The sequence below is a fragment of the uncultured Mailhella sp. genome (assembly GCF_944324995.1).
Taxonomy (GTDB): Bacteria; Desulfobacterota; Desulfovibrionia; order Desulfovibrionales; family Desulfovibrionaceae; genus Mailhella.
In genome coordinates this window covers 1-57671 of the sequence record NZ_CALUYL010000008.1, presented here as the reverse complement: position 1 = coordinate 57671, position 57671 = coordinate 1, and the positions used below count along the sequence as shown (strand labels likewise).

The 57671-nt window shown below is 59.5% G+C and carries 45 protein-coding genes and 1 tRNA gene (1 of these 46 running past the window's edge); 29 read left to right on the top strand and 17 right to left on the bottom strand.

What is annotated here, in order from left to right; all coding sequences use genetic code 11:
- The 5 genes from Q0K02_RS05140 to Q0K02_RS05120 all read left to right on the top strand — a co-directional run.
- Window positions 1–104, top strand: the 3' portion of a protein-coding gene (locus tag Q0K02_RS05140) for a ferredoxin family protein (protein ID WP_294485659.1). Its footprint begins 151 nt before the window's first position; only the last 104 of its 255 coding nucleotides appear in the window; its start codon lies off the left edge, out of view; its stop codon occupies window positions 102–104.
- A gap of 77 nt (window positions 105–181) precedes the next feature.
- Window positions 182–1852: an FAD-binding protein gene (locus tag Q0K02_RS05135; RefSeq protein WP_294485657.1), complete on the top strand. Its 1671-nt coding sequence runs from the start codon at window positions 182–184 to the stop codon at window positions 1850–1852.
- 225 nt (window positions 1853–2077) lie between these two features.
- Window positions 2078–3460, top strand: a complete 1383-nt coding sequence (locus tag Q0K02_RS05130) for an SLC13 family permease (RefSeq protein WP_294485655.1) — start codon at window positions 2078–2080, stop codon at window positions 3458–3460.
- A gap of 170 nt (window positions 3461–3630) precedes the next feature.
- Window positions 3631–4911 (top strand): serine--tRNA ligase, encoded by a 1281-nt coding sequence (gene serS, locus Q0K02_RS05125; protein ID WP_294485653.1) that lies wholly within the window; start codon window positions 3631–3633, stop codon window positions 4909–4911.
- A gap of 407 nt (window positions 4912–5318) precedes the next feature.
- The gene (locus Q0K02_RS05120) at window positions 5319–6854 is read left to right on the top strand and encodes a carboxylesterase family protein (protein WP_294485651.1); all 1536 of its coding nucleotides are present in this window, start codon (window positions 5319–5321) and stop codon (window positions 6852–6854) included.
- A gap of 169 nt (window positions 6855–7023) precedes the next feature.
- Here Q0K02_RS05120 and Q0K02_RS05115 read toward each other — a convergent pair whose 3' ends face one another.
- Window positions 7024–8184: a glycosyltransferase gene (locus Q0K02_RS05115; protein WP_294485650.1), complete on the bottom strand. Its 1161-nt coding sequence runs from the start codon at window positions 8182–8184 to the stop codon at window positions 7024–7026.
- Window positions 8185–8416: 232 nt separating this feature from the next.
- The gene (locus tag Q0K02_RS05110; protein WP_294485648.1) at window positions 8417–9784 is read right to left on the bottom strand and encodes a TolC family outer membrane protein; all 1368 of its coding nucleotides are present in this window, start codon (window positions 9782–9784) and stop codon (window positions 8417–8419) included.
- Between the two features lie 162 nt (window positions 9785–9946).
- Here Q0K02_RS05110 and Q0K02_RS05105 point away from each other — a divergent pair, with 162 nt between their 5' ends.
- Window positions 9947–10261: a hypothetical protein gene (locus tag Q0K02_RS05105; protein ID WP_294485646.1), complete on the top strand. Its 315-nt coding sequence runs from the start codon at window positions 9947–9949 to the stop codon at window positions 10259–10261.
- Here Q0K02_RS05105 and Q0K02_RS05100 read toward each other — a convergent pair.
- The 3 genes from Q0K02_RS05100 to Q0K02_RS05090 form a co-directional block, all read right to left on the bottom strand.
- A complete protein-coding gene (locus Q0K02_RS05100; protein WP_294485644.1) occupies window positions 10258–17109 on the bottom strand; it encodes a VCBS domain-containing protein in 6852 nt (2283 codons plus the stop codon). The genes Q0K02_RS05105 and Q0K02_RS05100 overlap by 4 nt on opposite strands.
- A gap of 1569 nt (window positions 17110–18678) precedes the next feature.
- Window positions 18679–18754: transfer RNA gene (locus Q0K02_RS05095), tRNA-Ala, on the bottom strand.
- A 212-nt stretch (window positions 18755–18966) separates the two neighbouring features.
- The gene (locus Q0K02_RS05090) at window positions 18967–20148 is read right to left on the bottom strand and encodes a hypothetical protein (protein ID WP_294485642.1); all 1182 of its coding nucleotides are present in this window, start codon (window positions 20146–20148) and stop codon (window positions 18967–18969) included.
- A 308-nt stretch (window positions 20149–20456) separates the two neighbouring features.
- Between Q0K02_RS05090 and Q0K02_RS05085 the strand changes: the two genes are divergently transcribed.
- The 9 genes from Q0K02_RS05085 to Q0K02_RS05045 all read left to right on the top strand — a co-directional run bounded on the left by Q0K02_RS05085 (window position 20457) and on the right by Q0K02_RS05045 (window position 28918).
- Window positions 20457–21101 (top strand): GntR family transcriptional regulator, encoded by a 645-nt coding sequence (locus tag Q0K02_RS05085; protein ID WP_294485640.1) that lies wholly within the window; start codon window positions 20457–20459, stop codon window positions 21099–21101.
- Entirely contained in the window at window positions 21098–21427 is a 330-nt protein-coding gene (locus Q0K02_RS05080) for a hypothetical protein (protein ID WP_294485638.1), read from the top strand. Before Q0K02_RS05085 ends, Q0K02_RS05080 begins: the two co-directional genes overlap by 4 nt.
- A 15-nt stretch (window positions 21428–21442) precedes the next feature.
- The gene (locus Q0K02_RS05075; protein ID WP_294485636.1) at window positions 21443–22843 is read left to right on the top strand and encodes a hypothetical protein; all 1401 of its coding nucleotides are present in this window, start codon (window positions 21443–21445) and stop codon (window positions 22841–22843) included.
- A gap of 8 nt (window positions 22844–22851) precedes the next feature.
- The gene (locus Q0K02_RS05070) at window positions 22852–24003 is read left to right on the top strand and encodes a twin-arginine translocation signal domain-containing protein (protein WP_294485633.1); all 1152 of its coding nucleotides are present in this window, start codon (window positions 22852–22854) and stop codon (window positions 24001–24003) included.
- A 48-nt stretch (window positions 24004–24051) separates the two neighbouring features.
- Entirely contained in the window at window positions 24052–25785 is a 1734-nt protein-coding gene (locus Q0K02_RS05065; RefSeq protein WP_294485632.1) for a CobW family GTP-binding protein, read from the top strand.
- 75 nt (window positions 25786–25860) lie between these two features.
- Window positions 25861–26445: a MotA/TolQ/ExbB proton channel family protein gene (locus Q0K02_RS05060; protein WP_294485631.1), complete on the top strand. Its 585-nt coding sequence runs from the start codon at window positions 25861–25863 to the stop codon at window positions 26443–26445.
- Window positions 26445–26858, top strand: a complete 414-nt coding sequence (locus tag Q0K02_RS05055; RefSeq protein ID WP_294485630.1) for a biopolymer transporter ExbD — start codon at window positions 26445–26447, stop codon at window positions 26856–26858. Before Q0K02_RS05060 ends, Q0K02_RS05055 begins: the two co-directional genes overlap by 1 nt.
- Before the next feature lie 4 nt (window positions 26859–26862).
- Window positions 26863–27378: a TonB family protein gene (locus Q0K02_RS05050; protein ID WP_294485629.1), complete on the top strand. Its 516-nt coding sequence runs from the start codon at window positions 26863–26865 to the stop codon at window positions 27376–27378.
- Window positions 27379–27928: 550 nt separating this feature from the next.
- Window positions 27929–28918 carry a metallophosphoesterase gene (locus Q0K02_RS05045; protein ID WP_294485628.1) on the top strand — a complete coding sequence of 330 codons (990 nt, stop codon included), beginning with the start codon at window positions 27929–27931 and terminating at the stop codon, window positions 28916–28918.
- A 53-nt stretch (window positions 28919–28971) separates the two neighbouring features.
- On the opposite strand, the gene Q0K02_RS05040 is transcribed toward Q0K02_RS05045, so the two are convergent.
- A complete protein-coding gene (locus Q0K02_RS05040) occupies window positions 28972–30540 on the bottom strand; it encodes a sigma-54 dependent transcriptional regulator (RefSeq protein ID WP_294485627.1) in 1569 nt (522 codons plus the stop codon).
- A 234-nt stretch (window positions 30541–30774) separates the two neighbouring features.
- Between Q0K02_RS05040 and Q0K02_RS05035 the strand changes: the two genes are divergently transcribed.
- The 8 genes from Q0K02_RS05035 to Q0K02_RS05000 all read left to right on the top strand — a co-directional run bounded on the left by Q0K02_RS05035 (window position 30775) and on the right by Q0K02_RS05000 (window position 39742).
- Window positions 30775–31860, top strand: a complete 1086-nt coding sequence (locus Q0K02_RS05035) for a TRAP transporter substrate-binding protein (RefSeq protein WP_294485625.1) — start codon at window positions 30775–30777, stop codon at window positions 31858–31860.
- A gap of 198 nt (window positions 31861–32058) precedes the next feature.
- The gene (locus Q0K02_RS05030; RefSeq protein WP_294485624.1) at window positions 32059–33966 is read left to right on the top strand and encodes a TRAP transporter large permease subunit; all 1908 of its coding nucleotides are present in this window, start codon (window positions 32059–32061) and stop codon (window positions 33964–33966) included.
- Window positions 33967–33990: 24 nt separating this feature from the next.
- Complete coding sequence (locus Q0K02_RS05025) at window positions 33991–34221, top strand: ferredoxin family protein (RefSeq protein WP_294485622.1); 231 nt, start codon at window positions 33991–33993, stop codon at window positions 34219–34221.
- A gap of 9 nt (window positions 34222–34230) precedes the next feature.
- Window positions 34231–35913 carry an FAD-dependent oxidoreductase gene (locus Q0K02_RS05020; protein WP_294485620.1) on the top strand — a complete coding sequence of 561 codons (1683 nt, stop codon included), beginning with the start codon at window positions 34231–34233 and terminating at the stop codon, window positions 35911–35913.
- Window positions 35914–35973: 60 nt separating this feature from the next.
- Window positions 35974–36225: a ferredoxin family protein gene (locus tag Q0K02_RS05015; protein ID WP_294485618.1), complete on the top strand. Its 252-nt coding sequence runs from the start codon at window positions 35974–35976 to the stop codon at window positions 36223–36225.
- A complete protein-coding gene (locus tag Q0K02_RS05010; RefSeq protein ID WP_294485617.1) occupies window positions 36222–37907 on the top strand; it encodes an FAD-binding protein in 1686 nt (561 codons plus the stop codon). Before Q0K02_RS05015 ends, Q0K02_RS05010 begins: the two co-directional genes overlap by 4 nt.
- Before the next feature lie 147 nt (window positions 37908–38054).
- Complete coding sequence (locus tag Q0K02_RS05005) at window positions 38055–39134, top strand: LacI family DNA-binding transcriptional regulator (protein WP_294485616.1); 1080 nt, start codon at window positions 38055–38057, stop codon at window positions 39132–39134.
- Window positions 39131–39742, top strand: coding sequence for a hypothetical protein (locus Q0K02_RS05000; protein ID WP_294485614.1), 612 nt, complete (start codon window positions 39131–39133; stop codon window positions 39740–39742). Before Q0K02_RS05005 ends, Q0K02_RS05000 begins: the two co-directional genes overlap by 4 nt.
- A 138-nt stretch (window positions 39743–39880) precedes the next feature.
- On the opposite strand, the gene Q0K02_RS04995 is transcribed toward Q0K02_RS05000, so the two are convergent.
- Complete coding sequence (locus Q0K02_RS04995; RefSeq protein ID WP_294485612.1) at window positions 39881–40705, bottom strand: phosphodiesterase; 825 nt, start codon at window positions 40703–40705, stop codon at window positions 39881–39883.
- A 234-nt stretch (window positions 40706–40939) separates the two neighbouring features.
- Window positions 40940–42271 (bottom strand): MFS transporter, encoded by a 1332-nt coding sequence (locus Q0K02_RS04990; RefSeq protein ID WP_294485610.1) that lies wholly within the window; start codon window positions 42269–42271, stop codon window positions 40940–40942.
- Between the two features lie 326 nt (window positions 42272–42597).
- Here Q0K02_RS04990 and Q0K02_RS04985 point away from each other — a divergent pair, with 326 nt between their 5' ends.
- The 6 genes from Q0K02_RS04985 to Q0K02_RS04960 all read left to right on the top strand — a co-directional run bounded on the left by Q0K02_RS04985 (window position 42598) and on the right by Q0K02_RS04960 (window position 47736).
- Window positions 42598–43686, top strand: a complete 1089-nt coding sequence (locus tag Q0K02_RS04985) for a LacI family DNA-binding transcriptional regulator (RefSeq protein ID WP_294485609.1) — start codon at window positions 42598–42600, stop codon at window positions 43684–43686.
- Between the two features lie 12 nt (window positions 43687–43698).
- The gene (locus Q0K02_RS04980; protein WP_294485608.1) at window positions 43699–44127 is read left to right on the top strand and encodes a C-GCAxxG-C-C family protein; all 429 of its coding nucleotides are present in this window, start codon (window positions 43699–43701) and stop codon (window positions 44125–44127) included.
- A 104-nt stretch (window positions 44128–44231) separates the two neighbouring features.
- A complete protein-coding gene (locus Q0K02_RS04975) occupies window positions 44232–45185 on the top strand; it encodes an ABC transporter substrate-binding protein (RefSeq protein WP_294485607.1) in 954 nt (317 codons plus the stop codon).
- On the top strand, window positions 45182–45937 hold the full coding sequence (locus Q0K02_RS04970) for an ABC transporter ATP-binding protein (protein ID WP_294485606.1): 756 nt from the start codon (window positions 45182–45184) through the stop codon (window positions 45935–45937). Before Q0K02_RS04975 ends, Q0K02_RS04970 begins: the two co-directional genes overlap by 4 nt.
- On the top strand, window positions 45934–46695 hold the full coding sequence (locus Q0K02_RS04965; RefSeq protein WP_294485605.1) for an ABC transporter permease: 762 nt from the start codon (window positions 45934–45936) through the stop codon (window positions 46693–46695). The genes Q0K02_RS04970 and Q0K02_RS04965 overlap by 4 nt, the downstream gene beginning before the upstream one ends.
- Before the next feature lie 6 nt (window positions 46696–46701).
- Window positions 46702–47736, top strand: a complete 1035-nt coding sequence (locus Q0K02_RS04960) for a beta-eliminating lyase-related protein (RefSeq protein ID WP_294485602.1) — start codon at window positions 46702–46704, stop codon at window positions 47734–47736.
- A gap of 77 nt (window positions 47737–47813) precedes the next feature.
- Here Q0K02_RS04960 and Q0K02_RS04955 read toward each other — a convergent pair whose 3' ends face one another.
- The 9 genes from Q0K02_RS04955 to panC form a co-directional block, all read right to left on the bottom strand.
- Window positions 47814–48656, bottom strand: a complete 843-nt coding sequence (locus Q0K02_RS04955; protein ID WP_294485601.1) for an amidohydrolase family protein — start codon at window positions 48654–48656, stop codon at window positions 47814–47816.
- Between the two features lie 66 nt (window positions 48657–48722).
- Complete coding sequence (locus tag Q0K02_RS04950; protein WP_294485599.1) at window positions 48723–50198, bottom strand: SLC13 family permease; 1476 nt, start codon at window positions 50196–50198, stop codon at window positions 48723–48725.
- Between the two features lie 2 nt (window positions 50199–50200).
- Window positions 50201–51142, bottom strand: a complete 942-nt coding sequence (locus Q0K02_RS04945) for a LysR family transcriptional regulator (protein WP_294485598.1) — start codon at window positions 51140–51142, stop codon at window positions 50201–50203.
- A gap of 45 nt (window positions 51143–51187) precedes the next feature.
- Window positions 51188–52018 carry an amidohydrolase family protein gene (locus tag Q0K02_RS04940; protein ID WP_294485596.1) on the bottom strand — a complete coding sequence of 277 codons (831 nt, stop codon included), beginning with the start codon at window positions 52016–52018 and terminating at the stop codon, window positions 51188–51190.
- Between the two features lie 229 nt (window positions 52019–52247).
- Window positions 52248–53717 carry a sodium/pantothenate symporter gene (gene panF / locus Q0K02_RS04935; protein ID WP_294485594.1) on the bottom strand — a complete coding sequence of 490 codons (1470 nt, stop codon included), beginning with the start codon at window positions 53715–53717 and terminating at the stop codon, window positions 52248–52250.
- Window positions 53714–53998 (bottom strand): YhdT family protein, encoded by a 285-nt coding sequence (locus Q0K02_RS04930; protein ID WP_294485593.1) that lies wholly within the window; start codon window positions 53996–53998, stop codon window positions 53714–53716. The genes panF and Q0K02_RS04930 overlap by 4 nt, the downstream gene beginning before the upstream one ends.
- A gap of 31 nt (window positions 53999–54029) precedes the next feature.
- Window positions 54030–54998 (bottom strand): bile acid:sodium symporter family protein, encoded by a 969-nt coding sequence (locus tag Q0K02_RS04925; protein WP_294485591.1) that lies wholly within the window; start codon window positions 54996–54998, stop codon window positions 54030–54032.
- A 79-nt stretch (window positions 54999–55077) separates the two neighbouring features.
- Window positions 55078–55467 (bottom strand): aspartate 1-decarboxylase, encoded by a 390-nt coding sequence (gene panD, locus Q0K02_RS04920; RefSeq protein WP_294485589.1) that lies wholly within the window; start codon window positions 55465–55467, stop codon window positions 55078–55080.
- Window positions 55468–55470: 3 nt separating this feature from the next.
- Entirely contained in the window at window positions 55471–56316 is an 846-nt protein-coding gene (gene panC, locus Q0K02_RS04915) for a pantoate--beta-alanine ligase (protein ID WP_294485588.1), read from the bottom strand.
- Between the last annotated feature and the right edge of the window lie 1355 nt (window positions 56317–57671).

Here is a 57671-nt window from a genome sequence, read left to right as displayed (position 1 = left end):
TGGACTGCCGGGCCCACGCCATTGAACTGCGTCTGCCGCTCACGCACATGCTCCTGTACGTGGATGCCGACACCCTGAAGCCCAAAGATCTGCCCGTGCGCTGAAAACGCGCCTTTCGGCAGCCGTGTTCCCTTCGGGATCTTCTCTCTCCCACTCAAAACATTTTCTCTGGAGGTACTCCATGATTCCTCTTAAAGAACAGCATGAAGCCGATGTGGCCGTCATCGGCGGCGGCATAGCGGGTCTTATGGCCGCCATCGCGGCGGCGGACAAGGGCGCAAGCGTGGTTCTTCTGGACAAGGCCAACACGAAGCGCAGCGGCGCAGGCGCCACGGGCAACGATCACTTCCTGTGCTGGATTCCCGAAAAGCACGGCGACATCAGCGTGGTGTACAACGAATTCATGGACAGCCAGAACGCCACCAGCAACGACACCCCGCTCGTCATGCGCTTTCTGGAAACCAGCCCCAAAATCGTGAACATGTGGAACGACTGGGGCATCAACATGAAGCCCACGGGCGACTATCACTTTGAAGGACACGCCTATCCCGGCCGTCCGCGCATCTTCCTCAAGTACGACGGCCACAATCAGAAAAAGGTGCTCACCGAACAGGCGAAAAAGCGCGGCGTGAAGATTCTCAATCACGCGCCCGTGCTGGAAATGTTCCGCAACGCCGACGGCGTGACCGGCGTGCTGGCTCTCGACGTGTCCGGCGACGAACCTTCCTTCATCATGGTGAAATCCAAGGCCGTGGTGGCCGCCACCGGCTACGTGAGCCGCCTGTTCACCACCGATCCCACGCCGAGCCAGATGTTCAACACCAACATGTGCCCCTCCGGCACCGGCGACTCCATTGCGCAGGCCTGGCGCATCGGCACCTATCTCGTGAACATGGAAAAGACCTACCGCCACGCCGGGCCCCGCTTCCTCGCCCGCTGCGGCAAGGCCACCTGGATAGGCGTGTACCGCTACCCCGACGGGCGTCCCGTCGGCCCGTTCATCACGAAGCCCAACGTGGAAACGGGCGACATGACGAGCGACGTGTGGTCCTCGGCCTTCACCGATCTCAAGCTGAGCGGCCGCGGCCCCGCCTACATGGACTGCTCCGGCGCGAGCAAGGAAGATCTCGAACACATGCGCTGGGCCATGAAGTGCGAAGGCCTCACCGCGCTTCTGGACTACATGGACAAGGAAGGCATCGATCCCGGAAAGCACGCCGTGGAATTCGGCCAGTATGAAGCCAACCTCGTCACCAACGGCATAGAAATCGACATCAACGGCGAGAGCAACGTGCGCGGACTCTTCGCCGCCGGCGACATGATGGGCAACATCAGCGGCGACATCGGCGCTGCGGCCGTGTACGGCTGGATTGCCGGCCATCACGCCGCGGACTACCAGACCCTCGCCCTTGCCGAAGGCACGCCGGACAACGCCGAGGAACGCATGGCGTTCTACAGCGCCATTTACGAACGCAAGGTGGGCGCTTCGTGGCAGGAAGCCAACTTCGCCCTGCAGCAGATCATGACCGAGTACGCCGACTGCGGTCCGCACCGCGTGCGCTCCGACACCATGCTCACCGCGGGCATCAAGTATCTCGGCGACCTGCGCAAGAAGATAGAAACGCAGATGTACGCCACCGACGCCCACGAACTCATGCGCGCCGCCGAAGTGGTGAACCTGCTCGATCTCGGTCAGGCCCTCATGATCTCCGCCAGGGAACGCAAGGAAAGCCGCGGCCGTCACATCCGCTCCGACTACACCTTCACCAACCCGCTCCTGCGCGACAAGTTCCTGCGCGTATGGAAGGAAGGCGATGAAGTGAAAACCGCCTGGCGCGACCGCCTCATCTGAGTTTTCTCTCCCCCCTCTCCCCGGTTTCCCTCTGCGGAAACCGGGGCATGGCGTTGTTTAACGCCCGCGCCGTCCGCCGTTTCCGCTCTCATTCCGCGGCACTCCTTTTCCGCTTCTCCGACGTGCATCGACACGTCGCCCTGTTTCCGCCCCCGGTCGACGCGCTCTCCCTTCGTGAACTTTTTTCCGGCTCAGCCCGGAACATCCGCCACCCCCGGAGGAACCATGAAAGTTCTGCCCATGCTCCGCTGGCCTCTGACCCTCATTCTGCCCTTCATCGTCTATTTCGCCGCGCCCGCCGACATTTCGCCGAAAGCGCCGCTCTTCATGGCCATGACCAGCATGGCCGTGCTGGCCTGGGCCTTCAACGTGTTTCCGGCCATCGGCGTGGCCGCGCTGCTCACCTTCGGCTACGTGCTCGGCAACGTGGCTCCCATGGAAGTCATTTTCGGCCCGTGGGCCACGGTGCTGCCCTGGATTTCCTTTGCCGCCGTGGTCATCGGCGAAGCCATGGACAAAACTGGGCTCGCCAGACGCCTGGCGCTGAGCTGCCTCTCCCTTGCGGGCGGCAGCTTCATGGGCCTTGTGTGGGGCTTCTTCATCGGCGGCCTGGCGCTGGCCCTGGTGCTGCCTTCCATTCTGGCCCGCATGGTCGTGCTCTGCGCCATTGCCTCCGGCATCGTGGACACCCTGAAGCTCGATCACAAATCGCGCATGTCCTCGGCCATCATTCTCATGGCCTTCATGGCCGCGGCCGCGCCGCAGTTTCTGTTCCTGCACACCTCCGAAAGCTTCATCTGGGCCTTCACCATGCTCTTCAAGGACGGCACCACCGTGGACTTCTGGCAGTACGCCTGGCACGGCTCCCTGTTCTCCGTCATCTACACCATGGCGTCCATGGGCGTCGTCTGGCTGGTGAAGGGCAAGGAACAGCTCACCTCCATGGAAAACGCCCGCGCCTTCATTGAAAACTGCAGCAGAGAACTCGGCCCCATCAGCACCAAGGAAAAAATTCTCCTCGTGCTGGTGCTCGGCATGGTGCTCGCCTTCATGATTCAGCCCTGGACCGGCGTGGACCCCGTGTTCGTCTTCGCCGTGCTGGCCATGATCTGCTACATGCCCGGCATCAACATTCTGCCCAATGAAGGCATCGGCAAGCTGGAAATCATGTTCCTCATCTTCATCACCGGCTGCATGTCCATCGGTTTCGTGGGCGGAGCCGTGGGCTTCAACGCCTGGGCCGTGCAGCAGATTCTGCCCGTGCTTCAGGGCTGGGGAGAGAGCATGTCGGTCATCATCGCCTACCTCTCCGGCGTGGTCGTCAACTTCCTGCTGACGCCCCTTGCCGCCACCGCCGCCTTCACCCCCGCCATCGGCGAACTCGGTCAGGCCCTCAACATGAATCCGCTGCCGCTCTTCTACGCCTTCCAGTACGGCGTCGATCAGTACATCCTGCCCTATGAAGCCGTGTACTTCCTCTATATCTTCATCACCGGACGCGTCACGCTCTCCCACGTCATTCCCGCTCTCGCCGCGCGAACCCTGATCTGCGGCGTGCTGCTCGCTCTGGTGGCCATTCCGTGGTGGAACTTCGTAGGCATCATGTAAATTCTCGAATCCATGCAGAACACAGGGCCCGGCGGACGCGTCCGCCGGGCCCTGCCGCCTCTTCCGGTCACGATTGACGCTCCGCCGCTGTCGGGCTAGACTGTTCGTTCCTTTCAAATGCCCGGGCATCACGCCCTACCGCATATCACGCAGATTCGAGGAAATCAGCCATGCTTGATCTCAAACTTCTTCAGAAACATCCCGAAGTGGTGGCCAAGGCTCTGGCCGACCGCCATTCCAACATTTCCGTCGACGACTTCCTGGCTCTGGACGAACGTCGCCGCGCCGTGCTCACCGAAGTGGAAACGCTCAAGAGCAAGCGCAATGCCGACTCGGCCGAAGTGGCCCGCAAAAAGCGCGCCGGTGAAGACGCTTCCGAACTTCTGGCCGATCTCGGCAAGCTCTCCGACCGCATCAAGGAACTCGACGCCGAAGCTTCCGAGATCAAGGACAAGGTCTATCAGTGGATGCTCCGCGTGCCGAACATTCCCGACGCCTCCGTGCCGGTCGGCCTCGACGAAAACGACAATCCGGAACTGCACCGCTGGGGCACGCCCCGCGAGTTCACCTTCCCGCCCAAGCAGCACTTTGAAGTGGGCGCGGCCCGCCGCGGCCTCGACTTTGAACGCGGCGCCAAGCTCGCCGGTTCGCGCTTCTGCGTGTCGCACGGCGTGTTCGCCAGAATGGAACGCGCCCTCATGAACTTCTACCTCGACACCCAGACCACCGAATTCGGCGCCACCGAAATTCTGCCTCCCTTCATGGTCAACGCCGCCACCATGCAGGGCACCGGTCAGCTGCCCAAGTTCGAGGAAGACCTCTTCAAAATGCCCGCCTGGGACTACTACCTCATTCCCACCGCCGAAGTGCCCGTCACCAACCTGCACGCCGGCGAAATCCTCGAAGAGGATCAGCTGCCCCTGCGCTACACCGCCGGCACCCCCTGCTTCCGTTCCGAAGCCGGCTCCGCGGGCAAGGACGTGCGCGGTCTCATCCGTCAGCATCAGTTCATCAAGGTGGAAATGGTGCGCTTCGCCCATCCCGACAAGTCCTGGGAAGAGCTGGAACACATGCGCCGCTGCGCCGAAATCCTGCTCGAAAAGCTGGAACTTCCCTATCGCACCATCACCCTGTGCACCGGCGACATGGGCTTCGGTTCCGCCAAGACCTACGACGTGGAAGTCTGGCTGCCCGGTCAGAACACCTACCGCGAAATCTCGTCCTGCTCCAACTGCGTGGACTTCCAGGCCCGCCGCGCCAACATCCGGTTCCGTCCCAAGGGCGGCGGCAAGCCCGAATTCGTGCATACCCTGAACGGCTCCGGTCTGCCCACCGGCCGTTCGCTCGTGGCCATCATCGAGAACAACCAGCAGGAAGACGGCTCCATCGTCATTCCCACCGTGCTGCGTCCCTACATGGGCGGCCTTGAGGTCATTACTCCCGACATGTAGTCGGATTGTTCAAAAACTCTCCGGCGGGAGACGGCGTTGCCGTCTCCCGCTTTTTTCTTGCCTTCAGCCTCGAAAAAATAAACGCCGCCGCGGCGCGCCTCCGGAGCCCCGCGGAACGCGATGCCCCAAAACACGCGCCGCAAGCCGAATTTCCGGCAAAATTTCCCCTCCTTCGCCTGCCCGGGCAGCTCGCGCGCCTGACGCTTCGTGGCGACTTTTGCCCCCGCGCGTCCTGCCGCTTCGCGCACATCATCAATATTTTTTCCTCTTGTTGCCTTTCTTAGAACAACAATGTGAAATTTTGAGCTTTATTTTTTGCCGTCTTTTTATTTTCCTGAAAGCCGAATCATCCTCTCTCCTGGACGGATGTTCGCCTTTTCCATCACCGAATATATCAGGAGCTTCACATGAACAGACGTCAGTTTTTATATGGAAGCGCGGCCGCACTTCTTGCGGGCGCCGTGCCCTTCCATGCCTTTGCCACCGAAGGCCCCGTGGTCAAAACGGCCAAAGGCAGCGTGCGCGGTCTTGTCATGGACGGCGTGCATGTGTTCAGAGGCGTGCCCTGCGGCATGCCCCCCTATGAAGGAAAATACCGTCTGGCCCTGCCTGAATTCGTTCCGGCCTGGAACGGCGTCGTCGATGCCGTCAATCCCGGCGACATTCCGCTCCAGCCCGGCGGCAAGGGCAAAATTCTGGGCGGCGGCGACTGCCTGCGCCTGAACATCTGGACCCCCGCTCCCGGCAAGACGAAGTGCCCCGTCATGGTCTATATTCCCGGCGGCGGCAGCACCCGCTGCGACAACAACGACGTGCGCTACGACGGCACCGCCTTTGCGCAGGACGGCGTGGTGCTCGTCACCATCAACTACCGCGTGAACGTGGACGGCTTTCTCAAAATCAAGGGAGTGCCCTCCAACCTCGCCCTGCGCGACATGATGTTCGCTCTGCGCTGGGTGCAGGACAACATTGCCGCCTTCGGCGGCGATCCCGACAAGGTCACGGTGTTCGGTCAGTCCGCGGGAGCCACGCACATCACCTCCCTCATTTCTTCCGGCAAGTCGAAGGGCCTTTTCCGCCGCGCCATTCTGCAGAGCCCCTCGGCCATTGCGCAGTACACCAGCGAACAGGCTTCCGTGGCCTCCGCCGATCTGCTGGCCTTCTACGGCATTGAAGACAGCCGCGAAGCCGTGGCCGCTCTTTCGCCGGAAAAGCTGCTCACCTTCTCCGCGTTCGCTTCCGCCAAGGCCAAGGATCCCGAATGGGGCCGCATGCTGCAGGGCAACGTTTCCGTGTTCAAGCCCTACGTTGACGGCGACATTCTCATGAAGCGCCCCGTGGACGCCATTGCCGACGGCGCCGCCAGGGATCTGGACGTCATGGTCGGCTCCGCCGAACAGGAATGGCGCTACTACACCGTGCCGAGCGGAGCCATCGACAAGATAGGCGAAGACGCGCTCAAGAACTTCGTGTACACGACGGGATTTCCCGCCGACATCGTGGAACGCTACCGCAAGGCCGGTCGCGGCGACACCACCGGCGATCTGTTCACGGCCCTCCAGTCCGACCTCATCTTCAGGATGCCCGCCAACAAGGTACTGGAAAGCCAGAAGAAGGCAGGCGGCAAGGCCTGGGCCTATTCCTTCGCCTGGAGGAGCCCCTGCTACAACGGCAGACTCGGCGCGGCCCACAGCGTGGATCTGCCCTTCGTCTTCAAGACGCTGCACAAGGACTCGCAGCGCGTGAAAAACACCCTCGGCGACAATCCTCCGGATGCGCTGGCAAACGCCATGCATCGCGCCTGGGTGAGCTTTGCCTCCACGGGAAACCCCGGCTGGACGCCTTTCGATCTCGACCGCCGCATGACCATGCGCTTCGACGTGGAAAGCAAAGAAGTCTCCGATCCGTGGAAGACGGAACGCGAGAACATGCCGCTGAAGTAATTCGATTCCTCGCGCCGGGCCTCCCTGCGCGCCTAAAAACGCCATAGAAAAGGGCGGAACGCACATGTTGCGCTCCGCCCTTCTTTCTTCGGACGAACCTTCCGCGGCGGGACAAGCGCCGCTCCCAAAACGCCGACGCCGCAACTCCGGACTGACGGATTGACCGTCATCAGTTTCTGACCTTCCTGTACTCTTCCATGACAAAAGCCATCTGCCCGGTAACGGCTACCTGCTCACTGCAACGTTCGACAATCTTTTCTCTTGCATTTCTTCGTATGTCGTCAAACTCCTCCCTGTGGTCAAGCACTCGACTTATCGCTTCCATCTGCCGTCCACCTTCCTTCGGGAGCACAAGCATTGTTTTCCCATCATGGAAAAACTCGTCGTCAGCATCAGAAGAGGGCATCATCAGCAAGGTTCCGCAACTCATGGATTCAAGCATTTCCTGAAGCGGCGGAATGGTATATTCGGGGAAAACATGGATCGTACTGGAACATAGAAGCGTGCGATAGGCAGCATTATCAAGTCCCCCGGCAGGAAAAATGCGTCGACTTATCTCTTCCGGCAGCACACTATACGCCTGCCTCCATCGGTCTCTGTACGCATCGCTGCCGAATGTCAGGGCAACGCGACAATGCGGACGATGCGTCAGCAATCCGAACACGAGCCTCATCATCGCTTTTGAGGCGTCGCCCCCCACTTTCATGTGGACCGTCACCAGCTCTCCGTCATCCGACGCGTCGGAAAAGAACGCGGACAGCCTGCGGGGCTGAGGGCTGAAGAATTCCGTATTCACATACGGCGGCCATATGTGGATGAGAGACTGCAGAGAGGACGGAAAATCCATCTTCTGCCCTTCTGAGCGCACGAAATACAAGTCGCTTTGCACCACCGTCATTTTCTGCATATCCATCACGGCTTCAAAGCGCGCGTCGTCCGCTTCCGAGCTGCGGCGAAAGCCTCGAAACAATGAAACCACAAACGCATGAGGAAACGCATGGCGGAGAAACAACGCCGGACCGTCAAAAAACGAGACGAAAATGATGTCCGGTACGAAGCCTGTATCCCGGATATGAATGAATGTCTGCAACGCCTGTCTGCCCAGACTGAACATTTTTTCCCACTCAAAAACAAATGCGTCCCTGTTCGGGGAAAGATGTTCGCGGGTTCTGGCAAGATTCAGCCGGGCATGGATCACCCCGGAAGGCGATTCCTCCCTCCGCTGATGAAAGGAAAGAAACATCACGCTGTTTGCGGGATCGGAAGCCAGCCGTGCAGGCATGGTCCCGAATATTCCGGGATAGCTGTCATTGCAGAACAAAATTTTCATGTCTCTCCTGGAGCATTTTCAGTTTGAAACGCCCCACGTTTCAAACCGTACGGACTGTCGCTTCACAGAAAAAACGCTGTTTAGCCGCAACATCGCGTTTCGCCTGTTGCAGCGGCAAACGCTCTGCGCCGCCGTACCCCTGTCTGTCATGCCGCATCCATTCTCAATAGTAACCTATCGTATATAAAAACGAAAAGGGGCGGAAGAGTTTTCCTTCCGCCCCGTGCCGTGATTATTCAGGCATGGTAATCTGATCTATCGGCTCATGATCGGCAGGAGTTGTCTTCAGCATTTCCGTACTGATATCCAGGCAGGGAAGGAGCTGCCCGGCCAGCGCCTTCATGCGATAGGCCGCAATAAGCGTATTGCCGAGGGCTGTGGCCGCCTGCGTGGAGGAGTTGAACAGTTCGTTTTCCGCATCGAGCACGTCGAGCAGGCTGCGCTGTCCCATGATGAACTGTTCTTCATAGGCGGAACGGGTCGTCTTGTTGTATTCGATGGCTTCGCGGTAAAATTCGAGCTGCTTCTGCGCGGAAAGAAATTCCGTCCAGCTTTCCTGCACGTCGAGCTTGAGCTCGTCCATGTAGTCGTAAAGAACCCTGCGGCTCTGACGAATACGGGCGGCAGCGGCCTTGTTTTCCGCAGCATCGGCACCGCTGTTAAAAATATTCCAGCGGACGACGGCGGCCACGCCGAATTCAGCAGTCCACAGCTGGCTCTTGCCGTCGCGGTCGGAGTAGGACGGTCCGGCCTCAAGATCAAGCGTGGGGCTGTAGGCGGCTCTCGCCTGTTCCTTCACCGCTCTGGCAGCCTTGACGTCTTCAAGGTAGGCGGACACCTTGGGATTACCCTTCTGTGCGGCATCAAACACTTCTTCGGCAGAGGCGAACATGCTGTCGGGCATGGTCACGGGGGCGAGATCCATGGCCGCATGATGCGTCAGACGGGTATAGGTTTCTTCGCCGTTGCGAAGAGATGCGCGGGCTTCTATGAGCGTGGACTGTGCACGGGCAAGACGGCTCTGCGCCTGAGAGACGTCGGCAATGGTGTCCACACCTTCCACGGCACGGGCACGGGCCTGCGCAAGTATTTCCTCATGCCGCTTCACGTTCTCCTGAGCAAGCTGAAAAATCTGCATCCGCCGCAGCACGTCCACATGGGCGATGATGGCATCGAGAGCAAGAGAGTTCGCGTTGTCGAGCACGCGGTGATCCATGGAGCGGTAGGTGGCTTCCGCTTCACGAACACGACCGCGGGTCAGCCAGCCGTTCCACAAAGGCTGCGTCACAAGCAGAGAGGCGGAGGAATACGGAGCCGCTTCATCGTAATTGTACGATCTGGTAGTGCTGTCGGAAAGTCTGCCGAATCCGCCTCTGGCCGTAAGATCCACCCTGGGCCCGTAACCGGCTTTGGCGCGATCCACCTCATACCCCACGGCAGAACGGTTTTCCTGTACGGCCTTGAGAGAGTTGTTCACCCTCAGCATGGATTCGACGGATTCTTTGAGAGAAATGTCCTCGCCCCCGGACGCATACACGGAGGAAGCGCACAGCATGACTCCCATGCATCCCGACACGATAACCTGAGAAAATTTCTTCATAATTCCTCCAAAAACACTTTCCATGAGACACAAAAATACAGGCGGACACATAGGTATGGTATTACATTTTGCATATCTTCATCAAGCTCGTTTTTATCGTCACATTTTTATCATAATATACTTTTATATACAATAATTACGTTCTTTTTTGCAGTGAAAGCCATGCATTTTAAGCACCTCATAAAACAAATTGCAACAGCACAGCTCCTTTACGCGAAAATTGCTCCCGCCTTTTGCCCCACCTGTTTTCCGTCCACGAGCATGTTCAGGTTGAACCCCTTTGCGTTTCAAACCATACGGCCTGTCGTTTTGCGGAAAAACGCTGTTTTCCCACTCAATTTTGGCCGGATGGCGCTGTGCCGCTGCATCGCATTTTCTTTTTTAAAGGCCAACCGCTCGTGGCGGGAAAAAGAGATGAAAACAGGGCCATCGGTTCAGCCGAAAGCGTTACCGACAGCCCTGCTGGTCAAAGGTTAGCCCTGGGTATTGTTGAGAATGAAGACGGCCTGCTGAACCTCGGCATCGCTCGGCTGGGTCATGACACTGGTGTCAATTTCCACTGTGAGACCGCCGTTTGTATAGGAGACAATGCCGTTCTCAGTACCAGTAGTGGTAGGCTTCCAGTCTTCGCCGAGTTCTATCCTGTCGCTGCCGTTTTCCTCGTGCGTAATGGTAATGCCGAGCTTGCTCAAATCTTCCATGCTGGTCAGACTGAGGTTGTCTCCCCTGATCAGCACTTCCACATCGTTCACAAGAGGCTTACCGTCCTCCTTTTGTGTCTGACCAAGAAGGTCATTCAGAGAAGGCGTGCCCGAATCGCCGAGCATGACATCCAGTCCGCTGCCGCCGTCGATGAGGTAGTCGTTGCCGTCATAGACTATGATATCGTTGCCCGATCCGGCGAAGACTATGTCTTCACCTGCCCCGCCGACTATATAATCATCACCGCCCATGCCGAAGATGACGTCATCTCCGGAACCTCCGAACAGGTGATCACTGCCGTCAGAGTCTGTGCCTTCTACCTTGCTGATGAAGTCACTGAGCTCACCCGTGTTCAAACCCTCAATGGTATCCGCAATCAGCTCCGCACCGGCACCCTCATCGAGACCAAGCGCCTTGGTGACGGTGTCATGCACAGAAGTCTGATCCGCACCACTACCGGAATGACCATCTCCGAACATCAGGTCATTGCCTTCCTGACCGAACATGATGTCTCCGGCCTCGGAACCGATGATGGTGTCGTCACCGCCGCCGCGTCCAGTGAGACTGTCTGCCGCAACGTTCGCAGCCGTACCGTTCATATTCAGCACGTTGCCGTCAAGATCCACCAGGAAGAAGTTCGTCTGCCCTTCTTCTGTGGTCTGTATGACAGTTTCGTACCCGAGCTCCTCATGATGCTCCAGCATGTACTTCACGGTGTCATCATGCGTCCAGCCTGCAAACTCGGTACCGGTCAGGCTGGAGGCGTTGTTTTCCAGCCACTGGAAGACCGCGGAGCCGGAGCCGTAGTCGGGAAGCGTGGCAATAAGAGCCGTATCAATTCCGGAGTTGGCCAGCTCATACCGCAGTGCGTCGGTATTCATCACGTCGCCGTAAATGATGCCGGACGAGGTGGAGCTTTCCGCCGTAATGGTATCGCTTCCGGCATCCACCAGATCACCGGGCTTGAAGCCGTTTTCAAAGGCAGCGGTCAGGCTGTCGGAATCCGTCACCTGCTGGCTGGTACCGCCGGAAATAGTACTATTTATGGCTACCTCGTAAAAATCATATCTATCATTTCCGCTAAATGGAGTTTCTTGCCACTGTCCGTAATTGTTCGTATACCCCCACTCCCAGTGCGACCACCACTGACCGACGTTTTCATATGTAACCAAATGCCATGCGCCATTATCCTGCACATAATAACTTTTCTGAGTATCAATATTGGCAGCGTCTACCTTCTCGTATGTAGTCTGTCCACTTTCAGGAGCATACACGCCGTCGGCTGCTGCAAAGCCTCCGCTGGCAACACTGGCATCACCCTCAGCTTTGGGAGTATTGTCAAACATGGCAAGATTTTCCATGTCCGTTTCTGACAAATCGCTGCCAAAACCAATGGCGTGGATATCATTATTGCTGTCGCCAAGCGAATTCAGCAACTTATTATACGCCTCCCATGCTCTTTCATAATCGTCCTTATAAGCATTATCCGTTCCTTCTCCCGCAGGACGACCATCTGTCAGGAAGTAGGTGATATTCTTCGTGGCGTTTTCAACACTAGAAGCAAGGGAATCATACCAGTCTGCTGCTGCCTCAAAAGCAGGTTCATAATCGGTAACGATGTTGCTACCGACGGAAGCGCCATCCATGGCATTCGCCAGTTGATCGTGCAGGCTATTCCATCCTTCTTCAAAACTGGTATAGGACCATCCATTATATCTATAAGTAACGCCTTCTGCATTTTTAGTAATGGATATCTCAATAGAGTCACCAGCCCTCTCCGCAAAAGGAATAATCGAGATAGTCACACTTCCGGTAAAATCAGTATCTGCAATACCTCCAATAAAATTCAAAATACTGTCTCTGGCAGCCTCTGCTCTCGTAGGACTGCCGAAATTTCCTATATTCTCATTCATACTCTTGGATTTATCCAAAATGAAGCAGACGTTGTAGTTGGCTTCAACCTGCTGGCCTTCCACCATGCCGCCGGTGTCGCCTGCGGCCACGGTTCCGGCCACGCCTTCACTGTCCATAATGACAATGGTATCGTTGCCGTTGCCGATGACGGCATTGTCACTGTTCACCTGTTGCTCGACAATCTCCAGAGGCACGTCGACGGTTGTCGAAGCAATGTCGCCGTCGGCATCTTCCGTCTTGAAGATGAGCTCGAACGTATTGGACTCCTGCCCATCTTCACCGGGAACCCGGAACTGCTGATACTGTTCCATGGTCCAGTGGCCGTCCTTGTCCAGCGTGGCGGTGAAGAGCTGTTTGCCGTCTGACATCGTGCCGATGAGAATGGATTCACCGGAAGAGCCTTCGTTAAGTTCCAGCTTTACCGTCTGTGGATTCCCATCTACCAGAACCGTGATAGTGCCGGTACCGTCTTCATTCAACTTGCCGCCCACCATGCCTTCCAGGTCGAAATGGACATAGCTGTTTTCATAGTCGTCGGCAAAGCCGTCTGCTCCAGACTCAGCCGTCACAGTGCCGTCGCTGACGATGATGGGATCTTCGCTCTTGGTGATGAAATCAATGCCCTGAATGGTGAAGTCACTCAATTCATCCCGATAGTCGGGGGTCTTGTTATCCACAGCGGAGATGACAACCTTGTCGAAGCCGCCCAGCACCACATCCGAAGAATTAAGGGTATACTTTCCATTGGAAGACTGTCCGTACACCAACGTGCTGCCTACGATCTGGCCGTCACGGTAGAAGGTGACCAGCGCTTCTTCAGAGACATGGTCATATTGGGCGTCTTCACCGCCAAGATAGAATGCCCCGAAGTCGATGGTCACGCCGTAGGCCAGCTTACCGCCAAGATCGAACACCACGGCTTCACTGGTTTTACCATCCTTGGAAACATTGATTTCCCATGCTTGAGCATCATCCGGGCTGCTGACCATGAGGCCCCAGTCCGATGCGGGCTTCTCGTTGCTGTTTGGATAAGTGCTGTACTGCAATTCATAACGAGCATCGATATCAAGGCCATTTTCCTTGATTACAGTATTCCCTTTGTCATCTGTGGTGTAGGTCACCTTTCCGGCATACATCTTCACGCCGTCCCAGCCGTCAAGCTCGGTTCCCTGCGAAATTGTCTGACCTGCCAACAGCTGATCTTTCTCTCTGTCTCCCGTCGTAAACGAGAACTTCGTACCATCGGCCAGATTATCCCCCGAATCGCCGGGGAAAACCGACGTGACCATGTCGGAATTGGAGATGGTGGGGATGTCGTCCACGATGGTGATGGTCAGAGTGCCGTCTGCTGTGTCACCCGTCTGGTCCGTCACGCTGATGGCGATTTCATCCTTCAGCTCATTGGCTCCCTGCACGGCGGCATGCTCCTGCGCTCCGTCCAGCTGATACTCGTATTTCACCGTACCGTTTGCTATGGACGTGATCGTCAGCGTGCCGTGATCGGTCGTAATGGTGTTGTTGGATTCCGTAAGGTTGGTCGCAGTGCCAGTGGCATCCAGCTCGATAGTCTTGCCGCCGATGGTCAGCGTTCCGCTCTCGCCGTTCAGAGCCAGCTTGATCTCACCGGAAGTCCTGTCATTGGACGATCCGGAGTCACTGCCCGCAGGCTGATCCGCACTCTCGTCCAGAGAGGATTCATACACCGTCGTGGCGTCACTGCCGACAGTCGGAATCGTGACGCTCGGTTTCTGCGTATCTGCTGACACGTTCACCGTGATGGTCGTCGTCGACCAGTCGCCGTCACTGTCCTTTATCGTATAGCTGAACACATCCTGAACATCGCTCGTGATGTCTATCGGCTTTCCGGTCTCGGGATTCGTCTTCAGCGTATAGGTGTACGTTCCATCTGCTTTCAGCGTCAGATAGCCGTACTCGCCTTCAACTGCGGTGCCGGTGCCAGAAGCCAGTTCTCCAGTCTGCACACCGGCAGACACACCCGCCACCATATGCGTGGAAACCGTATCGTCCGCTCCGAACTGGTCATTGGCCAGCACGTTGGGCAGATTTTCGTCAGAAGCTCCGCCCTGCGCTTCACGTTCACCAAAGCTGATCGTATCCGCTTTCGCCGTCGCCACGTCGTCCACGATGGTGATGGTCAGAGTGCCGTCTGCTGTGTCACCCGTCTGGTCCGTCACGCTGATGGCGATTTCATCCTTCAGCTCATTGGCTCCCTGCACGGCGGCATGCTCCTGCGCTCCGTCCAGCTGATACTCGTATTTCACCGTACCGTTTGCTATGGACGTGATCGTCAGCGTGCCGTGATCGGTCGTAATGGTGTTGTTGGATTCCGTAAGGTTGGTCGCAGTGCCAGTGGCATCCAGCTCGATAGTCTTGCCGCCGATGGTCAGCGTTCCGCTCTCGCCGTTCAGAGCCAGCTTGATCTCACCGGAAGTCCTGTCATTGGACGATCCGGAGTCACTGCCCGCAGGCTGATCCGCACTCTCGTCCAGAGAGGATTCATACACCGTCGTGGCGTCACTGCCGACAGTCGGAATCGTGACGCTCGGTTTCTGCGTATCTGCTGACACGTTCACCGTGATGGTCGTCGTCGACCAGTCGCCGTCACTGTCCTTTATCGTATAGCTGAACACATCCTGAACATCGCTCGTGATGTCTATCGGCTTTCCGGTCTCGGGATTCGTCTTCAGCGTATAGGTGTACGTTCCATCTGCTTTCAGCGTCAGATAGCCGTACTCGCCTTCAACTGCGGTGCCGGTGCCAGAAGCCAGTTCTCCAGTCTGCACACCGGCAGACACACCCGCCACCATATGCGTGGAAACCGTATCGTCCGCTCCGAACTGGTCATTGGCCAGCACGTTGGGCAGATTTTCGTCAGAAGCTCCGCCCTGCGCTTCACGTTCACCAAAGCTGATCGTATCCGCTTCCACCACCGGCCCGTCGTCATGCACCGTCACCGTCAACGAGCCGGTAGACGTATCGCCGGTAGCATCCGTTACCGTAATGCCGATGGTACCGTTAAGGCTATCGTCTGCTCCGGTATTTCCAGCTCCACCCGTTGCCCCCTTATCCGTAGTATGCGTCTGATTGCCGGTGAGTTCATAGGTGTAGTTAACAGTCCACTTACCGGTCTTGTCATCCTGCGTGGCGCCCGTCACCTCCACCTCGACGCCGTTCACCGTCAGTGTTGTGTTGTCGGAAAGCCAATTCGTTTCGAAATCTTCGCCGTTGATCAGGCTCACAGTAATGGTTGGTGCATTCTTCCCTGTGCCGTACTTCAGCGTAACGGTGCCGTCTTCGCCGTTCAAATTCACGGTAAAGGAACCAGTGCCGAAAAAGTCATGGGCCGTATGCTGACCGGAACCGTCGGGAAGGGCGCCTTCGTCCACCACGATCTTGGCTTCGTTCTCTGCAGGTGTTACCTCGGGCTCGTTCTCATCCCCCTTGATGGTGATGGTCAGCGTCGCCTCCGACGTATCACCGTCCGCATCCGTGATGGTGTAGGTGAAGTTTTCCTCCCAGCTCTCGCCATTCGGCACATTCACCTTTTCGCCAAGCTTGTAGGTATAGGTGCCGTCCGCGTTCAGCATCAGCGTGCCGAACTTACCCTGCACGGGCTGGCCCAGCGTTCCACCTTCAATTGACGTCACCGTCTTGTTCGCAGGGGCATCCGCGCCGAACACGTCGTTTTCCAGCACGCTATCACCGCTGCCACCCGTCTGTGCCGCAGCCTCCGTCAGCGTAACACTGTCATCATAAGCCTCAGGCACGTCGTCGGTAATGACCACGGTCACCACGCCGGTATCCGTGGAGCCGTCGCGGTCCGTCACGGTCACGGCAAGGTCGTGGGCAATCTTGTCCGCCCCCTCGCCGCCGTGCTCCTGCGTGGCCTGCGTAAGATGATAGGTGTAGTCCAGACGCCCGGAGGCCGCGTTGAAGCCCGTCACTTCCAGATAGCCTTCATCCGTGGGCACGACCTGCCCCGTAAGCGCAGAACCATCGAACACCACGAGACCGCCAATGACGATGGAAGCCACACCGTCGGGAGCATCCACCAGCATGTGGCCGGAAGCCGTGACGGAAGAAGCGCCGCGAAGTCCGGCTTCATTCACGCTGAGCACACTGCGGCCGGCAGAAGGATCGGCATTGCCGTCGTGAGGATTGTCGGGATTGTCGATGACGGGAATGTCGTCGTCGAGATCGCCGGAGTCGCCGGGCGTGAGGGTCACTTCATAATTGATGTCGCCATCCCCCGTGGCCGCGCCGTCGGTGTCGGGATTCACGCCCTCGCCGGGCCAGCCGATGTCGAGGCCGCCCAGACGGTCGAGACCGTCCAGAAGGTCGGACGTCACATAGTCATGAAAGCGGTTGCCGTTGCTCTGCGCGCCTGCGGCCCTTCCGGGACCGGCGGCAGGCATGAGGTCGGGCTCGTTCATGGCCGTGAAGAAGTCCTCGCCGGAAATTTCTGCGCCCTGCACCTCGAACGTGGGCATGTTCTGGCTGGAATAGGCCGTATAGAAATTGACGAGCTGAAGCGTACTTCCGTCCTCGAACGTGATGACAAGATTGTCTCCCTCGCGGGAAAGCGTGGCTTCATCGGTAGGAAAATCAAAGATGAAACGCGCCTCGGGTGCGCAGACGATGTTGCTGGAAGTTCCTGCGGCAGGCTTGGCAAGTCGTATATCGGCCATGATGATCTCCTGAAATCAAAAAAAGAAAGAAGAAAAAGAGGAGGAGAAAAACAGTTAACAAGAAAAGCCCTGCAACGGCGACAAACCGGTACGGGGCTTATTAAGACGAAGGAATAAAAGGAGAGAACATAAAAAAATCCTGCTAAATCAGTGGGTTGCTTGTAAACGTAAAAAGGACGACATACACCCTTCAACGCAAGTTCCACTACCAGCAGGAACAAAACAACGGCCAACTACCAGCATGGCCTAGGCTTCTAGTCTAGATGCGTTTTCTCTCAAGTCAAGAATTTTTTCCGGCTTTAGCTATAATAAATATCATCTCATTGATTTTATTTATAATTATGACTTCTGTTTCCTTACTTGATACTGCCCGGTTCTTTTCCATTACGGTTCACAATATCTTTACATAGCGTCATTTTGTCCCCCTTATGTAGTACGACATATCGCCTCAAGACACAGTATTCTTATCAATCAGCTAAAAATTATTCATAAAAATTACTTTCATTATTAGTATTTTATTCTGTAAAAAAAATCATATTCCACTTGACTCTACAATAAGTATTGAAAACTTCTTGTCGATGATATTCCTATCATAATGGAAGTATTTACCGTGATGAATTGTTTCTCATTAACACTATAATTTATTAAATATTCATAAACATCCATTTTCTTGGACAAAAAGGATAAAACTCTACAGAAAAAAGTGTTATCATGATACGGTCAGAAAGCATTACAGGACTCTCCAGCGCTATGCTCGTCGTCCAACAACGATTCAACCCGTCTAAAGGACTGCCAAAAATCCCTTTATCGGCAGCGACTATGCTCCCTCAACTCGATCATGGAATTCTGCCGTAGTCTTCTTTCCGCTTAAGGTATCTGGCTCACGCGCCCCGTGGACTGCTCCAGTCGAACTGGAAGATGGGTATATTGGACTGGAAACGCGGCTTATCCATGCAGAGTCCGGTCAGTAAATATTCAGCACAGCCGTCATCGCCCTGCCCCAAAACGACCCGCAAGAAACGGGCAATACCATTGCTTGCGCCCGCCGATACTCCTTGTGCCTCATCCCCTCGGCACTGCAACGGAAACTGATGACGGAAATGCAGCCCTGATTCCTCCCAAACTGGCAAAAATGCGAATAAGGCCCGTAGAAGCCCCACAGAGATAAAACGACTCTTCAGGAAGCGCTTCAAAATGTCCCTTGTCTCATCAGAAGTTGCCCCAATTCGGCGGAGTGACTCTCGGAACAGTTCAGGCTGAAAGCGGAAGAATATGCATCACGATTTCTGGCAAGACTGAAAAAGGAGCTGCTCAGACCTCTGGTTTCAGGTGAGACTCTCAGCAAAAGAAATGATGAACCCGCATGAGCTGTTTTATCATTTCTCATTTTTTGAGAGTGCTTCGACACTTTCTTTACTGCATCAAGGAATGGAGATGCAGCTCAGTTGGGGAGAGTTCGATATCCTGAAAATCGATAACAATTTTCTTTTCCTCAAAAACTGCCACAACAACCTGAAGCATAAAAAAAATAAGGGGTTATGACTCTTTGCCATAACCCCTTGAAATTTCTGGTGGAGATGAAGAGAATTGAACTCTTGGCCTCTTGAATGCCATTCAAGCGCTCTCCCAACTGAGCTACATCCCCGTTGCGGAGTCATTTCTGCCAGAATGGGCCGCGATAGTCAAGAAAAAAATGCGCATTTTTCAGGAAAGGCCGCGGCACGGGCGGCCGACCCCCTGCTTGCGCCGATTTCGCGGCACATAACCCGCAGGCTGCGCCCTGCCGTTTGGAAGCCTCCATACGCGGGGGCACCGCTTCCGACGCGCCGTTTTCCGGAAGGCTGCTTTCCGGAGCCGTCAGGCGCGCCCGGCGCGCCAGCGCGCCACCAGCGAGGCAAAGGGCTCGTAAAGCGCACGGAACGGCGCTTCGCTCACGCCGCCGGGCGACGGCTGACTGAACGCAAAAATCAGCACGGCGTGCAGCCCTTCGGCCGAATAGAACGGCTTGGCGAAATAGGAACGCACGCCGCAGGGAATGAACATGGCCCAGTCGATGGACTTGATGCTGTCGAGCGTGTCTTCCACAATGAGCGATTCCAGACTGAAGCGCTCGATGTCCTGGGCTATGGTTCCCTCGTAGGCGTGCGCGGCTCCCCACTCCAGCGAGGCAAACAGTCGGCCCACGCCGTACACTTCCACCTTGCCCCGCGCAGACTGAATGTCGGAAAACATGAGCCCCTCCACGCCCGGACAGGCGGCAAGAAGCTCCTCCAGCCCATCCTGAAGAGAAAGCGGCGAACTGCCCGGCTCCACGCTGGGCGACAGCGCGCAGGCGGCCGGAGCGTCGGGAATGTTGAGCAGCGCGATGCGCACGATGTCCGCGCCCGTGGAGCACGGCGACACGCGCACCTTCGAGCCGAGTATGCTCCCCGTGCCGCTGCGGAGCATGAGCGTTCCGGCCCAGATGCCGTCTTCCAGCGCGCGCCGGGACGCGCCGAGCAGCGTTTCGCCCATCTCGCCGGGCGCAATGTCTTCGAGCATGAATTCCCCGCCACCCCTGGCCGCGCCGTCGAAGAGCGTCTGCGCGGCCTCGTTGCAGGTGACGATTTCCTTCTGATCGAGACTGAGCACCAGCACGGGATATTCCGAGCCCCCCAGCGCCAGCTGACAGGTGCCCGCCGCGCCGTTGGCCACAAAGGTGGCGGGCAGCACGGAATCCTTGAGCATGCCGAAATATTTTCCCGCGTCCTGCGGATCCGGCCAGCCCTGCAGGAGATAGGCGCGGTGCGGGCTGCCCTCAAGCCGGAACGTCACCATGGCGGGCTGACGACCCGTGACCATTTCCCAGAATTCGCCGATCAGCGTGTGATCCGATTTCATGACCGCGCGCCTGCGGAACTGCGCGTCCTTGAGAAGCCTCGACGTGTGCTCGCCGAGAGAAGGGAGCTTCCAGTCGTTCAGCAGCCGGATGCGCGAACGGCGATGTTCTATCTCCCACAACAAGCCGGGAAAACCTGACGCCCAAAGAGAGAAATCCATAGCGCGCCTCCGCGAAGTGCTGAAAGATGCTTCTTCACTCTACGGAAAAAAGACCTCATTGTAAATTGGATGAACCATTTTTTATTATTTGCCTGAAAAAGCGCGGCAGCTTGCGAAAAATTCCCTGCCGATAATTGTCTTCATCGAGAAAAAGCAACAGTGGATGAACCATTATTTCATGTTTTTCTGCATTAACTCAATGTATTATCATTTTTTTTCTTTTTTTCTGAAAAGCCTTGAGTCTTTTGGAACAACAGCGCAAAACTAGTATCATGGATACAGGGCGAAATGACCGCGGGAGTTCGGGCATGAGCAAGCAGAAAATGATTGAGCAGCAGCTGGAACAGGCCCTCATGGAAGGTCGCTGGAAGCTGTTCGAGCGCCTGCCCGCCGAACGGCAGCTCGCCGAAGAGCTGCACGTGAACCGCACCACTCTGCGGGCCGCCATCAGCGCCCTTGCCGGACGCGGCATTCTCGAAACCACGCACGGCAGCGGCACGCGCGTGCGCGCTCTGCCTTCCGAGCATCCCGCGCAGTGCCCCCTCATCGACAGAATAGACGCCAGTCTGCTCATCATACCGTCCATCATCCGCGCCTCGTCGCTCGTCATCCGGCCCTCGCAGGTGCTCAGGCTCGAACGCATTCTGCCCGTGGCGGGCACGGCGCTGCGCAACGACGACATCAAGGCCTTCGCGCAGGCGAACATACAGTTCTTCATGGAAGCGGCGCGCTTCATCAACAACGCCAGCGTGAGTTCGGCGCTGGCCGCCTGCCTGCCCGACGGCAAGTCGCTGATACGACTGTTCAACGCCTGCGACCTGCAGCAGAAGGAACAGGCCTTCGCGCATCTGGCAAGAATACTGAGCGCCGTGCGCCACGCCGACGCCGCCGACGCCGAAGCTGCGGCCGAGGCCTATTTTTCCACCCTCCGGACGCTGACGGAGGCCTCATGAGCACGCGCAACGTCATAAGCCGGAAGGATTTTCTGCACGGAATATTCCGTTCCGTGGCAGCACAGGGCGATCCATCCTCCCCGCGGCAGGGAAACGGGGAAGAGACCTCGCCGGAACCAGACTACCTGTCCATGCTGCCCCCCGAATTTTCGGGCGTCATGCTGAACATGGAGGCTGCCAGACTCGGAGGTGACACCTCAGGCATGTCGCGCAATGAAATGGCCGCGCTGGTCGTCAAGGCCATGTACGGCGAAGACGCCCTGAACGCTCAAGGGCGTAGGACCCCGGGCTCCGCTCAGGAGGAACAGCGGAAGCCCCCCGACTGAAACAAGGAGGAACCTATGTCTCAGGAACAGCTTCCTTATCTTGAAGAGCGCAAGCTCGTCAAAAGATGGAGAGGCCCCATCCCCGCGCTCATGAACCTGGCGTTCACGCTGCTGATTTTCGCGGTGACATGGTGGATCTTTCAGGATCCGCGCGGCATCATGCGCTTCTACACCCCCTACGTGGGCTACAACTACTGCCGCTGGTGGCTGATCATCCTCATCTGGATGGCCTACACCTTCGACTTCTGGCCCTTCAAGAGAGACTGGATCCGCAACGCCCATCCTCTGCAGAAGGGTCTCGTGCTGGCGCTCATTTCCGTCGGCACCATGATCTTCTTCATCCACGGATTCTTTGAAGCCGTGCTCGGCAACTTCGCCTTCGCCTACTTCAATCCCGAACAGCTCCAGAAGCTCGGACTCACCGAATTCTATTCCACCGAATACGCGGCCCAGGCCTGCATGATGTTCGCCGTCATCGCCTCCTGGATCAGCCCCGCCTGGGTGGTCGCCCTCGAAGGTCAGCCCTGGGCCAACGCCTCCCAGCCCGTGCGCGGCTTCAGCATCTGGCTCGGCACCTTCTGTCTCAGTCTCGTCATCTACTTCATGACCATGCACAATCACATGGGCATCCTGTATTATCCCTGGCAGTACTTCACGGCCATCTGCCCGCCCTACTGGGAAGACTTCGCGCAGACCGTGTCCGCCAACTTCCACGTGGCCTGGATCATGTGCTGCACCGTGGTGGTGTGGTTCGTGGAAGGCATCTGGGAACGGTATCCCTTCACCATGATAAAGCGCGACTGGCCCCGCCGCATCGCGCTGTTCGTGGGCATCATCGTCATCGCCTGGGCGCTGTGCCTGTTCTTCTGGTACATGCAGGAACTCGTGTGGGGCGACGCCATCCGCGGTCATCGTCGCGACGCCGCTCCCGACTGGCGCTGGCTGCACGTGGGCGAAACCGCCATCTTCTTCCTCGTGCCCGCACTCTTCGTGCAGTTCTACTGCGAAAACTGGCCCACCAAGTTCAGCACTCCCGTCAACATTCTCATCCGCACCGGCCTCGTCATCGTGGGCGGCATCGTGCTCTACTGCCTGTACTATCAGTACGCCCACTTCATTCTCGGCACGCAGAAGGGCTTCTCTCATCCGCAGCAGTTCCCCATGATTCCCACCATCTGGCTCATCGACATCTGGCTCATCAACTGGTGGTTCATGGACGGCTGGCCCGGATGGCGGCGCGAATTCAAGACTGCTGAAGAGCTCGCCGCAGAAAAGCGCCACATCGAAGTGGATCACGCCTGGAACCCCGCCATGAAGCCCGGCCTGCTGTTCGGCATTCTCGTCGGCGTGGCCCTGTACTTCCTCATCGTCTGGCTGCTGCCCATCTGCAGTGCAACCTTCACACTGGTGAAGTAGGAGTCCTTATGAACAGACGCGAATTTCTCAAAGGCGCATCTCTCGGCATCGGAGCCGGCGCGCTTGGAGCCATGGGGCTTTATTCCTACACACCCATGCGCAAGGCCTTCCTGCCCAAGGTTGAACGCAACATGGCCGATTTCGGCGTGTGCAAGTCGGTGAAGGTGACCAACATTTCGGAAACCAGCTGGTTCGACAACGGCATCTTCATGAAGAACGTCACCGGCGCGGGCGGCCTGCTCGTGGATCAGTACACCTACAACTGGGCGCCCTTCGGCAACGGCAAGGGCATAGGCAAGGGCACCTACGACGAAGGCATGGCCAAGATCAAGCCCTACCTTCAGAAGGGGCAGCTCCACGAAGCCTGGGCCGTCGCCAAGGAAAACTCCGTGGACGCCGACAACGCGGGCGGATTCTCCTGCCTCGTGGAAATCGAGGCCATGGACGGCACCAAGACCAAGTATCTGTTCGACTGCGGCTGGAACTACGACTGGATGGAGGAAAGCTTCAAGCGCGAAGGCATAGACAACATGCTCGCCAACGGCGAAATTGCCGGATTCATTCAGACGCACGAACACATGGATCACTACTGGGCCTTCCCCGTGGTGGCCAAGTACGCCCCCAACATCCACGTGTACACGCCGAACACCTTCTATCCGCAGGGCAAGCAGTACCTCAAGGATTCCGGCCACGTGGGCGAATGGACCGAAGTCAAGAAGGGGCTGTATCCGCTGCAGCCGGGCGTGGCGCTGTATCAGTTTGAATGCCCCATCATCTTCAAGGTGTACGGCGAAATGTCGCTGTACTGCAACGTGAAGGACGTGGGCCTTGTGAGCATCACGGGCTGCTGCCATCAGGGCATCATTCTGTTCGCCGACACGGCCTACAAGGAACTCAAGTACGAAAACGACAAGTTCTACGGCCTCTACGGCGGTCTGCACATCTCCCCGTTCGACGACTGGGATCCCAAGTACGACGACCTCGTCATCGGCCTGAAGAAGTGGAATCTTCAGCGCGTGGGCTGCAATCACTGCACGGGTCTCATCACGGCACAGAAGTTCGTCGACGCCGGATACCCGGTGGTGAAGGGCACGGCACGCTTCCGCTCCAAGACGACAAACTACCTGGGCAACGGCGACATCATCACCTTCCCCGGTTAAAACCTTCGACCGGAGCGCGCGAAGGCGCGCTCCGGCGCAGGATCGGCCATGAAACTGGAAAGCATTCTTCCCCGGGCTCTCGGCGACAGCGATTCCGACTGCGCCAGCATCTTCACGTCGCTGGTCATGGCCGCCCACTTTGAACGCACAAGGGCGCGGGCTCTCGGCTGGCGCGGCGTGCGGCCCTGCGCCTCCAGCCATCCGGCATGGACGTGCCGCGTCGCCGGTTCGGAAAACGTGTTCGGGCTGCGCTTCGACGGCGAAACCAGGGACGAGACTCCCGGCCGCGTTCCGTGTCTTCGCGGCTACTTCAGCCTCTACGTCTTTCCTCCGGCGCAGTCTCCACTGCTGGACGTTTTTCCGCTCGATGCCCTGCGCTTCGCCCTCTCCCCGGACTACGAACACGCCGTCCGGGAATTTTCCGGCAACGAAAGGGAACTTCTTCCCTTCCTGCTCGGTCAGCTCCGCCTCGACGTCTCCCTCGCGGGCGACGCTCTGGCCCTGACCCTCGAAGCTCCGGCCAGACACCGCGTCATCGCCGCCGACGGCATCGCCGCGGAAGACGGCTGGCTGGTGCGTCCGGGCGAACCGGAATGCGACGTTCCCGCCTTCAGCCTCTTTCTCCGACTCTTCGCCGTTCTCGCCTGCACGGCGCAGCAACAGCTCGGCGAAAAGGCCGCGGTCTCCCGCGGAGCCGCCGCCGTGGCGCGCCGTCTCTTCCACGCCGACGGGAGCATGGAGGATGCCGACGAGAAGGAATATCTTCTCAACATCGCCGCCGCCTTCGGGCCGTCCCTGGCTCTGGACGGCGAGCGCCTGCATCTTCTGCACGACATTCCCGCAAAGCACCGGCCGGAGGAGCTCGAAAAGCTCGACCGCCCCGTGCTGCACGTGCTCACGGGCTTTCTCGGCGCGGGCAAGACCACGTTTCTGCGCCGCTGGCTGGACTTTCTGCACGGCCGGGAGCGCTACACCGGAGTCATTCAGAACGAATTCGGCAAGGTGGAGCTCGACGCCGCGCTCATGAAGGGCGACACGCTCGTGGAGGCCCTGGACGAAGGGTGCGTGTGCTGTTCTCTGGCCGACAGTCTGCGCCCCGGACTTGAACGCATCATTGCGGCCATGCCCGCCGAACAGTTCGTGCTGGAAACCACGGGGCTCGCCAATCCCGACAACATCATGGAGGCGCTCGGCGGCCTGCGCGATCTCGTCGAGCCCGGGCTCGTCATCACCGTGGCCGACGCCCTTGATCTGGCCGGAAAAGGCCGCGAAAACGAACATCCCGAAGATTCGGGCATCCGGCAGGCGCAGCTGCGCCGGGCCGACGTCATCATTCTCAACAAAAGCGAAATGATTTCCTCCGAGGCGCTTGAGGCGCTTGCCGGGCGGCTTCGGGCGCTCAACGGCAAGGCGCTCATTCTGCCCGCGCACTACGGCAGCATTCCCTTCGCCGAGCTGGACGCGTGGATAGACGCCCACGGAAAAACGCGTCTGCCCTCCCACGCGCCGAGACTTGCGCACATGGGCGAGCGCGCCGTCACGCACGCCGACGAAGGCTTCGAGGCCAGAGCCCTGACCTTCGAAGGGCCGGTTTCCGCCGAAGATCTGGCAGCCGTGCTGCGCGACGCCGGGCCGGGGCTTTGCCGGGCCAAGGGCATCATTTCCATTGCCGGACAGGGCGCGTGCGTCGTACAATACGCCGCAGGACAGCTTGAAATAACGCCGGCTCCCGGAGAAGAAATCAGCGATCTTGCGATCATAGGCTCCGGGCTCAGGATCTGACGGATCCGACATTTCCGGCGCGACGCTTCGCGCCGCCCTCCGCCGACGCAGGCGGACATACGCGAGGAGAGGCCCATGGACATACTGCTGATGGGCGGCTGGATGATGTGGCCGCTGACCCTGATTTCCATCACGGCAACGGCCATCATCGTGGAGCGCCTGCTGCTCTTCTCCTCATTCCGCTTTCCTCCGCGAAGCGCGTCCGCGCTGCTTGAAGAGGCGGTGCTAGGCAACCGCGCGCCCCTGATCGCGGAACTGGAAAAGGTGGAGCGTCTGCGCCGCTTCGCCTCCCTGCTTTCGGCAGACGGCCCGGGAAAGGAGGCCGCGCTGCGCATCGAGGGCGAGGCCGTGGTGAAGGCGCTGGAAGCGCGTCTTCCGCTGCTTTCCATTCTGGCGCGGCTCGCTCCGCTCATGGGCCTGCTCGGCACGGTGCTCGGCATGATCGAAACCTTTTCCGAGATCGCGAACGCGCAGGCGGGCGTCAACATGAATCAGCTTGCCGGAGGCATCTGGCAGGCGCTCATCACCACGGCGGCGGGCCTTATCATCGCCATTCCGTCGCTGTTTTTCCTGCACTATTTTCAAACGCGCGTGCAGCAGGCGGCCGAGGCCCTGTCGGAAACGGCCAACGCCGTGCTCGCCTCGGAGGGTGACGGCTGATGATCAATCTGCGTCCGCGCAAAAGCCCCGACACCGACATCGACCTCACGCCCGTGATGGACGTGATCTTCATTCTGCTCATTTTTTTCATTGTGGCTTCGGCCTTTGCCGTGCGGGGGCTCGACATCGACCTGCCCCCCGCGCAGTCGAGCCGGGCGCTCTCGGGCAAGGTGGTGGAAGTGCGCCTTGAGGAGGACGGCAGCTTCTTCTGCGACGGCGTGCCCGTGGAGCGGGAATTTCTGCGCTACAAGCTGCAGGACATCGTGCGCGGCTTCCGCAAGGAACCGGGACAGCTCGTGCTCAAGGCCAGCCCGAAGGCTCCGGTGGAAGCGCTCGTTTTCGTGGTGGACGAAGTGCGCATGCTCGGCGGAGAAAAACTCATGGTGGCCACCTCGCGACCGGAAGAAAGGTAACGGCATGACGGACGGCGAACGACTCTGGACGGGCATTGCGCTGTCGCTTTTTCTGCACTTTTCCCTCACGCTCATCCATGCCTCGCCGCAGGAAGAGGCCCCGGTCTTCCGCGCGGTGCTGGAAATGGAAAGCGAATCCACCCTCGCCCGCGGCGGCTCGCTGCCCGGCACCGGCCTTCAATCTTCCGCGGAAAGCGACAGGGAAGAGGCGGAAAAGCTCGACCGCAAGCGGCGCATCTACCTGCGCTATCTCGACGACGTGGACAACGCCGTTCACGCCCGGAGGCTCGACGCCGGCAACACCTCGCTCATAGGCGTGGCGCTGTGCGCCTTCACCATCGCGGCCGACGGAACCTTTCACGACGCGCGCATCGTGGTTTCCTCGGGCAGGCCGGAACTCGACGCCTCCGCCCTTCGCGCCGTCGCCGCCGCAAGCGGCGTCGTCCGCCGACCGGACATTCTGGGAACGGACCCCATCCACGTTTCCCTGTCCGTCAAATATCAGTACGGTCTGCAATGACCGCGTCTTCCTCCGGCGACCGTTCCGGACGGAACGGTTCCCTTCCGCACGCTCCCCGTCGTTCCCTGCCGACCGGGGAGCGTGTTCTGCAACGCATCCTCACGCCATTTCCCGCTCCGACGCCGCCTTGTTCTCAATGCGGCCGATCATCGCTCCCCTGAAAACGGCGCTCCCGATCTTCGTAACGCGCCGTTTTCTCATCTTCGCAAACGCCGAAGCCGCCGCATCCCCGCGCGTGTTTGAAAGCGCGACGCAGGCGCTTCTCCCGCAGCGCCTGCCCCGAACTGTTTCCGGCGTTACCATATCTCCATACTGCCGACATCATGGCTTCATGATTCTGATGCTCAATACGCATCGAGGGCAAGTTCCTTCAGGACGGGACGTTTCATGTAGTCTACAAGTCCTGCGATGCCGACGCTCTGCGTACTCCGGAAAGAAGGTCCGATTGCAGAACACGACGGCCGGGCCCGCCTGAAGGTCGCCTTCTCTTAAAATTAAAACAAAAAATTTCGTCATACAGGACAACAACGTCAATCACGGGAGACAAAGCATGGCAAACAACATTGCCCGCCGCGACATTCTGAAGATGGGCATGGCCGCCACGGCCTGCGCCGCCGCCGGCATTCTGACCGGAGCCTCCGCCGCCGAAGCCAAAGACGAAAAGCGTCTGCTCAAGGCCGGCATCATCACCGACATGCACAGAACCACCAAGGCCGACAGCACCACCCGCGTGTACTCCGCCTCCATGAACAAGATGAAAGTCTTCATCGACGCCATGAAGAAGGAAAAGCCCGCCTTCATCATCGAGCTCGGCGACTTCGTGGACACCCTCGCCCCGGGCACCGATCCCGCCGCCAACCTCCGCGAAATAGAGTCCCTGTTCACCTCGTTCGGCGGCCCCGCCTATCACGTGCTCGGCAACCATGACTTCGACAATCTCAAAAGAGAAGCCTTCCTGTCCGGCGTGACCAACACCGGCATCGAGCAGGGCAGGACCTACTACTCCTACGACGCGGACGGCGTTCACTGCATCGTGCTTGACGCCGACTACACGCCCGGCAAGTTCCGTCCCTACGACATGAACACCCCGGAAGACACCTTCTGGACCTGGGTGGACACCATCATTCCCCCGCAGGAAATGGAATGGCTCAAGGCCGATCTCGGCAAGACCGACAAGCCGGTGCTCGTGTTCAGCCATCAGACGCTCGACCGCGTGGACACGCAGGATCACAACATCAAGAACGCCTCGGCCGTGCGCGCCGTGCTGGAAGAAAGCGGCAAGGTGCTGGCCGTGATTTCCGGTCACGATCATCAGGGCGGCTATTCCAATATCAAGGGCATTCACTACGTGGTGCTCAACGGCAACGTGGGCGTGAACGACTACCGCACCTGGGACGTCACCAGCGCGGAAAAGGGCCTCGACGTCCGCAAGGACAATCAGTTCTGCATTCTGGAAGTCACCAGAAAGGGCAAGACCTACAAGCTCAATTTTGAAGGCCGCGGTCGTCAGCCCAGCTACCGTCTGGAAAGAACCCTCTGATTCTCTGCGGAAGCTTCGCGCTTCCGCCTCCCCCGCTCTCCCCGCCGCAGACTTCAGGGCTCCGTTTTCCCCGTGAAAACGGAGCCTTCGTCGTCATCGAGAAGCCCCATGTGACGCATGCGCGAACGCAGCGTGGTGTAGTGGATGTCCAGCAGGCTCGTGGCCGAATCCGTGCCCGTCAGCTTGCCGCCGCAATGTTCCAGCACCTCGCGGATGTAGCGTTCCTCCATTTCGCGGAGCGTGGGCCACTCGTCCCGGCGGCGCAGCGTCCGTCCTGAGCCGCCCTGCTGCTCCGACAGGGGATCGGGCAGGGAAATGATCTCAAAATGCACGCTCTTCGCCGCGGATTCCAGGCTGAATTTAATCAGCGCCCGCTCCACGGTGTGTTCCAGCTCGCGCACGTTGCCCGGCCAGCCGTAGCGCAGCAGCGCGCGCATTTCCTCTTCCGGCACATGCGGCAGGTAGGGCAGACCAAGCCTGTGCGCCTTCATCTGCATGAAGTGTTCCACAAGAATGGGAATGTCGTCGCGCCGCTCCCGCAGCGGCGGCACGGCAATGGGCAGCACCGACAGCCGATACCACAGATCCCGGCGGAACCGCCCCTCCACCACCTTGCGCGGCAGATCGTCGTGCGTGGCGGCAATGATGCGCACGTTCACCGGAATTTCCCGGGCCGCGCCCACGCGCCGGACCTGCCCCGTGTCGAGCACGCGCAGAAGACGCACCTGCGACGACAGCGACATGTCGCCTATTTCATCCAGAAACAGCGTGCCGCCGTCCGCCATTTCAAAGTAGCCCGCCTTGGTTCCCGACGCGCCGGTGAACGATCCTTTTTCATGCCCGAACAGCTCGCTGTCCACCAGCTCTTCCGGAATGGCGCCGCAGTTCACCTTGATGAACGGCTCGCTCCGCCGCGCCGAGGTCTGCTGAATGGCGTCGGCCACCGCTTCCTTGCCGGAGCCGGTTTCGCCCAGAATCAGCACGGTGGCGTCGCTGCGGGCCACCTTTTCCACAATCTGCCGCACGCGCACCAGTCCGGGGCTGAGACTGAGCTTGTCCATGCCCGTGACCTCGCTCTTCACCGGCGGCCGCGCGCCGTGCATCTTCATGTCCGACAGATTGATGCGCAGCTCTTCGGCAAGCGGCTTCAGAAGACGCGACAAGGCCCGCAGATCGCTCTGCGTGAAGGCTCCCTTTTCGTCCGACCAGAAGTTGATGAGAAACACGCTCGTGCTGTTGGCAAAGAGCGGCAGCCGCAGCATGGAAACGTGATGCAGATAGGGCATGTCGGTCCACTGCGGATTGCTGAGCACTTCGGGATCGTGCTGATAGGGAGAAAGATCGCCCACAATGATGGGCGAAGCGATCATCTCGCTCATGACCAGCGGCCTTGTCCTCGCGGAGCCGGCGGCCTTGTTGGAAACGCTCACCGTGCTGGTGTCGGCCATGTTGACGATGTACCGGGCGTCCTTGTCGCAATAGATCGTGTTGATGCGCACCACGGGCAGCCTGCCCCGCAGAAAGTCGTGCAGGTAGAGAAGCACGTGTCTGAGGCCGCCCATGCGGTACATGACCAGACAGGATTTTGCCGCCGTTTCCGAATAAAATCCCGAATCGCCCATATTGTTCCTCCCCTCCGGGGGATATGTCAATTTCACTTAGCGTTTATAGCATAATCATGCTGTTTTTACAATAAATTAAAAACAAAGTATTTACATAACCATTTGTAATTACAAAATATTATAATATGGCACAATTATTGCTAATTAAATAACAAGCAAGCTTTCCCTACTCATTCCAACGCGTCCGGAAAACACTTCAAGCCGTGATTTTCCGCGACCGCCCCGGAGGTCTCGATGAACAACGCTGGCAAGTTTCTCTGTTCCGCCCTGCTGGCTCTGGGCATGATGATTCCCGCATCCGCGCAGGCGGCTCCCGAATACGTGCTGAGCCTCAACCTTCCCATTCCGCCCATCCACACCCGCTGGCAGGGCCCCCTGCAGGCCTGGGTGCAGGAAGTGGAAAAGCGCAGTCAGGGCAGACTGAAGATCGAACCCTACTTCGCCGAAGCCCTCAGCCCCCGCGCCGAAGCCTTTGAATCCGTCAAGTCCGGCATTGCGGACATCACCGAATGCGCCTACGAAGCCAATTCCGGCCAGTTCCCCTTCCACGAAGGCATCCTTTCCATCTCCTCCCCCGAACTCTATCTCGAAGACGGCACCGCCCTGGTCAAGGGCCTGTACGCCAAGTATCCCCAGGCCCTCAAGGAACTCGACGGCGTGAAGCTGCTCTTCACCCACGCGAGCGGCTCGCTCGTCATCGGCACCACCACCAAGCCCATCCGCACGCTCGAAGACCTCAAGGGCCTCAAGATCAACGCCAACAGCGCCATGATCGCCGAACGCCTGAAGAAGCTCGGCGTCACCGTGGTGTCCCTGCCTCTTTCCGACATCTACTCCGCCATGGAGCAGGGCGTCATTGAAGGCACCACCATGTCTCCCGAACTTCTGGTCTCCCGCCGCTACGGCGACTGCCTGAAGTACGTCACCGAGCTCGCCGTGCAGAACACGCTGTTCTACTGCGTCATCAATCAGGACGTGTACGACTCCCTGCCCGAAGATCTGCGCAAGGTGCTCGACGAGGTTTCCGGCGACTTTGCCGACAAGGCCTTCGCCAACTACTGGGAAAGCGTGGACGTGGAAGCCACCAAGAAGTGGAGAGCCGACATGGGCGGCAAGGAATTCATCCTGTTCTCCGACGCCGACTACGCCAAGGCCCGCGAACTCATGCAGCCTCCGGTCGATGAATGGTTCGAGTCCCTCAACAAGGAAGGCCTCCCCGGCGCCGACGTCAAGAAGACCTTCTACGAACTGGAAGGCAAGCTCGGCATCAAGTGGGCGGATTCCCCCATCTACAAGGGATATCTGGAAACCGTAAAGTAATGATCCCCAAGGAGCGGGCCGGCGCTGCCGGATCATGCCCGGGAGAGGCTTGCCCCGGACAGCGCGGCCCGGACTCTCCGCCCTGCCGACGAACTCCCGGCAGCTGCGACTTTCCGAGGCCCGCTCCGCCTTTTCTTCTCCGACCCTCCGCGCCGAGAGCGCGCTCAGTCTGCGTCTTCGCCTTTTTCGGGAGAGCCCATGTCAACGTCAACGATGCCCCGCGAATACCCCCTGCTCGAAAAGATATGCGCCTCCAGCGCATTCATTGAAAAGCCGCTGCGCTGGTGCGGCAACGTCGGTATCTTCTTTTTCTTCCTCATGGTGGTCATCACCTTTGCGGACGTCTTTCTCCGCTACTTCTTCGGCAGGCCGCTCGACGGCACCGTGGAAATCACCGGCCTCATGATGGCCATGATCGTGTTCTCGTACACCGGCTACGCCCAGTACACGAAAACGCACATCAACATGGACATCATCACCCACAAGCTCCAGCCCGACACCAAGGCCGCGCTGGAATTCGCCACCACGGTATGGTCCATGTTCACCATAGCCATGTGCATCTACGCCATGACCCGCTACGGCATGACCAACCAGAAGGCGACCCCCATTCTCGGCATTCCCTACGCGCCCTTCATCTTCCTCGGCGTGGCCGGCGTGTGCCTGCTCTTCCTCGCCCTCGTGCGCGACACCCTCGTTTCTCTGCTGGAAATGCTGCGTCAGGCCGGAAGTACGAAAATCCTCATCGGCGTGGCCCTCGCCGTCATTCCCCTGCTCGTGGCCTGGTACTTCGGCACCCACCGCATCATGGGCCTGAGCGGCCTGCACGTGGGCATCGTGGGCATCGTCGTGCTGTTCACCCTCTTCTTCCTCGGCATGCCCATCGGCTTCGCCCTCATGGCCACGGGCCTGCTCTTCGTCTGCGTGCTGCGCGGACAGCTGGCCGGCGTCAACATGTTCGGCAACTCCTGGTTCAACACCGTTTCCAACTACACCTGGGCGCCCCTCATGTCCTTCATGCTCATGGGCTACGCCTGCTACTACAGCCGCTTCGGCGAAGATCTCTACCGACTCGGCACGGCCTGGATAGGCCACATGCGCGGCGGCCTCGCCATCGGCACCGTGGCCGCCTGCACCCTCTTCGGCGCCGTGGTGGGCGACACGCTCTCCGGCACCATCGCCATGTCGGCCATCGCCCTGCCCGAAATGCGCAAGGCCCGCTACGACGACAAGCTCGCCCTCGGCACCCTTTCCTGCTCGGGCACCATCGGTTCGCTCATCCCGCCTTCCACCACCTTCATTCTCTACGGCGTGCTGGCCGAACAGTCCATCGGCGACCTGTTCATGGCCGGCATCCTGCCCGGTCTGCTCTGCATGGTCTGCTTCATGGGCATCGTATGGCTCATGGTGCTCAAGAATCCCGATCTGGCTCCCCGCCGCGAAAAGGCTCCTCTGGCCGAACGCGTCTCCTCCCTCAAGGGCGGTCTGCCCATCGTGCTGCTGTTCATTCTCGTCATCGGCGGCATCTACGGCGGCCTGTTCACCGCCACCGAAGGCGGCGCCATCGGCGCGGCGGGCACCCTTATTCTCGGCCTCGTCATGGGCAGGCTGAAGTGGTCCAACTTCCGCAAGTCCATGGAAGAATCCAGCCGCTTCACCGCCATGTGCTTCACTCTGCTCGGCGGCGCCACCATCCTCGGCTACTTCATGACCATGTCCCGCATGCCCACCATGCTCGCCAACTCCATCGCCTCCCTCGACGTGGCTCCCATCGTGGTCATGTGCGTCATCGTCATCGTCATGTGCGTGCTCGGCTGCTTTCTGCCCGCCATTCCCCTCATCCTCATCACGGTGCCCATCTTCCTGCCCATCGCCAAGAGCTTCCACTGGGATCTGGTCTGGTTCGGCGTGATCTTCGCCATCCTGAACAACATGGCGTCCATAACGCCGCCGTTCGGCATCAACCTGTTCGTCATGAAAGGCGTGGCGGACGTGCCCCTCGGACTCATCTTCCGGGCGGCCACGCCCTTTGTGCTGGCCCTGTTCCTCTGCCTTGCGCTCATCATCGCCTTCCCTTCGATTTCCCTCCTCATTCCCAGCCTCATGTAGGTCAACCGCATCAAGGAGATTTCCATGCCTCCCATCATCCATGCCGACCGCTGCACTCACTGCGGCATGTGCGCAACCATCTGCCCCATGAACATCTTCAAGCATGAAAAAGGGCAGACGCCCCGGGTGGCCTACCCGGAAGAATGCTGGCACTGCAACGCCTGCGTTCTCGACTGCCCGGCTCATGCCGTGGAACTGCGCCTTCCCCTCAATTACATGGTGCTGCACGTCGATGCGGACACCCTGCACGCCTAGGAGTCAGCCATGCTTGCATTCAATCCTCCCCTTTCCACTGATGTCCTGGTTGTCGGCGGCGGTATAGGCGGTCTGTGCGCGGCCATTTCCGCCGCCCGCGCAGGAGCCAAGACCATGGTGGCCGAAAAGGCCGACACCCGCCGCTCCGGTTCCGGCGCCACGGGCAACGACCACTTTGCCTGCTATTACCCCAAGGCCCACGGCAGCGACATCCGCGTCATTCTCAAGGAACTGCGTCAGAGCCTCGTGGGCGCCTACCACGATGAAAAGCTCTCCCTGCGCTTCCTGGAAGAGAGCATCCACATGGTGGACCGCTGGCTGGAATGGGGCATCAACATGAAGCCCTTCGGCGACGACTACGAATTCATGGGGCACGCCTATCCCGGCCGTCCGCGCATCTGGCTCAAGTACGACGGTCACAATCAGAAGCAGGTGCTCACCAGACAGGCCAAAAAGGAAGGCGTGGAAATCGTCAACCACATGCCCGTCATCGACCTCATCAAGATCGACGGCGAAATTGCTGGCGCGCTTGCTCTGGACGTTTCCAAGGATACGCCCAGCTTCACCGTCATCCGCGCCAAGAAGGTGGTGCTCTCCACCGGTACGGCCAACCGTCTGTATCCGGCCGCGGGCTCGCCGGGCTGGCCCTTCAACACGGCCTTCTGCCCCGCCTGCACGGGCGCCGCTCAGGCGCAGGCCTGGCGCATCGGCGCGAAGATGGTGAACATGGAAATGCCCAACCGTCACGCCGGTCCCAAGTTCTTCGCCCGCGCGGGCAAGTCCACCTGGATAGGCGTGTACCGCTATCCCAACGGCAAGCTGCTCGGCCCCTTCGTGGACAGAGCCACCCGCTATGTGGGCGACATCACCTGCGACGTGTGGAACTCCGCCTACACCGACGTGCTTCTGAACGGCAGCGGCCCCGCCTACATCGACTGCACCCAGACCAAGCCCGAAGACCTCGCCTTCATGCGCGAGGGCATGATCAGCGAAGGACTTACCACGCTGGTGGACTACATGGACCGCACCGGCCTCGACGTTTCCAAGCACGCCGTGGAATTCATGCAGTATGAGCCGCACATCATCGGCCGCGGCCTGGAAATCGACATCGACGGCCAGACCTCCGTTCCCGGCCTCTACGCCGCGGGCGACATGGTGGGCAACTTCCGCGCCGACATCGCTGGCGCGGCCGTGTACGGCTGGATTGCGGGCGGTCACGCCGGCGCTTCCGCCGCCTCCTGCGAGCTCAAGAATGCCGAAACTTCGCCCTGGGTTGCGGAACGCGCTCAGCTCTACAGCAGCTTCATGGAACGTGAAAGCGGCGCGGCCTGGAAGGAAGCCAACCTCGCCGTGCAGCAGATCATGGATTCCTACGCCGCTGCGGGTCCGCATCGTCTGCGTTCGGCCACGCTGCTCACCGCCGGTCTGAAGTACATGGCCGATCTGCGCAAGAACGCGATCAACGAAATCTCCGTGCCGGACGCGCACAGCCTCATGAGAGCCATCGAAACCCTCGACCTCATGGACAACGGCGAAATCATCATGCACGCCGCCCTCGAACGCAAGGAAACCCGCGGCATGCACATGCGCTCCGACTACACCTTCACCAACCCCCTGCTCTCCGACAAGTTCCTCGACGTCTGGCAGGAAAACGGCACCGTCCGCACCGAATGGCGTCAGTGCTGGAATTAGCCCCCTGTTGCAGCGCCGCCCCGAGGGGCGGCGCTCCCCGCACATCAAAGGAGAAACGTCATGCCTCCCGTTATTGATCCCAGTAAATGCGTAGGTTGCGGAACCTGCGCCGATATCTGCAACTCCAATATCTTCGTGTTCGACCGCTCCAAGGACAAAATGCCTCAGGTCAAATTCCCGGACGAATGCTGGCACTGCGACTCCTGCGTGCTCGACTGTCCCAAGGGCGCCATCACGCTCCGTATTCCTCTGGCGTTCACGCTGCTGCACGTCGATGCCGACTCCCTTAAACCCCAGGAGGCGAAGTCATGATTCCTGTTTCCAAGACTATTGAAGCCGATGTCGTCATCGTTGGCGGCGGTATCGGCGGGGCCATGGCCGCCATTGCGGCATCCGAAGGCGGAGCCAAGCGCGTGGTCGTGCTGGAAAAGTGCCATGTGAAGCGTTCCGGCTCCGGGGCCACGGGCAACGATCATTTCAGCTGCTACATTCCCGAAGTCCACGGCGACGACGTGGAACCCGTGCTCACCGCCCTCATGAACAGCCTCGTGGGACAGGCCAAGGACGTGGAACTCATGCGCCTGCACCTTCTGGAGAGCTTCGACATCGTGAAGAAGTGGGAAGAATGGGGCATCAACATGCGTCCCCTCGGCCGCTGGAACTTCCAGGGACACGCCCTGCCCGGCAAGCCCCGCGCCTTCCTGAAATTCGACGGCCGCAAGCAGAAGGCCGTGCTCGCCGAACAGATGAAGAAACACGGCGTCACCGTGCTCAATCACCATCCCGTGGTGGAGCTCGCCAAGGAAAACGGCCGCGTCTGCGGCGCGCTCGCCATCGACGCCGGCAAGCCCGAACCCTCGTTCGTGCTGGTGAGCGCTCCCTGCGTCATTCTGTCCACGGGCCTCACTCATCGGCTCTACGTCAACGGCTCCACGCCCAACTATCTGTTCAACACCGCCCACTGCCCCAACAACGCCGGCGGTCAGGCCCTCGGCTGGCGCATCGGCGCGAGCATGGTGAACATGGAAATCCCCTACACCCACGCCGGCACCAAGTACCTGCAGCGCGCAGGCAAGGCCACGTGGATAGGCGTGTACCGCTACCCCGACGGCAAGCCGCTCGGCCCCTTCGTGACCAAGCCCGATCCTGAATACGGCGACGTCACCTCCGACATCTGGAATTCCGCCTTCCTCGACGTCATGCACAACGGCCGCGGCCCCGCCTACCTCGACTGCTCGGAAAACACGCCCGAAACTCTGGCCTACATGCGCAAGGCCATGTTCGACGAAGGCCTCTCCGCCCTCATCGCCTACATGGACGCCAAGGGCATTGATCCGGCGAAGCACGCCGTGGAATTCACCCGCTTCGAGCCCATCCTGCACGGACGCGGCCTCGACGTGGACAAGAACGGACAGACCACCGTGCCCGGCCTCTACGCCGCGGGCGACATGGTGGGCAACGCGGGCTGCGGCCTCGGCCTCGCCGCCTGGATGGGCTGGAGAGCCGGTCACGCCGCCGCGGCCGACGCCGCTTCGGCCAGGGGCAGTGCGGATCTCGCCGCGAATCCCGCCATCAAGGCCAAGATGGAACTGCTCTCCTCCTTCATGGACAGAGAAATCGGCGCGGAATGGCAGGAAGCCAACATCGCCCTCACCCAGATCATGAGCGACTACGCCAACGTGGGCCCCTACAACGTGCGTTCCGAAACGCTGCTCAAGGCCGGTCTCGGCTACCTGGCCCAGCTGCGCGAGGAAACGAACGCCAGCATGAAGGCCTCCTGCTCCCACACCCTCATGCGCGCGGCGGAAGTGCTCGACCTGTTCGACTGCGCCGAATGCATCATGCGCTCCGCGCTGGAGCGCAAGGAAACCCGCGGCAATCACAAGCGTGCGGACTACACCTTCACCAATCCGCTTCTTGCCGACAAGATGCTCGACGTCACGAAGCAGGACGACGGCTCCGTCGTCACCTCGTGGCGCAACATGAAACATTGATGGCACGGGGGAGCCTGCTCCCCCGCGTTCATCCCCGAAAGGGCCGGGAATTCCGTCATCCCGGCCCTTCTTTTTTCTCCAAAAGACGCTCTCGGCCATTTGACGAAAACCGGGCTTGCCGTTAGCTTCCTTTTCTGGAGAACCGCCGTGAATGCCAAGAAAAAAGTGACGCTGGAAGACGTGAGCCGCAACGCGGGCGTGTCGCTGAGCTCCGTTTCCATGATCCTCAACGCCCGGGCCGACGTGTCCTTTTCCCCGGAAACGGTGCAGAAGGTGCGTCAGGCCGCCAAGGAACTCGGCTACCGCGCGCCCTCGCGGCGCGCCAAAGGCCGCCTGCCGGGAAGAAACGTGGTGTTCATCGTCACGCCGAACATCGCCAACGCCTATTATTCCGGGCTGGTGCAGGCCATTCAGCAGGCCGCCGAGGAACGCAGCTTTTCCACGCTCATCTTCACCACCTACCGCGAGGCCAAAAAGGAAGAGGAAGTCATGAACATGGCCCTGGCGCTGGGCGCCGCGGGCATGATCTTCACGCTCACCCCCCAGAGCCTGCGCAAGGTGGAAAAACTCAACGGCAAGATTCCCGTCGTGGTCATGGGCGACAAGAACTCCAGCCCCAAAATCGACACCGTGGAGCTCGACAACTACAGCGCCGGCGTGCTCATCGCGCGCCACATGCTGAGCCTCGGCCACAGGCACATCGCCTTCATTTCCGCCATGATGAACGCCACCAACGCCATACGTCTGCGCAGGCTGCAGGGCGTGAAGGACGTCTATGCCGAAAACCCCGGCTGTTCCGTTCAGGTGTTCACCAGAGACTACACTCCGCACGAGGAACTCAACAGCATCGATCTGGAACAGCGCATAGGCTACGAGCTCGCCGCGGAATGCCTGAAAAAGAAAAGCCGCATTTCCGGCTTCGTGGCCGTGAACGACTTCATCGCCTACGGCGTGCTCGACGCCATTGCGGACAAGGGCTTCCGCGTGCCCGAAGACTACAGCGTGTGCGGATTCAACAATCTGTCCTCCTCCCGCATTTCGCGCGTGGGACTCACCACCGTGGAACAGCAGACGCAGGCCAGAGCCCGCAGCGCCTTCGACATACTCTACGAGCGCATCTGCGGCGGCGACGCCGTCAGCGACCTCACCCGCATGGAATACACCCATCATCTGCTGGAGCGCCGTTCCACGGCTCCGGCCCGGCAGTCTCTGCAGGAGAAATCATGAAGAATCTCGCTCTGTGCGTTCTTTGCCTCGCGCTGCTCTCCGGCTGCAGCATGTCGTCTCTGCCCTTCCTCGGCGACGACGACGGCACGCCGCCCCCCGCAACAGCCAAAAAATCTCCCGACCGCAAGCCGACCTTCGGCGTGTCGCCGGAAGCGCAGACCTATCTTTCGCAGGCCATGGAATACTGGACTCCTTCCGGCGAATGCACGAATCCGGAACGCGCCGCCGCTCTGCTCGACAAAGCCGTGGACGCCGATCCGCTGGATCCCGCGCCCTACCTCATGCGCAGCCTGGCCCTGAGCGATCTCGGCTACTTCAACGAAGCCTTCGACGACGCCACGCGGGCCATCCGTCTTTCTCCCACGGCGGAAGCCTACGCCACGCGCGGTCTGGTGTGCCTGAAGCAGCATCAGCCCGAAGGCGCGCAGCGCGACTTCGCCTACGCGGAAAAAATCAATCCCAACGAGCCGCTCATCTACGTGTACCGCTCTGCGGGAGCCTTTCTCGACGGGCGCAACGGCGACGCCTGCGCCGATTTGAAAAAAGCCTGCGATCTCGGTCACTGCCGCCCCTGGAACACCGCCACGGAAAACAAGCTCTGCCGCTGACGGAAAAAAAGAACACATGGTTACGCAAAAAGGCCGTCGCTTCGTGAGAAGCGGCGGCCTTTTCGAGGAGGAATGACAGGGACAGGGGACCCCTGGCAATTGCGCGCCCTTCGGGGGAACCTCCGGGCGCGGAAACGTTTATTCTTCCGTGGGATTCACGGAATCGAGGAAGCGGTACGGACCGGCGTAGGTGGGCGTGCCGTAGATCTGGCAGACATGGGTGTTCCATGCGCCGTCGCGCCAGTCGTGCAGCAGATAGCCGGGGGCTTCCATCACGAAGGTGTCGCCGCCTTCGGGAGAGAAGTCGAGGTCGATCTGCATGGAGGCAGCGGGAGCCGTCAGGGCCATCACTCCGCCCCACTGCGTGAAGATGGGACGGTGCATGTGACCGCAGCACAGACGCACCCAGGGAGCCTTTTCCAGAATGCCGCGCAGACGATCCACGTTTTCATAGGGCTCGTCCATGGCGCCCATGCCCGTGACGAAGGGCGGATGATGCATGAACACCAGGGTGGGCACGCCGGGGCGACGCGCCAGTTCCTTTTCCAGCCACGCGGCGCACGGTTCCGGCATGTGTCCGGAATGAGAGCCGGGGCTCATGCTGTCCATCATGAGAAAGCGCACTTCGTCCTCTTCCACGGCGTAGCAGAGCCAGGGCTCGGTTTCGGCGTTTTCGGGGCACCAGCCCTTGAGGATGGAACGCATTCTGTCGCGCCGGTCGTGGTTGCCGGGAACCGCGTAGATGGGAATGTTCAGGGGAGAGAGCGCGTCGTAGAGCATGTGATAGGCGTGCTCGTCGCCGCTGTCGGCCAGGTCGCCGGTAATGACCATCATGTCCGGCTTCTGGGCCAGGCCGAAAAGATGCTTCGCCGCCGTCTCAAGACATTTCGGGGTGTCCACCACGCGAAAGGAAAGACGGCCGTCTCCGCGGAGATGAAAATCTGAAATCTGAAGTACTCGCATGATAAGTTCCTTGCGTCAGGGGGAATCCCTTCCGCGTCCGGGTCAGATGTTTTCCATGTCGCCACCCGGGGGCGAACTGCGTCGCGCCTGCGAGCCGGTTCTCGCCGATGCGGCAGGCGCGGACGACGGACGTCGTTTTGCATTCCGCACGGCCCGAAATACGGGCCGACGCGCCGGACGAAAAAATGATGCGCCGGAAACGAACCGGGAGGGGAAATCCCCTCCCGACAGTCGCTAGACGTGCTCCACGTCGTCGCCGAGGCGGCGGACCGCAGCGTTGTGCTTGCGCTGCACGATGAAGGCCGAAATGCCGCTCGTGGCCGCAGCCAGCATGGTGTAGAGGCACACGTAGATGGGATCGCCGTCGGCAACCTTGATGAAGTAGGTGCACAGACCGGGCACGATGCCGGCCACGAGGAAGCCGGGGAACTGATACACGATGGAAATGCCGGTGTAGCGCACGTCGGCGGGGAAGAGGTCGGAGAACAGGGCGGCTTCAGGACCGAACACGCCGGCGTAGAACACGCTGATGGGAACGATGATGGCGATGCCGATCATGAACAGATTGCCTTCGCTCGCGCCCATGAGCCAGAAGGAGGGGAAGATGGACAGGCCGCAGAGAATGCTGGCCACGCCGTACACCAGGCCGCGGCCGTAGCGGTCGGCAAGACGTCCGGCAATGAGGATGAAGGGGCACATGACCAGAGCGGAGATCATGACCATGGAGAGGGCTTCGGTGCGCGGCACGTTCACGTACTGCACGAGATAGGTGATGACGAACACGGCCAGCACGTTGAAGAACACGCCGTCGATCCAGCGGGCGCCGATGCCGAGAGCGATGTTGCCGGGATGTTCCCTGCACACCTTGACGATGGGCAGGGTCTTCTTTTCCTTGTCCTGATGGGCCTTTTCCTGAGCCTTCTGGAAGTCGGGGGTTTCAAGGATGTGCATGCGGACGTAGAGAGCCACGCAGACCAGCAGCACGCTCACGAGGAAGGCCAGTCTCCAGCCCCAGGCGAGGAACTGTTCGTCGGTGAGGCCCCAGGAGAGCAGGGCCACCACGCCGGAAGACAGGCACAGGCCCGTGGCCAGACCCATCTGCGGGATGCTGGCGTAGAAGGCGCGTTCCTTCTTGCTGGCGTATTCATAGGTCATGAGCACGGCGCCGCCCCATTCGCCGCCGAGGCCGAGGCCCTGGCAGAGACGGAACGTCTGCAGAATGATGGGCGCGGCAATGCCTATCTGCGCGTAGGTGGGCACAAGACCGATGCCGATGGTGGCAAGACCCATGATGAGCATGGTGAGCACGAGCATGCTCTTGCGGCCCAGCCTGTCGCCGAAGTGGCCGAAGACGAATCCGCCGAAGGGACGGGCCAGATAGCCGATGGCAAAGGTGCTGTAGGCGAGAAGCGTGCCGATGAAGGGATCTTCCGTGGGGAAGTACAGCTTGTTGAAGACGATGCCCGCGACAACGCCGTACAGGAAGAAGTCGTACCATTCAATGGTGGCTCCGAGAAGGCTGGCCAGTACCACCTTGCGGATTTCTTTTTTGCTGGGCGCGCTCATAATAAAGCTCCTGATGAAGATTGAGGAAAATTTTTCCCCGGGCCTTGCAGAGAATTTTATTAAAATTTTAATTAAAAGTTTTCTGATATTTTAATTAAAATTTTAATAAAATTTCCACACAGCTGCGGTTCATGTTTTTTCCTTGTACGGCTATTCCAGCAATTAATCAAGGGAAATTATCATTTTTTCTAAAAGCTAAAAATTTAATATTTTAAATCGAGTCTTTTCTTTTTTCAAAATTTATTTTTAAAATTTTAGTAAAACTCTCTTCCTTCGTTTGACGAAATTCCGCCTTGCCGTTAGCCTGCTGCCTGGAGAGAGCTCCCATGACGACGAAAAAAAGAATCACCCTGGAAGACGTGAGCCGGACGGCCGGCGTTTCGCTGACCACCGCTTCCATGATACTCAGCGGAAGGCCGGACGTGTCCTTCTCCCCCGAAACAGTGCAGAACGTGCGCCGCACGGCCGACGTTCTGGGCTATCGCGCGCCCGTGCGGCGCAGAAGCCGTCCGCTGTCTTCCAGAAAGCTCGTGCTCATCGTCAGCCCCAACGTCGGCAACGCCTACTATGCCAACATGGTGCAGGCCATTCAGCAGTCTGCGGAGCAGCACGGCGTTTCCACGCTCATCTTCACCACCTACCGCGACGCCGAAAAGGAAAAGGAAATCCTCGACATGGCGCTGGAAATGGGGGCTTCGGGCATGGTGTTCACCATGATGCCGCAGAGCGTGGAGCAGCTGGAAAAGGTCAACCGCAGCCTGCCCATCGTGGTCATCGGCGACAGGAACACCAGCCTCAACGTGGATACCGTGGAGCTCGACAACTACAGCGCAGGCATGCTGGTGGGGCGTCACATGCTCGGGCTCGGGCACAGGCACATCGCCTTCATTTCCACCACGCTCAACAACGCCAACGCCATACGCATACGCCGGCTCGACGGCGTGCGGGCCGTCTATGCCCAGGAGCCGGACACCTCCGTGCAGGTGTTCGCCCGCGACATCACGCCCCTTGAGGAACTGAACGACATCGGCATAGAACACCGCACGGGCTACGAACTCACCATGGACTGCCTGAAACGCTGTCCGGGCATTTCCGGCATTGTGGCCGTCAACGACTTCGTGGCCTACGGCGTGCTCGACGCGCTGGAGGACAAGGGGCTGAAAGTGCCGGACGACTACAGCGTGTGCGGCTTCGACAATCTCTCCGCTTCCCGCTTCTGGAACGTCGGCCTCACCTCCGTGGAACATCACATCGAGGAAAAGGGCAGAAACGCCTTCACCATTCTCTACGAGCGCATGACCGGCAACAGCACGCCCAACAACATCACGCGCGTGGAATTCTCCCATCATCTGCTGGAAAACCGCTCCACCGCGCCCTTCCATCCCTCCCGGGAAAAAACTGATTCCGTCCTTTAAAAGGAAGGCTCCATGACCACGACCGTGCAGCGCGTTCACGACCTCTACTGGAACAGCAACCTCAACTGCGCACGCGCCATGCTCGCCTGTCTCGGCGAGGCCTTCGGCGTGACCGTGGCCCCGCAGACCTTCCATGCCGCCGTCGGCATGCACGGCGCAGGCAGATTCCGCGCCCAGTGCGGTCTCGTGGAAGGCGCGCTCATGTTCATCGGCATTCTCGGCACGGAGCGCGGCAAGACGGAAAAGGACATAGAAATGCTCTGCCGCAACTTTGCCGAAGCCTTCACGGCGCGTTTCGGATCCCTGCTCTGCCGCGATCTGCGGCCCGGAGGCTTTCAGCCTTCCGATCCGCCCCACGCCTGCGAAGGCGTCACCGTGGAAGCCGTGGACTTTGCCAAACGCTTTCTTGCCGACGCCGGATTCCGCCCGCAGCAGGACTGACGTTCCGCATTCCGCCATTCGCCCGGCCCTGCCGCCTGCCGCGCACGTCCCCTTTTGCCGACGCCGCCCTGTTCCGCCAACCTTCAACACTCAAGGGAACGCCCATGTCCATACTGAAAAAAGCCGCCCTCGCCCTGACGCTCGCCCTGTTCTGCGTCCATGCCGCCCAGGCAGCCGACGCCCTGAAAATAGGCTCCCTGCCCGCCGCGGACTCGCTCATTCTGCACGCCGCGCAAAAAGACGGCGTGTTCGCCGCCCACGGCCTCGACGTGGAAGTCGTGCCCTTCCAGAGCGCTCTGGAACTCGGCGCCGCCATGCGCGCAGGCTCGCTCGACGGCCATTTCGGCGACATCATCAACGTGCTCATGCAGAACGAAAACGGCGCGCCGCAGATCATCGTGGCCACCACCTCCCACTCCTCGCCGAAGGCGCGCTTCTTCGGCCTGGCCGTCAGTCCGAAATCTTCCGCCGAGTCGCTGGCCGATCTCAAGGGCAAGACCTGTTCCATCGGCCGGGCCACCATCGTGGATTTCGTGCTCGACTCGCTGCTTGCGCAGGAAGGCGCGGCCGGTTCGCTGGAAAAGCGCGACATCCGGCAGATTCCGGTGCGGCTTCAGATGCTGCTCTCCGGGCAGATAGAATCCGCGCTGCTGCCCGAACCTCTGCTCTCTCTGGTGGAAGGTCAGGGTGCGCGCGTGCTCCTCGACGACAGAAAGCTCGATCTGCCGCTTGCCGTCATCGCGCTGCGAAAGCCGGGCAATGCCGACGATCCGGCCTTTGCCGACCGCATTCAGCGCTTCCGCGCAGCGCTCAAGGAAGAGGCCGAACGCATCAACGCCGCGCCCGACGCCTACAAGGCCATGATGCAGCAGCTCGGCCTGCTCGCGCCCAAGGCCGCGGAGCACTACGCCATGCTCCGTTTTGAAGACCCCTTCACGCCGCTGGGCCTGCCCTCGGAAGAGGCTCTGCGACGCTACGCCGAGTGGATGCAGCAGAACAGACTGCTCAAAAAGGGCCTTCCCGCCCTGAGCGACATCGTGTTTCAGGAAAAGAAATGAGCGAAGAGATGCTGCGCGTCGCCTCGCTGGGCAAGAGCTTCGGAAACAACGTCGTGCTCGACGACGTTTCCTTTGCCCTGCCCGCCGGGGCGTCTCTGGCCATCATCGGGCCTTCCGGCTGCGGCAAGAGCACGCTGCTTTCCGTCATTGCCGGACTTGCTCCGGCAAGCTGCGGCAGCGCCTCGCTGCCTTTGCCGTGGAAAACGGCCTTCATTCTTCAGGACTACGGCCTCTTTCCCTGGAAAACCGTGCGCGACAATCTGGCGCTCCCCCTGCAGCTTCGCGGCGCAGGAAGAAAGGAACGCGCCGCCGCCGTGGCCGACATGCTGAAGGAACTCGGTCTGGAGGGGCTGGAGCAGCGCTTTCCGGTGCAGCTTTCCGGCGGCCAGCGTCAGCGCGTGGCCATCGGCCGCGCCCTCGTCTCCCGCCCCGACCTTCTGCTCATGGACGAACCCTTCGCCGCGCTCGACGCCATCACCCGCGAGCACCTGCAGAATCTGCTGCTGCACGTCTGGCAGCGCCGACGCATGAGCTTCATGCTGGTCACCCACAACGTGGCGGAAGCCGTCTTTCTCGGCCGCTACATCATGGTGCTCGGCGGCCGCCCGGCCACAAAAAAGCTGTGGCTGGAAAATCCCTGTTTCGGCGACGCCTCCTGCCGGAACAGCGACGCCTACTTCTCCCTCATACGAAGCGTTCACGAGGTGCTGGAAGATCCGGAATCCCGCAGCGCGGAGGCGGCGCAGTCATGAAGATTCTCGACATTCTCTTCCGCTACGTCGTGGCCTTTTTTGCCCTGCTTCTGCTCTGGCAGGCGGGCGCGTGGGCGCTCGGCCCGTATCTTCTGCCCGCGCCGCTCGACGTGCTTGACGCCTGGATGCAGTCCCTCGGCGATTCCGTCATGCAGGAGCACATCCGAAGCAGCGCCTTCCGCGTGGCCGCTGCCATGGCGCTGGCCTTTCTTATCGCCTTTCCGCTGGGCATTCTGCTCGGCTACCGCAGACGCATCGACCGCTATGTTTCTCCCATGGTCTTCCTCACCTATCCCCTGCCCAAAATCGTGCTGCTGCCCGTATTCCTCACGCTGTTCGGCCTGGGAGACCTTTCCAAAATTCTCATCATCGCGCTGACCACCGGCTATCAGATTCTCGTGGTCACGCGCGACGGCATCCGCCAGCTCGACGCCCGCTATCTCGACGCCTTCCGAACCCTCGGCGGCACCGCGGCCCAGCTGGTGCGCCACGTGCTCGTGCCCGCCGCCCTGCCCAGCGCCATGACGGCCCTCAAGGTCAGCAGCGGCACCGCCGTGGCCGTGCTCTTCATGGCCGAATCCTTCGCCACGCAACGCGGTCTCGGCTTTCTCATCATGGACGCCTGGGGCCGCGGCGATCAGCTCGAAATGTTCTGCGGCATTCTGTCCATGAGCCTGCTCGGCCTTGCCGTCTATGAAATCTGCCACGTCGCCGAAAGGGTGCTCTGCCGCTGGAAGCGACTGGAAAACAGGAGATGACACCCCATGCTTCGTTTTGAATCGGACTACGAAGAAGGCGCGCATCCGCGCATTCTGGAACTTCTCGCCCAAAGCAATCTCGAACAGACGCCCGGCTACGGCGAAGATCATTACTGCGACGAGGCCCGTAACCTCATTCGCGCCGCCTGCGCCGCGCCCGGAGCCGACGTGCAGTTTTTGGTCGGCGGCACGCAGACGAACTTCATCGTCATCGAATCCGCGCTCCGGCCCTGGCAGGGCGTGCTCTGCGCCGACAACGGCCACATCAACGTGCATGAAACCGGCGCCGTGGAGGCCACCGGTCACAAGGTGCTTGCGCTGCCCGCAAAGGACGGCAAAATAAGCGCCCGGCAGATTCGCGAAGCCTGCGCCCGGCACTTTGCCGACGACTCCCATGAACACATGGTGCAGCCGGGCATGGTGTACCTCTCCTCTCCCACGGAATTCGGCACGCTGTACGCCAAAGCCGAACTGGAAGAAATCAGCCGCGCCTGCCGCGAACTCGGCCTGCCCCTGTTCGTGGACGGCGCGCGCATGGGCTACGGCCTCATGTCCCAGGCAAACGACCTGACGCTTGCCGACTACGCCCGCCTGTGCGACGTCTTCAGCATAGGCGGCACCAAGGTGGGCGCGCTCTTCGGCGAAGCCGTGGTCATCGCCTCCCCCGCCCTGAAAAAGGATTTCCGCTACCTCATGAAACAGCGCGGAGCCATGCTTGCCAAGGGAAGACTGCTCGGCATCCAGTTCGCCGCCCTGTTCCGGGACGATCTGTATTTCCGCATTGCCGAACGCGCCGACAAGCTGGCCATGCGTCTGCGGCAGGCCTTCACGGAAAAGGGCTGGCCGCTGCTCTACGATTCCTTCACCAATCAGCAGTTTCCCATAGCGCCCAAAGCCGAACTCGAACGCCTCGCCAGCAAATATTCCTTCGGCTTCTGGCAGCACATGGACGAAGCGCACAGCGCCGTGCGCTTCTGCACGAGCTGGGCCACGACCGAAGAGGCCGTCGAGGCGCTCATCAGCGACATCCGCGCGCTCTGAGCCTCCCGCATCGCACGCAAAAGGGCCGGATGTTCCTCATAGAACATCCGGCCCTTTTGTGCTCCGAAACAAAAACGCTAATCGTCCAGACCAAGAAGACGCGCGGCATTGCCGTACATGACGCCTTCCATCACTTCCGGGCGCAGTCCCCAGTGCTTATAGTATTCCACGGCCTGCCGCACATCCACGCACGGATACGCCGAACCGTACAGAAACTTTTCCGGAATAAGGTAGTTGGCCGCATCCAGATACTCCCGGTTGCCCGGCACGTTCATGGTGTAGAGATCCGGGGCCAAGTACACGCCTTCGCGCTCAAAGGCCACATGGCAGATGCCGCCGACGTTGGGCCATCCGCCGTGGGCAATGACCAGCTTCAGCTTGGGAAAGTCCAGCGCCACCCGTTCGATGATCATGGGATCGGTGTAGCTGAGATCCGGGGCCACGAATCCGCCGAACGAAATGAACACGGGAATGTTCGCCGCCTGGCACTTTTCGTAGATGGGATACACGGCTCTGTCGTCCGCCCGGAGCGCCGGACGGCAGAAGCCCGGCTCCACCAGCACGGCCCGGGCCGAGCCGCGCAGCACAAAGCGGTCGATTTCGTCGAGGGCTCCGGCGTCGTGCGGATCAATGCCCGCCACGCCGACAAAGCGCCCCGGCCAGAGACGGTTCAGCTCTTCAAGATCGGCATTGTCCATGCCCGTGGATTTGCGTATCAGCACCGCGCCCGAAACGATGCCGGCCTCGTCCATTTCCCGGATGAAAAGATCCATGGACTTCTGCCTCGCCGATTCGCCTATGGTCATGCCGAAGCGCCGGGCAAAGGATTCCGGCTCGAAAAGCTCCCGGCCGGGATTGTTGAACATCCCTTCGCAGATGCTGCGGAAGGGCGGACGAATGCGCATGTCGAATATTTTCATGGTCGCACCTCTGCGTCGTTTGTCGTTGCCGGAAGCCGTCAAAACCGGCCGCTTCCGGCGTTCACGCTACATGCTGAAACCGTACACCATGCCGATGACGGGGAAGCCGAACACGAACAAGAACAGAAGTCCGGCCAGCACGGCAAACGATCCGGCCTTGAAGGCCGTCCGCACGCCTATCCATTCCACGTTCGAGAACATGATGGCCGCGCAGGTGGACGCCGCGGGCGTGGCGTAGGCGCAGGCCGCGGCAATGATGACCAGCACCGTGAGCGCCACGGGATTCAGACCGAGCATCTGGCTCACCTGATAGCCGATGGGCACGGCGATGAGCACAAGGCTCACGTTGTGCGTGAACTGCGTGGCCACGTTGATGATGAGAGAGAACAGAATCAGGAAGGCCACCACGCTCGTGCCTTCAAGGCTCGAGCTCATGACGGAGGCAAGCCACGCGGTAATACCCGCCGCGTCGCTGCTCACCGCCGCAGACACGGGAATGGCCGCCGCCGTAATCCAGAACACGTTCCAGTGTATGCCGTCGCGGGCGCAGACGTCGAAGTCCAGAATGGGCCGACCTTCCAGACGCATGACGCACAGCGCAATGAGCACCACCGCCACGGCCGAAAGGAAGTTGAACTTGCCGAGCATGCCCAGCGCGCCGGCGTTGCCCAGCATGAGGTTGGGAATGAGCATGAGCGCCATGAACACCACCAGCGCGACTGCGGCCACCTTTTCCCGCGTGTTCAGCTTGAGTTCGCGGCGCATGCTTTCCAGATATTCTTCGGAAAGGTTCATGAGCTTGCTCACGTCCGGGCGGAAAATATACTTCATCACCAGGAAATACGCCACCACAAAGAGCAGGCACAGCGGAATGGTCACGGCCATGAAGGTGAGGTAATCCAGAGTCAGCGCGCCCTTGGACGAGGATTCCAGCGCGCCGATGGCCAGAATGCACACGTTGCACCAGGGCTTGCAGCCGAAGGAAAGCACGGCGGTGATGGCCACGCCCGCGCAAAGGAACGCGGGATAGCGTTCGCCCTTCCTGTAGCCCGTTTCCTCAAAAATGCTGTAGAGCAGGTTCCACACGAGAAAGACCACGGCGTTGCCGTCCACAAGAAAGCTCACCACGAAAGAACCGACGAGCACCATGAACGTGAACGTCCACGGCCGTCCCACCAGACATTTGCGGCTCAGAAACCAGCTCGACATCTTTCTGTTGATGCCGCTTTTTTCGCAGAACGACGTGAACACCAGCACGAGCAGCATGAAGATGACCAGATGATTGCTGAAGGCGCTGGCAAAGGCGTCCTGAGGGGTTTTGAAGAATCCGCACAGGCCCAGAGAAAAAATGCTCAGCATGCTGGGCCAGATGAAGCCTATGAACGTCCAGCCGTACAGCAGGCCGATGAACACCCCGAGAATGGACATGCCGAACGGCGAAATGCCGTCGAAGGGAATATAATGAAAGCCGAAGGTCAGCAGAAAATATATGACGGTATGAATCCAGTAACTGTCTCTGGATTTCACTGCAGATGCATGCACAATCATGTCTCCTCTTCGTTTCCTCTCGGGAGGAACGAAATAAACGATTTGAGAATCTCTCCAGGCTCTCCGTTCAGAAGATAGCCCGTCACGGCGGTCATGCTTTCTCTGATGTCGATGGTCGTTATGCCTTGAAGGTAGGTCCGAAAGGGTTCGGCGCCGTCAAGGAAGATGTCGTGCAGAAAGCCTATGCCCACGTTGTTGGCTATGGAGTGACTCCAAAGATTCAGCGATGTCGTGGCAAGCACGATGTTGGGCCTGCCGTAGCGGGAAAGCAGAGAATAGAGGGGCGTGTTGCACATTTCGTCGGCCGCCCCGCCTATGATCGGTTCCCGGATGAGCCTGCGCAGAGAAACGGAGCGACGCCGCGCCAGCGGATGCGTCTGCCCCACGCAGGCGTGATACCCGCCCCCGGCCAGAGGATGAAACGTCAGACGCTCGTCGGCAAAAAACGACGGATCCGGACGCCCCTCCGAGGTGACGGGCACATTGAGAATGCCGATGCTGTACGTATCCGGTTCCGCGGGACTCAGCATCCGTTCGCGGATGCCGTCGGCGTTGAGCGTCGAGGTCACCACCCGCACGCGCGGATAGCGCGCGCAGTAGCGCTCCACAATGCTGAACAGCCTTGCCAGATAAAACGCCGTGTTCACGTACACGCGCAGCGTGCCGCGAAGGCCGTCGCCGCTTGCGGACGTGAAGCCGGCGGTCAGTTCCCGGTATCGGGGAATGACGTCCGCCGCAAAGGCCAGAAGCTGCCGCCCCTCCGACGTGAGGGCCACGCCCCGCGACGAGCGGCGAAGCAGCGTCACGCCGAGTTCCGCCTCCATGTTTTTGATGGAGGCGCTCAGCGCCTGCTGCGTCATGTGCAGATTTCTGCTGGCGCTGGCCAGAGAACTGTGCTTGGCAACCTCAAGAAACGAAGAAAGCTGTTCCAGTCTCATGGATTCTCCTTTTCCCGCCGGACACCAGCGCTTCGGGAAAAGGAACTACAACCCGAGAAAACGACGGGCGTTTTCCTCCATGAGGTACGGAAGCCGCTCCGCCCTCACGCCGCAGGAACGACAGTGCCGCTCCGCGTCCGCCATGGAAATGATGGGCGCGGCGGAAGCAAAGATCATTCTGTCGTAAAGCAGTCCGTTGGCCGCCGTAATGTAGTCGCTGCTGCCGGGGGCATTGAGCATGTACATATCCGGAGCAATATAGACATTGCCGCGATTGAATGCAATTTCGCATACTTCCGTCACAAACGGCCAACCGCCGTGGCTGAGCGCCATGCGCATGCGGGGAAAGGTTCCGGCCACCTTGTCCAGGGCCAGAGGCGTATAGTACTCAAGACCGGGGGTAAAAATGCCGCCGTAGGTGAACACCACGGGCACGCCTGCTTCCTGGCAGCGCTCATACAGAGGAAACACCCTCGGATCGTCCACCTTCCAGTGTTCGGGATCAAAGGCGGGCTCCAGAGCGATGCCCGCGCAGGGGCCGTGAATCACATACCGGTCGAGCTCTGCCATGGCCTCGTCCATGCCCATGAGCGGAGCAATGCCTGCAAGGCCGATGAAGCGGCCGGGCCAGCGTGCAAACAGGTCCAGCAAATCTTCGTTGTTCCCCCCGCATCCCTTGCGGATGGGAACCACGGCCTGCGTCACGTTGCAGCCGTCCATTTCCGCTATGAGATCTTCCATGGAAAAGGTGCGCGCGCAGGGAGAAATATGCATGCCGAAACGCGCCGCACGCTGCGTGACGTCCTCAATATTGTTGTAGAACTCCGCCGTCTTATAACTTGGAATAGGCGGCCTCACCCTGAAATCTATACTCATGATTCCTCCGCATTGACCATTATGCTATTTCAGCAATGCCCATACGGAGAAATAAAGTCCAACAAATATTTTTACCAATGATGAGGCAAGCTACAAAAATTATTTGTTGTCGCATAAACCGGAGACGGCATCGCAAGAGCCATCCGCAACGCTTTAACGCGCAAGGGGGCGTTTTACAGCACTCTCTGCAAAACGCCCCCGTCCTGACATCCGAAAAAATTTTCGAGAATCAGTCTTCCCAGAACAGCCGCGTCACCTCGTCGGGCACGGCACGGCCCCGAAGGTTCCCCAGCCAGAACGCCAGCAGAGAAACAACGCAGGTCGGCACGATGGCGTGCACCCCGCCCAGCGGAACCTTGAACACGGAAAGCAGCACGAACGTCGTCACCCCGATCACCATGGACCAGAGCGCGCCCGACGCGTTGGCCTTCTTCCAGTACATGCCGAGCACTATGGGCCAGAGAAACACGGCTTCCAGGCCGCCGAAGGCGAACAGATTGATCCAGACCAGAAGATCCGGCGGATCAAACGAGGCGAGAAACACCAGCACGCCCACGGCCAGCGTGCAGCAGAAGCTCATGCGTCCTATTTTCGAGGCCGATATCTTCGACGCGTCGTTCCTGAGCCGATAGCGGATGTAGAGATCCTTGATGATGGACGCCGAAACCAGAAGCAGCATGGTGTCCACCGTGGACATGATGGCCGCAAGCGGACCGGCCACAAACACGCCGGCCCAGAACGGCGGCAGAAGTTCGAGAATGAGCGACGGAATGATGAGATCGCCGGACGTAAGTCCGGGCATGACGGCGCGTCCCAGAACGCCCGACAGATGCATGAACAGCAGCAGAAAACCGATGATGAGCGTGCCCATGATCATGGCGTCGTGCATGGAGCGCGAATCCTTGTATCCGAAGCAGCGCTGCGTGGTCTGCGGCAGACCGAGAATGCCGAGTCCCACCAGAATCCAGAAGGAAAAGAGCATGGGAGCCGGAATGCTGTCCCCAGCGCCGGAAGGAGAAATCAGACCGGGATCAATGCCTTTCAGCGTCTGAATGCACTGTTCCATGCCGCCGCCGGCCCGAACCACGGCAAAAAAAATGACCACGGAGGCAATCAGCATGACCACGCCCTGCAAGGCGTCCGTCACGGCCACGGCCCGGAATCCGCCCACGGTGGTGTACAGCACGACCGTGATGCCGAACAGCGCCAGCCCCACCTCATACGGATATCCCGTCACCGCCTGAAACACGCGGGCCCCGCCGATGAACTGCGCAATCATGGACGCCGCAAAAAAGATCAGCACCGCCACGGAACACAGAATGACCACCGCGTCGCTCCGATACCTGGCGTAAAGAAAATCCGTAATGGTCACGGCATGAATGCGACGACCGACCATGGCAAAGCGCTTGCCGAGAACGCCGAGCGTAAGAAACGTGGTGGGCACCTGAATCATGGCCAGCAGCACCCATCCGAGGCCCAGCTTGTAGGCCACGCCGGGGCCGCCCACGAAGCTGCTCGCGCTGGTGTAGCTGGCAATGATGGTCATGGCCAGCACAAAGCCGCCCATGGTTCGGCCGCCTATGAAGTATTCTTCAATAAAACCGCTGCCGTTGCCCTTTCTGGACTGCCGCTGCGCCCACACGGCCAGAAGAATCGTCAGAATCAGATAGCCGACAAGAGGAACAAGAGCCATATTCATGAACGCTTCTCCTCGTCGATGTTTTCGTCGTTCCTGTTCTCGTCAAGAGGAATGTCGGCAAAAAAGCGCCGGACCACGATCCACAAAATCAGCGTCATGACGGGATACCCAAGCACGCAGCTGTAAAAAAACCATGCCGGCAGACCGAACACATAGCTGTATTCCTCTGGATCGCCCGAGCCGAGGCCGAAGGCAAACGCCGTCCACCACACGAAAAAAAAGATGTAAAGACCAAACGTAATCAAGGCTTCCCGGTCGGCCTGTCTGAACGCTCCGCGCATATGTCAATCCTCTGTCGCAGTGTTCCCTGAATCATGACGCGTCTGCCGCGTCGGAAAGAAGTTCGTCGTCATTCCGCGCTCTTCGCCTCCAGGTCGCAAAAAGAGCGCCGGAAATATTCTGCCATGCGCTGAACAGCGCCCCCGGCAGCGTGGCCAGAGGAAAGCCGGCAAAATTCGCCGCCGCCAGCGCCACGGCCAGTCCGCTGTTCTGCATGCCCACTTCCACGGCCACGGCCGTTCTTCCGGCGTAGTTCATGCCGAAAAGCGCGGCTATGCCGAGTCCGAGCAAAAGCCCTGCTCCATTATGCAGGAAGACCAGCAAAAGCACCAGCAGGCCGCTCTCGGCAATCTTGTCCGCGTTGACGGCCACAATGCCGCCCACAATGAGCACAATGCCGCTCACGGAGACGAGTGGACAAAAATCCACGCATCGGCGCACCAGGCCCCACGCCGCCCTCCGCAAAAACAGCCCCGTCAGCACGGGAGCCAGAACAATGTTCATAACCGAGGCCATCATGGCCGGAAAGGACACGTCCACCCGGCTCCCTGCAAGCAGATAGACCAGAAGCGGCGTCAGCACGGGCGCAAGAAGCGTGGATACCACCGTCATGCTCACCGAAAGCGCCACGTCGCCGCGCGCAAGATACGTGATGACGTTGCTGGCCGTTCCTCCCGGCGCGCACCCCACAAGAATGACCCCGAGGGCCAGTTCCGGCTCCAACGAAAAAAGTTCCGTCAGCCCCAAGGCCAGCAGGGGCATCACGCAAAACTGCGCCGCACAGCCCGCCGCCAAAGCTCCGGGGCGCTGCCACACGGCCCGAAAATTCTCCGGACTTATGGAAAGCCCCATGCCGAACATGATGACGGCAAGAAAAAGCGACGTGTGCGGCACCGTCCAGGCAAACAGCGGGGGATACATCCAGGCCAGAGCGGAACAGAACAGTATGAGAACGCCTATATGTCGGGCCAGCAGCATGCTGAGCCGCCTGAAAAACAACATGTGTCATCTCCATAAAAGGATAAGGACAAGGCCGGACATGTTCGGCAGAATGTCCGGCCTTGTCCTTAGGGCAGATAAGCTACACGTCCGCAAGACTGCCGTGCTTTTCATAGTCGGCGACACGGACCACCCTGTTGAGCGAATCCACGAAAGCGACCTTCGGCCTGAAGGCACGAACCTCTTCCGGCTGCATGAGCGCATAGGCCATGATGATGACCATATCTCCCGGCTGCACAAGACGCGCAGCCGCACCGTTCAGACATACCACCCCGCTGTTCCGCTCACCGGCAATGGCATAGGTTTCAAGGCGCTGTCCGTTGTTCACGTCGACGACCTGCACCCTTTCGTATTCCTGAATGCCTGCCGCCTCCATAAGCTGCTCGTCGATGGTGATGCTGCCCACGTAATCAAGCTCAGCCTGCGTCACCACCGCCCGATGAATTTTGCCTTTCAGCATCGTCAGCAGCATGTTCTAGCCTTCAAAAACAACGTTGTCGATGAGGCGGGTTTTGCCGATGTACACGGCAATGGCGCAAAGCACCGGCCCCCGGATTTCAGCCACGGGCTGCATGGAAGAGGCGTCCACCATTTCCACATAGTCGATGCGGGCCAGGGGCTCGCCCTCCAACATCTTCCGCATGGCGGAAAGCACCGTCTCGGCACGGCGTTCTCCCTGCTCCATCATGGTCCTGCCGAGGGTCACGGCGCGGCTCAGCACGACGGCCGCCTGCCGCTCCTCCGCATTGAGGTAGGTATTGCGGGAGCTTCTGGCCAGCCCGTCCGCCTCGCGCACAATGGGGCAGCCTATGATCTCCACATCAAAGTTGAGATCGCGGACCATGCGACGAATGACGGCAAGCTGCTGGGCGTCCTTCTGCCCGAAATACGCCCTGTCGGGAGCAACAATATTAAAAAGCTTGCTCACCACCGTACACACGCCGCGAAAATGGCCGGGACGACTCTTGCCGCACAGCCCCTCCGTCAGGCCGGTCATATCGACCCAGGTGCAGAAATCGGACGCGTACATATCCTCGGGGCGGGGATGAAAAATCAGATGCGCTCCGGCAGCCTCGCAAAGGCGGCTGTCCGCATCAATATCGCGGGGATAGCTCGCCAGATCCTCATGAGGACCGAACTGCGTGGGATTGACGAAATCGCTGACCACGACGCGATCATTTTCCGCGACCGCCCGCACAATAAGACTCTTATGCCCCTCATGAAGATACCCCATGGTGGGAACAAGGCCGACGCTCAGGCCCAGACGACGCCATTCTTTGACCTGCGCTCTGACTTCGACGACAGAAGAAACGATGTTCATAACCGCTCCCGATATGCTTTTGTATTGAAGCCGACTCCACGCCGACTGCTGTGAACAGGCGAAGACGACGCTATGCATGAACCTCTTCAAAACACATGAAACGCCGGACTTCAGGCCCGAAATGCCGCAAACTCTTTCCGTCTGCACGAGGCAAGGCCTCGTCATGAAAACGGTATGGAAGGTGACGTTAGTCAAAAAAACAAATAATGGCAACCAGATCGACTTTTGTTGCCGCCAGGATACCCTCTGCGTCCACAACATTCCCCCCCAAAAAAAATTGGCATGACAAAAGACCGCACCTCGTATTTTATTGCTCTCTTTTTCGGAGAGCTCAAAGCCTGATGCTCTTTTATGGAGTTTCCGGCAGAAAACACCGCGGATTTTTTATGGCGCATCACCGTATGTCACGGAGGATTGAATCTGCGCTGCCGAAGGCTCCTGTCGCTTTCACGAGTACAATATTTCCAGAAGACATGTTCCCGCCATGCCTCGCCTGCACAAGATGTGCGACATCTCCGATTAAGGTTGCTTCATCCAGCCAGAGCCGCCGCTGAAGGCAATTTTTTTTTCGTTCACTTCCACCCGCTCTCAAGGATTCCGCACAGGTTTGGGAGAAAAACTCTCCCCAGCCTCAAAAAAATCAAAGAGAGCATCCCCCTAAACAGCGAGCCCTTCCTCGCCTGCCGATCCTCAACGTCAGGCGGCGGCACTTCATCGCCGACGCTCCACTGCAACGGGGAAAAGAGAAAAAATATTTTTCGCCGAAGAAACAACAAACTGCAAAGCGTCAGGACTGCGCCTGCACGGCAATGCTGTTCTGACCGTCAAAGGCCTCAGCCGAACTCTGAAATCTTCGTCCGGCCGACTCCGCCGCTGCGATGTTTTCTTTTGAAGGCCCTTCCGCCTGAAAAAATACAGCCCGGCCAGGCCGAGCAAGGCGCGAGCGGCAACAGGCATGTTTCCAGACAGGAAAGTCCGATGTTGCGGATGTCGCGGGAGGATCCTCGATTTTTCTCTACAAACTTCCTCCCGCGGCTTTGTCGCCGCGGTATTTTCCTTTTCAGTCGCTTCCCGTGTCGCGGGGCTCCTCGATCAGTCCCCAAAAACTTCTTCCCGTCAGGCCCGCCGCTGAGGAAATTTTCTTTGCTGCTCTCTTCCTCCGCCTCAGCCATCCGAAGGAATTAAAACAAAAAAGGGAAGGAAAAACCGGAGCGGATCTTCCTTCCCTCAAAACGCATTCTGCAAGCGCAGGTCTTTAAACGACGAAAGGCTCCTCTTCAGGAGCCTTTCTAAAGATAACCTTGGCATCGGCCTACTTTCCCACGTAAAGATGCGCAGTATCATGGGCGATGAAG

Coding starts and splice junctions, on each gene's coding strand:
- Q0K02_RS05135 (WP_294485657.1), top strand. CDS start 182: ATGATTCCTCTTAAAGAACAGCATGAAGCCGATGTGGCCGTCATCGGC.
- Q0K02_RS05130 (WP_294485655.1), top strand. CDS start 2,078: ATGAAAGTTCTGCCCATGCTCCGCTGGCCTCTGACCCTCATTCTGCCC.
- serS (WP_294485653.1), top strand. CDS start 3,631: ATGCTTGATCTCAAACTTCTTCAGAAACATCCCGAAGTGGTGGCCAAG.
- Q0K02_RS05120 (WP_294485651.1), top strand. CDS start 5,319: ATGAACAGACGTCAGTTTTTATATGGAAGCGCGGCCGCACTTCTTGCG.
- Q0K02_RS05115 (WP_294485650.1), bottom strand. CDS start 8,184: ATGAAAATTTTGTTCTGCAATGACAGCTATCCCGGAATATTCGGGACC.
- Q0K02_RS05110 (WP_294485648.1), bottom strand. CDS start 9,784: ATGAAGAAATTTTCTCAGGTTATCGTGTCGGGATGCATGGGAGTCATG.
- Q0K02_RS05105 (WP_294485646.1), top strand. CDS start 9,947: ATGCATTTTAAGCACCTCATAAAACAAATTGCAACAGCACAGCTCCTT.
- Q0K02_RS05100 (WP_294485644.1), bottom strand. CDS start 17,109: ATGGCCGATATACGACTTGCCAAGCCTGCCGCAGGAACTTCCAGCAAC.
- Q0K02_RS05090 (WP_294485642.1), bottom strand. CDS start 20,148: ATGGATTTCTCTCTTTGGGCGTCAGGTTTTCCCGGCTTGTTGTGGGAG.
- Q0K02_RS05085 (WP_294485640.1), top strand. CDS start 20,457: ATGAGCAAGCAGAAAATGATTGAGCAGCAGCTGGAACAGGCCCTCATG.
- Q0K02_RS05080 (WP_294485638.1), top strand. CDS start 21,098: ATGAGCACGCGCAACGTCATAAGCCGGAAGGATTTTCTGCACGGAATA.
- Q0K02_RS05075 (WP_294485636.1), top strand. CDS start 21,443: ATGTCTCAGGAACAGCTTCCTTATCTTGAAGAGCGCAAGCTCGTCAAA.
- Q0K02_RS05070 (WP_294485633.1), top strand. CDS start 22,852: ATGAACAGACGCGAATTTCTCAAAGGCGCATCTCTCGGCATCGGAGCC.
- Q0K02_RS05065 (WP_294485632.1), top strand. CDS start 24,052: ATGAAACTGGAAAGCATTCTTCCCCGGGCTCTCGGCGACAGCGATTCC.
- Q0K02_RS05060 (WP_294485631.1), top strand. CDS start 25,861: ATGGACATACTGCTGATGGGCGGCTGGATGATGTGGCCGCTGACCCTG.
- Q0K02_RS05055 (WP_294485630.1), top strand. CDS start 26,445: ATGATCAATCTGCGTCCGCGCAAAAGCCCCGACACCGACATCGACCTC.
- Q0K02_RS05050 (WP_294485629.1), top strand. CDS start 26,863: ATGACGGACGGCGAACGACTCTGGACGGGCATTGCGCTGTCGCTTTTT.
- Q0K02_RS05045 (WP_294485628.1), top strand. CDS start 27,929: ATGGCAAACAACATTGCCCGCCGCGACATTCTGAAGATGGGCATGGCC.
- Q0K02_RS05040 (WP_294485627.1), bottom strand. CDS start 30,540: ATGGGCGATTCGGGATTTTATTCGGAAACGGCGGCAAAATCCTGTCTG.
- Q0K02_RS05035 (WP_294485625.1), top strand. CDS start 30,775: ATGAACAACGCTGGCAAGTTTCTCTGTTCCGCCCTGCTGGCTCTGGGC.
- Q0K02_RS05030 (WP_294485624.1), top strand. CDS start 32,059: ATGTCAACGTCAACGATGCCCCGCGAATACCCCCTGCTCGAAAAGATA.
- Q0K02_RS05025 (WP_294485622.1), top strand. CDS start 33,991: ATGCCTCCCATCATCCATGCCGACCGCTGCACTCACTGCGGCATGTGC.
- Q0K02_RS05020 (WP_294485620.1), top strand. CDS start 34,231: ATGCTTGCATTCAATCCTCCCCTTTCCACTGATGTCCTGGTTGTCGGC.
- Q0K02_RS05015 (WP_294485618.1), top strand. CDS start 35,974: ATGCCTCCCGTTATTGATCCCAGTAAATGCGTAGGTTGCGGAACCTGC.
- Q0K02_RS05010 (WP_294485617.1), top strand. CDS start 36,222: ATGATTCCTGTTTCCAAGACTATTGAAGCCGATGTCGTCATCGTTGGC.
- Q0K02_RS05000 (WP_294485614.1), top strand. CDS start 39,131: ATGAAGAATCTCGCTCTGTGCGTTCTTTGCCTCGCGCTGCTCTCCGGC.
- Q0K02_RS04995 (WP_294485612.1), bottom strand. CDS start 40,705: ATGCGAGTACTTCAGATTTCAGATTTTCATCTCCGCGGAGACGGCCGT.
- Q0K02_RS04990 (WP_294485610.1), bottom strand. CDS start 42,271: ATGAGCGCGCCCAGCAAAAAAGAAATCCGCAAGGTGGTACTGGCCAGC.
- Q0K02_RS04985 (WP_294485609.1), top strand. CDS start 42,598: ATGACGACGAAAAAAAGAATCACCCTGGAAGACGTGAGCCGGACGGCC.
- Q0K02_RS04980 (WP_294485608.1), top strand. CDS start 43,699: ATGACCACGACCGTGCAGCGCGTTCACGACCTCTACTGGAACAGCAAC.
- Q0K02_RS04975 (WP_294485607.1), top strand. CDS start 44,232: ATGTCCATACTGAAAAAAGCCGCCCTCGCCCTGACGCTCGCCCTGTTC.
- Q0K02_RS04970 (WP_294485606.1), top strand. CDS start 45,182: ATGAGCGAAGAGATGCTGCGCGTCGCCTCGCTGGGCAAGAGCTTCGGA.
- Q0K02_RS04965 (WP_294485605.1), top strand. CDS start 45,934: ATGAAGATTCTCGACATTCTCTTCCGCTACGTCGTGGCCTTTTTTGCC.
- Q0K02_RS04960 (WP_294485602.1), top strand. CDS start 46,702: ATGCTTCGTTTTGAATCGGACTACGAAGAAGGCGCGCATCCGCGCATT.
- Q0K02_RS04955 (WP_294485601.1), bottom strand. CDS start 48,656: ATGAAAATATTCGACATGCGCATTCGTCCGCCCTTCCGCAGCATCTGC.
- Q0K02_RS04945 (WP_294485598.1), bottom strand. CDS start 51,142: ATGAGACTGGAACAGCTTTCTTCGTTTCTTGAGGTTGCCAAGCACAGT.
- Q0K02_RS04940 (WP_294485596.1), bottom strand. CDS start 52,018: ATGAGTATAGATTTCAGGGTGAGGCCGCCTATTCCAAGTTATAAGACG.
- panF (WP_294485594.1), bottom strand. CDS start 53,717: ATGAATATGGCTCTTGTTCCTCTTGTCGGCTATCTGATTCTGACGATT.
- Q0K02_RS04930 (WP_294485593.1), bottom strand. CDS start 53,998: ATGCGCGGAGCGTTCAGACAGGCCGACCGGGAAGCCTTGATTACGTTT.
- Q0K02_RS04925 (WP_294485591.1), bottom strand. CDS start 54,998: ATGTTGTTTTTCAGGCGGCTCAGCATGCTGCTGGCCCGACATATAGGC.
- panD (WP_294485589.1), bottom strand. CDS start 55,467: ATGCTGCTGACGATGCTGAAAGGCAAAATTCATCGGGCGGTGGTGACG.
- panC (WP_294485588.1), bottom strand. CDS start 56,316: ATGAACATCGTTTCTTCTGTCGTCGAAGTCAGAGCGCAGGTCAAAGAA.